This is a genomic window from Frondihabitans sp. PAMC 28766, from assembly GCF_001577365.1.
Lineage (GTDB): Bacteria > Actinomycetota > Actinomycetes > Actinomycetales > Microbacteriaceae > Frondihabitans.
In genome coordinates this window covers 2084719-2141414 of record NZ_CP014513.1, presented here as the reverse complement: position 1 = coordinate 2141414, position 56696 = coordinate 2084719, and the positions used below count along the sequence as shown (strand labels likewise).

Below are 56696 nucleotides of genomic sequence, written 5' to 3'. Positions count from 1 at the left end.
CCGTGGCCTACGCCGCCTACAGCTACCACACGTTCACGTCGAACGTCACTCACATCGACGCGATCCCGACCTCGTCGACGACCGCGTCGTCGTCGGCCGGGCAGAACATCCTGCTGGTCGGCGACGACCACCGCCCCGCCGACGCGTCGGCGGCCGAACTCGCCCAGCTCGGCACCACGCAAGACGGCGGCGGCACCAACACCGACACGATGATGGTGCTGCACATCCCGTCGAACGGCGCGAAGGCGTCGCTCATCTCCTTCCCCCGCGACTCGTGGGTGAACATCCCCGGCTTCGGCATGGGCAAGCTCAACGCCGCGTTCGCGTACGGCAGCGAGAAGGGCGGCGACGCGGGCGGCGCCCAGTTGCTCGTCAAGACGATCGAGAACCTCTCGGGCCTCCACATCGACCACTTCGTGCGCATCTCGCTTCTCGGTTTCTACGACGTCGCAGCGGCCCTGCCCGACATCAAGGTGTGCCTCACCAGCGCAGTCGACGACAGCTACTCGACTTTCAAGGCGCCCGCCGGCATCTCGACGCTCGACGCACAGCAGGCGCTGGCCTTCGTGCGCCAGCGACACGGGCTGCCCGAGGGCGACCTCGACCGTGAGATCCGCCAGCGCTACTTCCTCACCGCCGAAGCCAAGAACTTCCTCTCGCCGGCGGTGCTGCTCAACCCGTCGCGCCTCCAGAAAGCCCTGAAGGCAGTGAGCGGCGCGGTGCAGACCGACCCGGGCCTCAAGATCCTGTCGCTCGCGTCGCAGCTGAAAGACCTCGCCGGCGGCAACCTCAACTCGGTCACGATCCCCGTGTCGGGCACGCCGACGATCTACTACGGCGGCTCGTACGTCTCGATCGTGCAGGTCGACACGGCGGCGATGCCCGCGTTCGTCGCGAAGCTCGACGTGAAGTCGACGCCGGCCTCGTCGGCCCCCGCGGCACCCGCCGCGACGGTCGGCGGCACCCTCGTCACCGTGCTGAACGGCAGCGGGGTCAGCGGCGCCGCGGCGACCAACACCTCGACGCTGCAGACGGCGGGCTTCAAGGTCACCGCCCCGTCGACCGTATCGGCGCGCTCGGCCACGACCATCCAATACCCCGCCTCGATGGCCGGCCAGGCGGCGCTGGTCGCGAAGTACGTGCCCGGGGCGACCCTCGAGGCCGTGAGCGGCGTGAGCAACGTGACCGTGGTGCTCGGCACCGACGGCAAGTCGGCGAAGTCGACGGCGTCGGCGGGGTCGTCCGGCTCGTCGTCGTCCGGCTCGGGGTCCGGGTCGGGGTCGACGGCTGCAGGATCCGGCGGCTCGGCCTCGTCCTCCGGCTCGGGCTCGGCCGCGACCCCGGCCGCCTCCACGGTCCCCTGCATCAACTGACGGGGGTCTCCCCGCCGGCGCCGCCGATCCGGTGCCGCACCGCCCATCCCGGCGGTCTCCCGCTGAACTCGCGGTCTCCCGCTGAACTCGCGGTCTCCCGCTGAACTCGCGGTCTCCCGCGCACGTTGCGGTGTCGCGCCGAACCCGCGCTGCCTCAGCGAACCCGCGGTGCCCGGGAGATCTGCGCCCGGCCCCGAAAGTACGCGGGCACGAGGCGAACTCGGCGCCACGCAGCAGGCCCCGCCCGGGCATTCTGCGCCCGGCCGCGAAAATACGCGGGCACGAGGCGAACTCGGGGCCACGCAGCAGGGCCCGCCCGGGCATTCTGCGCCCGGCCGCGAAAGTACGCGGGCACCAGGCGAACTCGGCGCCACGCAGCAGGGCCCGCCCGGGCGTTCTGCGCCCGGCCGCGAAAGTACGCGGGCACGAGGCGAACTCGGCGCCACGCAGCAGGGCCCGCCCGGGCATTCTGCGCCCGGCCGCGAAAGTACGCGGGCACGAGGCGAACTCGGGGCCACGCAGCAGAGCCCCCCGGGCGTTCTGCGCCCGGCCGCGAAAGTACGCGGGCACCAGGCGAACTCGGCGCCACGCAGCAGGCCCCGCCCGGGCGTTCTGCGCTCGGCCGCCACACTGCGCGGGCACCGAGCGAACTCGGGGCCACGTGGCATCCTGCGCCTGCGCCCGCACTCGCGTCGCCCGCGAGCCTGCCCGCACGCGCAGAAGCCGCCGACCCGAGGGCCGGCGGCTTGTGCGTGTGACTGGGGAGTCGGTTACAGCAGGTTCGTGCGCTGGCGACGAACGAGCGCCAGGACGATCATGAAGGCGATGCCGAGGGCGACTGCGCCGGCGGCGCTCCACACGACGAGCATCGAGACGGTCGAGCCGGTGAAGGCGAGCGCACCGCTGGTGCTGGCGGCGGTGCCGTCAGCGGGCACGACGCTCAGCGCGGCGGTCGCCACGTTGCCGGAGGTCGCACCGGTCGCGGTGAGCGTGTAGGTGCCGCTCGCGCCGGCCGGCAGCGTGACCGAGACCGAGTCGGCGCCAGTCGAGGTGGCTGCCTTCGTCAGGGTCACGGTCTGCTGCGCGAGGGCTGCGAGCTGCACGCGGCCGGCGCCGGTGACCGAGAAGGTGACGTTCTCGCCCGGGTCGAACGAGCCGCTGGCGAAGCCGACGGTGTCCGTGCCGCCGGCGACGACGGCGCCCGACACGGTGACGTTGCTGGACGGCACGTAGCCTGCCGCGTTGGCGGCAGCCGGGGCGACGAACATCGCGCCGAGAACGAGTGCGGATGCTGTTGCGATCTTGGTGATTTTGCGCATGAGTGGCCCCCTAGAACCTTGGTGTGACACGACTCCCCTGAGACGTGCAGTTTGCTCAGCTTAGGGGTGATTCACAGGAGATCGACAACTTTTTTGGGTCGATTGCGTTAATAGTCGGTGTCTGGACGACGCTCGGCGCGGCAGAACGTGCGGCGCCGCCGAGGAACTCGATTCGCCACGTCGTCGTTTTGCCTGGTGAGAGCTTGGTTTCGAACTGTGCCACCGGGTAGGTGCCGTCGACCGCGTTGTGCACCGAACGAGGCACACCATCCTGAGAGGCACCGACGAAGACACCCGTTTTGGGGGCATAGACCGACACGGTGGTCTGGATCGCGCCGGGCGAGACCCCGAATGCCCCGCCGCCGGTCACGTACTCGGGCAGTGTCGTCGCTGCATCCTGCGGGGCGGTGTTGGTCAGGGTGACCTCGACGATCTGGTCGGGTCGGCCGTCGGTGCGGCACGCCTTCTGGCCGGCCGAGATCTGGGTCTTGAGGTAGTAGTCCATCTTGGCGCCGGTCGAGTCGTCGAGATAGACGCCGAACGCCGGCTTGGTCGGGGTGCTCGAGGGCAGCGCGCCCGACAGCGCCGTCGCGTCGACGGTGGCCTGCTCGGCGGGCCGGTCGCTCCAGAGCAGCAGCCGGTGTTCGTCGGTCGCGTGCGTGAGGCCCGTGAGGAGGGCGGAGGGGTCGAAGGATCCCGACGCGATCTTCTGGAAGACGGAGGCGGCGGCTCCGGCGAAGAAGGCGTCCTGCTCGGCGGGCACCGGGTATTTCGCGTAGGAGTCGCTGAGGAGGGTCTGCACGGCGTTCTGGCTCGTCAGCGTCTCGCCGGTGGGCAGCGTGATGGGCCCGGTCGCCTCGAGGAGGTAGCCGAGGGCGACGGGATCGATCGACAGCACGCCGTCGACGGTGGTGCCGTACTTCTGCTTCCACATGGCCTGAGCGATCTTGGCGCTGAGGTCGAAGCGCGGGGTCAGCGTGACGTCTTGCATGTACTCGCCGGTGATGCTGCCGTAGATGCCCTCGGTCTCAGTCGGCAGCTTCAGGGCGGGGGTGGCCGCCTGCGGGAAGTCGGCCGAAGAGGCCTGCTGGCCCAACGTGATCCTGCCGCCCTGGGCGTGAATCTCGGCGAGCGCGCCGGGGATGCCCCCGGTCGAGCGCACCTCGGCGTTGTTCTGGAAGAGGATCAGGTAGGTGCGGGGCCCGTCCCCACCGAGCATCTGCGGCAGCAGCGTGAGGGCATGGTCGGCCTCGTCGGCTGCGCCCGAGGCCTTGGCGAGCACGGAGACGAGTTGGTCGACCGCAGAGTCGACCTGCTTGACCGCGTCACCGGTGTCGATGCCCCGGGCCACGGCGAGCTGGCTGCGCAGGTCGGCGGCGGCGCGACCCACGGCGGGCTGAGCCGCGGTCAACGGCTCGAGGTCGATCGCACCGCCGGTGGGCTTGAACTGCGACACCTTGAGGGTGCTCGCCACCTTGGTGACCGGCACGATCGCGTTGTCCGAGACGTTCGACAGCACCGCCGACACCTGGCGCACCGCGCGCAGATCACCCCCGACGAGCGGCAGGATCTCGGCGCCTCGCCACACCGGGTCGCTGGTCAGCTTGCGGGCGTCGTCGGCGTTCGACGCCAGCTGCTGGGCGGTCGTCTGGGCGCCGCTCGAGTCGCCGCTCGCTATCTGCTGTTCGACGGTGGTGGCGAGCGACACCGAGGTCTTGAGGTGCCGCTCGGCGAGCACCGCACGGATGCCGATCCAGGCCACGCATGCGACCAGCAGGATCACGACGACCAGCACGATCCAGCGCACGGGGTGACGCTTTCTCGCCCGTTCTGGTCGAAGCGCGACTCGACGCCCCCCCGACGCAACTGACATGGGCTCATTCAATCATGCGGCTGGCTCTCTGCTGTTCTTGCGCCTTGGCGGCATCTGGGCGCGGGCCCGCTACGGTCGCAGAGTGACCAGAAGATTGCGCCGAGGTGAATGGATCGCCTTCGTCGTCGTGCTGGCCGCTGTGCTCACGATCGTGCTCTGGCCCACCCACGTCGACGCCCCCGTCGACGGCGCCCTCAGCCACGTGCTCGCCGCCCTGCACCGGCACGGCGTGCCCGGCTGGGTCGACTACGACTTCGTGCAGAGCGCCGCCAACGTGGTGATGTTCTTGCCGGTCGGGGCGCTGCTCGCGTCGCTGTTCGTGCCGCAGCTCTGGTGGGCGTCGGGCGTGCTCGGGCTCACCCTCTCGCTGTGCATCGAGTTCACGCAGTACACGTTCTTGCCGGGGCGGACGGCGTCGGCCGGCGACCTCATGACGAATACGGGTGGGGCGCTGGTCGGGGGTGCGCTCGTCGCGATCGTGCGGTGGTCGAGGGCGCCGGGCCTGGAGTCAGAGCCGGATTGACGACTCGTTCGCGTGGTACCAGTCGATAGTCGACCGCAGCCCCTCGTCGAGCCCGATCGTGGACCGCCAACCATGTTCGGCCAGGAGGGAGACGTCCAAGAGCTTCTGAGGCGTTCCATCGGGCTTGCTCGAGTCCCACTCGGTGTGTCCCGAAAACCCGACCGCGTCGGCTACCGCAGCGGCGATCTCGCGGATCGTCACGTCGGAGCCTGTTCCCACATTGACTTGCGACGGGCCGTCGTAGTTTTCGAGAAGGTGCAGAACAGCCGCGGCGAGGTCGTCGACGTGCAAGAACTCGCGTCGAGGTGATCCCGTCCCCCAATTGGTGACTGTAGGGAGACCGTCTCGTGCCGCTTCGTCGTAGCGACGGATGAGAGCCGGAAGGACATGAGACCCCTTCGGCGCGAAGTTGTCTCCCGGCCCGTAGAGATTTGTCGGCATGGCTGAAATCCAGGCGAGGCCGTGCTGACGACGAACCGCCTGAACCTGCATGATTCCCGCGATCTTGGCGATGGCGTACGCATCATTCGTCGGCTCGAGGTGGCCGGTCAGCAGAGAGTCCTCGCGAATCGGCTGTTCGGCGAACTTCGGGTAGATACACGACGACCCGAGGAAGATCAGCCTTTCGACGCCGGCTTCGACGGCAGCATCCATCACGTTGAGTTGGATCTGCAGATTCTCGGTGAGGAAATCGGCCGGATACGTGTCGTTCGCAAGAATGCCGCCCACTTTTGCTGCGGCCAGAGCCACGTATCTCGGCTTCACCTCTCGGAAGAAGTCGAAGACATCAGAGCGGCTGCGAAGGTCGAGTTCCCCGGAAGACCTGCCGACGAGGCCACTAAAACCCGCCGAACTGAAGCTCCGCCAGAGGGCCGAGCCGACCAGCCCGCGATGGCCGGCGATGTAGAAAGTCGCGTCGCGGTCCAGGGGCCGCGCCTCGAAGCTGCCGTCACTGATCGTCACTTGGTTCCCCAGCTCTCAAGGCGGACTTTGTCGATCCAGGGTCGACCGGCGTGAGCCAGCGCCTCGACGTCTGCCTCGACCATGATCCTCGCCAACTCGGCTGTGTCGATGGTGGCCTTCCACCCGAGCTTCTGCTCGGCTTTAGAGGCATCTCCTACGAGAGCGTCCACCTCGGAGGGGCGGAGGTACCGCTCGTCGAATCGAACGTATTCCTCCCACTTCAGCCCGACGTGCTCGAATGCGGTCGTCAAAAAGTCACGCACCGTGAAATGGCCACCTGTCGCCAGGACGAAGTCCTCGGGCTCGTCGACCTGCAGCATCCGCCACATCCCCTCGACGTATTCGGCCGCATAGCCCCAGTCGCGCACGGGGTCCAAGTTGCCGAGATAGAGCTCGTGCTGCTGACCCGCCTTGATTGCCGCGACTGCACGCGTGATCTTCCGTGTGACGAAGGTCTCGCCCCGCCGGGGCGACTCATGGTTGAAGAGAATTCCGTTCACCGCGAACATGCCGTAGGCCTCACGGTAGTTGCGGGTGACCCAATAGCTGTAGAGCTTGGCTGCGCCGTAGGGCGAACGCGGATAGAACGGGGTGTCCTCATGCTGGGGCGGCGGCGTCGCTCCGAACATCTCCGACGACGATGCCTGGTAGAAACGGGTGTGAATGCCCGACATGCGCACAGCTTCGAGCATGCGCATCGAACCGACACCTGTCGTGTCGCCCGTGTGCTCTGGTTCATCGAACGAGACTCGGACGTGAGACTGCGCGGCGAGGTTGTAGACCTCGTCCGGTTTGAGCTCGCCGAGCAGGCTGACGAGTCGCGCACCATCGCTCAGGTCTCCGTAGTGCAGGAACAGTTTTGCGCCCTGAGTGTGCGGATCGACGTACAGGTGATCGATCCGTGAGGTGTTGAATGTCGAGGCTCGTCGGATGAGACCGTGAACCTCGTAGCCCTTCGCAAGAAGAAGCTCGGCCAAATAGGAGCCGTCCTGGCCCGTGATACCGGTGATGAAGGCGCGCTTGTTCATATTTTCCCCACGTTGCTGATGAGCGTCCCGCCACCGAGGCGATCAGCCGCGGTCCGAGGACGCCAGTCCAGTCAACCAGTCTGAGAAGCGCGCTATGGCGTGACTCTCCGAGAGGTGTGTATCGCGGAACCGTCGCCCGGCCTCCCCCATCTCGGCTGCCCGCTCGCGGTCTCCGCCGACCCGGAGGACGGTTTCGAGCAGCGCATTGGGCTGGCCGGCTTGGACGTGGACGCCGCCTCCGCTGAGCGTGACCTCTCCCGCCGTCACGCTTCCGACCTCCGTGGCGGCGACCACGGGAAGCCCCGTGCTGAAGTACGAGGTCAGCTTGCTCGGCACCGACATCTCGGTGACGCCCGCGAGTTCGTTCACGAGAAGGACATCTGCGCTTCCGAGGGTTGCTTGGAACTGTGCGTCCGGAAGCGGGTCGATGAATTGAATCCGCTCGATCCCGGTCGCCTGCCGCTTCAAATCGACGCGCTGGTTGCCATCCCCCAGAAAGACGAACCGGACGCGTGATCCATCCCGATCTGCGACGCGACCTGCTTCGACGACGTTGCCCAGACCCTGTTTGACCCCCATGTTGCCGGCATGTAGCGCGATGATCTCGTCGTCCGCCCACCCCAGAGCACGGCGGGTCTCAACCCGGTCGATCGAACCCGCGGGCCTGAGATGCGACCAATTGCGAATCACGGAGAGCCGCGCCGATTGGACGCCGAGCCGGGTTTCTGCGATCTGCCGGAAGCGCTCGTGGATGACCGCCACCCCGTCGGCCGACCGCAGCACGAAGGACTCGACGCGAGTGACGAAGGCACTGCCGCCCGCGCCGCTCGCTCCAGTCTGAGCAACCCCCACGCTGTACAGGTCTTGAACCCAGACGCCTGTCGCCACCGGGCGGCGCAGAAGTCGGCCGAGAAGAGTGATCACCGCGTTTGCGAAGAGAGCCGGCGAAACCAGGAGCACCACATCAGGGCTACCCCAACGAGCGAACGCCGCGCGCACACCGAACGTGGTTTCAGAAATAAGTCTCGTGAGTGATGACGGCTTCGCCGGGATGAAGCTCTTCAGGCGCGTGACCGGCACCCCCCTGATCACCTCCGAGCTCTTCCACTGCCCGTAGCCGTTACGAACTCGCCACTCCGGGTAGTGAGGATGGCTCGTGATGACGCGGACTTGGATGCCGGAGGCCTTCAGCCCCGCTGCCAGAGCCGACGTGTACGGCGCGTTGCCGGTGGTTTCGGGTGCGTAGTGCATGCCGACGATTAGGATCTTGAGCGGCGGCACAGTCATAGGGCGACTGTACCCGTGAGGGTGACCGCCGTTCGTTCTGGGGAGACGCCGTTGACATCAGCACCGCACGCGCCGGGCGACCCTGACGCCGACGTGCCGGTCGTCCCGCTCGCGGACGCGCCGGGCGAGCGGACCTCGTGGGATCGTCCTGTCCACGTCGTGCTTGCGTGGGCCGTTGTCGAGTTACTCCTCGTCACAAATCCATGGCAAATCAGCTCGAGGCTTCGAGTCGCCGCCTTGAGAGCCTTCGGCGCTGAGATCGACGAAGGCGTGATCTTTCGCCCGCGCACCCGGGTCCGCTTCCCGTGGAAACTCCACATAGGGCGCGACAGCTGGATCGGCGAAGGTGTCTGGTTCCACAACCAGAACCACATCTACATCGGTCACGATGTCGTCATCTCGCAGGAGACGTTTCTCACCACGGGGAGTCACGCGCATCGACGCGACATGGCGCTCCTGACAAGACCGATTCGCGTTCACGCTGGTTCTTGGATCACCTCCAGGTGCGTCATTCTTGGCGGCGCCGAGCTCGGCCGCTCATGTCTCGTCGAACCTGGATCTGTTGTTCAAGGCGCAGTACCGGCGAACTCAATTTGGGGCACTCAGGGCGGGTTCGGCCTCAAGGGACGCCGGTTTTGAAGCGAGCGAAAGCCGATTCGGCCTTGGACGACGGGGAGGGAAGGTCGAGTTCCGACCCAGCGTTAGGAACCCCGGTGAAATCAGGCGGAAGAGGCCCGCACTTTCGGTCTTTTATGTCATGGGGCTCGGATAACATCAAGTGGCTTCCCATTGGGCAAGGAATTTCGTTCCTGGTCTCGACGGGCGGTTTTGCCCTTCTGGCTCGATCCCTCGGTCCAACTCCGTACGCGCATTTCGCCGTCATTCTCTTCGTGTTCACGGCCAGTTCGCTCCTCGCCGATCTATCACCACTCGGATTTCTGATCGTCCATGGTCGATCTCCGGCGACGCTGAAATCTGCACGGTCAGCCACACTCGCCTCCGCAATTTCAGGCACGATTGTCCTGCTGGGCGCGGTCGCGGTGCTCAATGAATTTTTACCTGGGAGCCGCATCGATTGGTACGAGTCCGGACTTCTTGTTGCGGCTTTTGTGGCGCAAATGACTGCTCAAGTTCCTCGCTCTCGCCTTGTTCTGGCTCGAAGGTACCGGGCCATGGCCATCGTGGATGCTACAACCCTCGTCGCGGGCGTCTCGATAGCTGTCGCAGGCTCGATCTGGACGCACTCCGCCTTGGTGCTGACACTTCAATTGGCAACGACGGCGGTACTCCGTGCCTTGATCGGCCCCGCCGTAGCTCAAAAGGTCGGCATGCAGGAAGGTCCTGCCGGCAACCATGGCGTCTCCGCCTTTGCAGCTCACTCCTACGGCCTGCGAAACATTCCCCTCAATCTCGCAACGTATCTGGGACGTTCACTGGATTCAGCTTTTTTGCCCACGCTGATTCCGGCAGTCGGTGCTGCCGGCTATGCGAGAAGCTACCAACTCGTAATCGTTCCGATAACCCAACTCCAGATGGCGCTGGGTGCATCCATTTTGGACAGGCTGTCCCGCGCGATGGAAGCGACCGGACAGCGCAAAAATGACTATGCAAAGTGGCTGTGGAGCCGTGTCGAAGCGCTGGCAGTCATTTCAGGTCTCTTGATTGGCATTTTTTCGTTCGCCATACAAGCAGTCTTATTCGGACCGAAATGGCCTGAAGTAAATGTCATCTTGGCAGCCGTGGCGTGCCAGTTGCCCTCTCTGGCGACAGCCACGCACTACTCATGGACACTTCAAGTCGACGGAAAGTTCCGGCAGACCGTGATGCATTTGGCAATCATGACGATGCCTCCTGTCGCTGTGCTGGTCGTCGCCGGAATTGGAAACACTCAATCTGCAGTTGTCGCTCTAGTGCTTTCCGCCTTCGTCCAATCGATGATCTTGGCGGTGGCAAATTCGGCACGAAGGCCATTCGGCTTTCTCCGCACGGCTGTCAGGGCTAGCGTTAGTTGGTCTGTTTTGGCCGCCATTTTTATTGCCGAAGCTCAAATCTCTCACTTCTGGCGGTTTAACTTTGGTCACTAGTCGAATGCGATGCGAAGTGCCCAATCAGGATCGAATTGGAGAGCGTCCCATTGCCTGAGTTCGCTTCCGCGCCCGAAAATCGGCCAACTGTACGGAGTGTCAACGATGCAGATGCAGCGGAATCGAACCGGCATCTCAGGGCAGTTGCGACTCGTGGTGACAACGGCCCCATGAATCTCATTCGCTTCGCTGCGGCCTTCTTCGTCGTTCTGGGCCACGCGCGGATGATCTTCTTCGAAAACTATTCCTCAGTCAACCCTTCAGCTATCCAAACTTTGTTCTACGGACTGACTTCAATCGGTCACCAAGCGGTCGTTATTTTCTTTGTGCTTAGCGGCTACTGGGTGGGTGGAAGTCTCGTTAGGCAAGTGAATAGACAGAAATTCACGTGGCGAAACTACGTGGGCAGCAGAGTAGTCCGACTTTGGATGGTTCTCATTCCGGCCCTACTTCTTACACTGTTGCTCGATGTCATCGGGCGGCATTGGTTCGGGTGGATGTCCACATATCGTGGCAGCCCCGTCTACAACGGCTTGGTTCCGCCCGCGGAATTACCAATAACGGCGCCCACATTTTTCGGCAATGCTTTGTTTTTAGGCGCCATACGCGTACCTACCTTTGGCTCAAACACGTCACTATGGTCGCTTGGCTATGAATTTTGGATGTACGTGTTGGCAGCCTTCGTCGTTCTTGGCATCTTCCGCCGAAAGCGGGCGATTGCAATTTGGGCTCTCCTGTTCCTTCTCACGACCATTGTGGTCGGCCTGGACGTCCTCAGCTATCTTCCTATCTGGCTCGCAGGAACCGGTGTTGCCGTTCTAAGGCCTCGAATCGAAAGATCACGGCTGATTGAGAATGGCAAGCTGATGACCTGCTTGCGCTGGCTGCTCGTGGCCGCAACCTTCGGCGTGTCCCTTGCAGTTCGTGGCCTCCATGTCTCGACAAGCGTTTCTGACTATCTCGTTGCAATAGTTTGTGTGCTCCTTTTAGCGTCAATGACCACTGGATTTGAGAATCGACGTTGGAGCATGGGACCCGTCGGATATCTCTCAGGATTAGCGAATAGCTCCTACTCGCTCTATGCCATCCATGCCCCAATCCTTGTTCTCGTAGCTTCCGTATGGGGCATCCGACTCGGTCACCGCTGGCCCTCGGACCCAGAACATTGGATCGCTCTCTTCGCAATCACCGTTGGGCTCGTGATGATTGCCCTCCTGTTTGCCCGTGTATTTGAGGACAGAACGGACTCAGTCCGTGGCTATGTCAGAAAGCTACTGAGGGTCAAATGACACGGTTGGATGGCGCGCAGACCGCTCGTGCACGCCGAGTAATCGGCCGCAAGTTCCCTTGCGGCGTTCTGGATTCATCTCGCGCCCTCGCCCAAGGACCCCACGACCTCATTGGAGACTTGTGCCCATCTCAAACGTGATTCAAATGAATGTCCGCCTTTCGGAAGGCGGTGCGGCTGGCGTTGCCAGGACGCTCGCGGATGAGTTGCGGAGCCGAGGCATCGAGAGCCCCTTCGCCTACGGCTATTCTAAAGGCGGAGCGCCGTCCCCACTTGAGGTCGAATACGATGCGCTCAGGATTACGCCCGCACCTATTGCCGCGTTGAACCGAGCTGCCTACTCGTTGATCGGCAGAGAGACCAAGCTGACGAGCCACTCTAAATGGAACGCCTTTCGAGAGCGTCTGGCATCAGCCGATGTAATTCACCTTCACGCGGTCCACAGCCACATAGTCGATGCATCAATCTTGGTCGACGCTTTAGTCGACGCAGGAAAACCCGTCGTGTGGACACTTCACGATCAATGGACCATGACCGGACGATGCGCCCAACCAGGAGACTGCGCCGGGTGGAAGACGGGTTGCCTGGCATGCCCTAACCTTGCCGCATATCCTCCCGCAAAAGTCGACAATGCTGCACGGCGGTGGCGTGAGCGCCGAGATCTCATCGACCGTTTGAGCAAGGCCGTCCCGTTCCGCATGGTCGCCTGTGCTGACTGGCTCGCTCGCGAAGCTCTCATCGCATATCCCGCGGGGGTATCCGTAGTTCGGAATGCGGTCGATTCCAGTTTCTGGGAGGCTTGCAAGGTGACTGAAAGGGCGCAAAATCAGGCAGACTCGACCCTTTTTATGTGTCGAGACCTTCGTGACGCCAATAAGGTGAGCTGGCCGTTGCTTCGTACCCTAGCCACGTTGCCTAACCACACTTTGACAATCGTGGGGGACAATGCCGAACAATCCGTCGAGGGCGCAACCTCGTTGCCGGCGCTTTCAGATAGAACCGCGCTGGCCGCACTCATGAAGAGCCACACTCGCCTCGTATTCACCTCTAGAGTCGACTACTTTCCCCTAACAATCATTGAGGCACTGACGGCAGGAATGGAGGTATTCGCAATTGACTCTGAAGCCGCCCGCGAGTTCAGCTCCGAACCGCGAGTCCACACATTCGCAAACGAAAGGTCTCTCCTTGAAGCCGTTTCAAAGCATTCGCGAGACCTGCGAGTCGGTACGCACGAGACCATCTCGTCGAGCATTCAGGAATTCTTTGCCCCTACGAGGATGGCGGACGAATATATCTCGATATACGAAGAATTGACAGCTCGATGAATCGTCAGAATTTGGTCGGTATATTCGCATTCATTACCGTCATCAGTCAGCATTTTGCACTGGTTAACATCGGAACATACCCCCTGACACTAGGGTTTCTCTCCGGTTGCGTCCTTGTGGCACTCGCAAGTCGAGGCATATCACTGCAAGTTCTGACGGCAGTATGGATGCCATTGTTAGCTTTAGCCTCTTTGGCCGCGCTTGTCCAGCCAGAAACAACCAATGCTTTTGATTTTGGCACAACGCTTGCGCTTGCCTTGGTCACAACTTTCTTCATCGCGGGTAGTTCAAGAGGATTTAGAGATGAGCTCTGGGCTTCGCCTGCTCTCTGGGGTGCACTTAGGGCATGTTTAGCGGTTGTTGTGACCCTTTCAGCAGTTCAGGTCGCCAGCGGGCACTTTGGCATTGGCTTCTTTTTTAATCCGTTCCGCAGCTTTCAATACGGCCATCAGTACGCACCCGAACTGCAGTTCACGTCTTATCCGCGTGCAGAGGGCTTCTTCCTTGAACCGTCTTACGACGCGTTTGTCATTGGCACTTTGAGTGTGGCGCTTCTTCTTCAACGCAAACATCTTAAGAGCACTTTGATCCTCGCTTTCGTCGGGATGGCCTGTACTCAGTCCGCAACGGGCCTAATTCTGCTGCTTTGCATAGCGTTGATTTTCGCAATGAAGTCGAAGCCTGGAATAGCGATTGCAGTGGTCACGGCTTCGCTTCTGCTCGTAGCTATCCTCGGACGCTACCTGGTTGGAAGGCTATCGTCCATCAACGCGACCGGATCGAGCGCAAACTATCGCCTCGTTGAACCAATAAAAGTAATTCGAGATGTACTAACGTTGCATCCGCTCGGCATGCCATTGGGTTCGATCTACGACGTCGTTGCCAAATACGGATTAGTCATGGATGGAGTCCAGCAGACCATCTCCCTCGATAATGGTCTCTACGTGGTGATCTATTACTTCGGGTGGATTGGCCTTGGTCTCCTGCTCCTCTTTGCAGGTTGGGCTGTTCGGGGACTATTCCGTCCATCTCAGAGGGGTGGACCCTCAGTCGTGACTTGGGTGGGGCCTATATGGCTTCTGGGAGCGATGCTCTTTTCCGGCGGGATAGTTGCACCTGAGTTTGGCCTGATGACGTGGATACTGCTCTCCACCTACCGCTCGGCCAGGATGGGAGAATCGCAAATTGAGTACACCGAGAATCGACCTGACGGTCGTAACCGTGACCTACAACGACGTGTCGGGTTTACGAAGAACACTCGAATCCGTGCGCGCACTCATGACATCTGCTGATGGCAGTCTAGAAGTCATCGTCATGGACGGGGGAACCGCGATAGGCCTCGAGGAGGCAACTCGAGACTTCCCGTGGGCGCAGGTCGACACGGGGAGGGACGGGGGAATTTATGATGCCATGAATAAGGGCATGCAGAAGGCAAGGGGCCAATTCATTTGGTTCCTAAACGGCGGCGACGAGTGCCTCGTTAGCGATTATTTGGATGTGGAAAGTCTTCTTAGGCGCAACAGCGAGACGATGATTCTCGCTGACTATGAGTTGGCATTCGCCGACCGGAGCATCCACCGCCGTGCACGGCCTGCAAAATATATTTGGCATGGTCTACCGACTTCGCATCAGGCGATTTTGTATCCCACAGTTTTAGCCAAGAATGTGGGCTACGATCCCAATTTCACAATTTCTGCCGACTATCAACTGACCGCGCAAATGTTGACCGATCAGGTACCGGCCCGGGTCGAACACCTCACCATTGCGCGTTTCTACGCCGACGGCGTTTCCTCGTCGCAAGCCCACCGCGTTGCAGCTGAAGCAAGGCAGGTTCAGAAGTACATCCTGGGTACTTCTATTTGGCATCAGAGCCTCAGCCAGGTTCGCCACCGCATTTCGCGGCTACTACGTCAAATACTTTCAAATCACTAGACCAGCAAGAGGAGCTTGGATGCGCCGCCCATTCCCTGAATCCGGATATTGGAAGCAAGATTTTAGGAGATATCCGACTGGCTCATGGCTCCTTCAACCGGCTCTTTGGGCGATCGCCGTCTATCGGTTTGGCAGGTGGACCATGTGGGCCCCCCTGCCGATTCGGCCGGCGGCGCATGGGTTGTATTTCTTCCTCTATTCCGTCGTTCGACTTCTTACAGGGATCGACATACCTAGAAAGGCGAGCATCGGGCCTGGCCTTCTCATCCACCATTTCGGCGGGATCATCGTCAATCCGTCAACGGTCATCGGGTCAAATTGCGTCATGCGTCAGGGCGTCACGCTTGGGACGCAGCAAGACGGCGGGAAGTGCCCTTCACTCGCGAACAACGTCTCCTTGGGCGCCTACGCTCAGGTTCTAGGGGGTATTAGACTCGGCGATAATGTTGTAGTGGGGGCAATGAGTGTCGTTCTGAAGGACGTTCCTAGCGGGCAAACTGTTGTCGGAATTCCGGCAAGGCCTATATCGTAAATGGTCTGAGGACCATCTCAACTCTAATCGCGGACGATGCGCAGAGTTGTCGCACCAACGTCTATTTGTGCAGCACGCCCTCAACCGTTCCGCGCATTTGATCGGCCAGAGGACTGCGGGAGCCAGCAGCGGGCGAGCCACCGAGCGATCCCCTGGCAATCCGATTCTTGCGTGAGTGATGGAGCCGCCCGCCGAGGCGCCGTGCGCCAGTCTCGGCGAGGATGCGTCGGCCCCCGGGCTCGTCGGCGAACCGGAGTCGAAGGGCGGCTGCGGGTCGTACTCCATCGTGAGTTGCACACGGCGGGCGGTGTCGGCGTCGTAGACCTCGCCTGCGACGGTCAGGGCGAAGTCGATGCCGCTCGTCACACCGCCGCCGGTGACGAGGTTGCCGTCGTGCACGACGCTCTCGTGCACGGGGGTGATCCCGAGCAGCGGCAGCATCGCGTGCGAAGCCCTGTGCGTGGTGTGACGGCCCTTCAGCAGGCCGGCCGCACCCAAAGACGAACGCTCCGGTGCAGACGCTGGAGACGTACCTAGCCTCCTGCGCCTGTGTTCGCACGAAGTCGAGGGCTACCGCGTGGCCCATCAGGTCGAAGGTGCCCTGGCCCCCGGGCACCATCAGCACGTCGGCCTGCGGGGCCGTGTCGAAGGTCGTGGTGGGCAGCATCGACAAGCCCGAGTCAGTCGCAACCGGATCGAGGTCGTGCCAGACGAGATCGGTCGTCGCACCGGGCAGGCGCGAGAACAGCTGCACGGGGCCGGTGAGGTCGAGCTGCGTGACGTCCGGGAAGAGCAGCGACGAACCGCACCGAAGCCGCCACAGGCCTACTCGTGGTCGACGACGGCGAGCAGCGAGACCACCCCGAAGCGTGTGGTCGTGTTCGTCTGCTCGACGAGCGACGTGACGCGCGCGTTCGGGTAGGGCGCGATGGCCTCGGTGAAGGCGTTCGCGGCCGCCTCGAGGTTCTTCGCGGTGACGGTGACGAACATCTGGAAAGGATGCAGAGACATGCGGCGAGCCTCGTCACACGGCTGGTGGCGTCGCTGGCACCCCAGTCGCTTTAAGCCCGGTGCGATGCGACAAGTAGGGCGACTCTCGATCGGGGGCTTCCTGCGGCGGAGGAGGGGTCGCTCGGTTGGGCCGTGAGCAATTCTTCCCTGCCGCCGACCGACGACGATCTCACCCGCGGCCTACCCCGACGAGCGGCCACTGTTGAGAGCCGGGCCGCGAGACCTGCCAGCCGCTCCGCCCCGAGCGCCGCGGGCCCCCCTCGTGTCGCTCAGGTGAGCAAGGCGACCATCACGGCCAACTCGGCGCCGGCATCGACAACGGAGTCGCACCCTGCGGGCGCATCCCGTCGAAGATGATGCCGAGGTAGCGGCGCCAGAGATCGGGCGGCGGGTCGGCGAGGAACTCGACCACGTGCACGGGCGCGCAGATGAGCAGGAAGACGTCGGTGCCGGTGATGTCGGCGCGGATGGCACCGGCATTGCGGGCCTTCTCGACGAGCGACCCCACATCGGCGACGAGGTCGTCGCGGAGGGTCGCCACGAGCGGGTTCGCCGCGCTGGCGGTCATCAGAAAACTGACGTCGCGCTGCTGCCGGCGATCGGCCGCCACAGTCAGGAACTCGAGCAGGGCTGCGCCCGCATCGTCGGACTCGAGGAGGCGGTGTGCAGTGGTCGTCAGCGCGATCATGTGCGTCTCGACGATGGCCGCGATGAGGTCGTCTTTCGTGTCGAAATGACGGAAGACGGTGCCCTTCGCGACGCCGGCCCGCGCCGCGATGTCGGCGATCGAGGCGTCCAACCCGCGCTCGACGAACTCCTCCTCGGCGGCAGCGAGGAGCAGCGCCCGGTTGCGCACCGCATCGGCGCGCACCGGTTTGACAGGAGTAGGCATGCGGCTGATCCTAGCAAGTTGACCGGTGGGTCACTTTGTATCTACAGTGAGATCGCAAGATAACCGCACGGTCACTTTATGGAGGAACACATGGAAATCGCCGGCTCAACCGCTCTCGTCACCGGCAGCAACCGAGGCCTGGGTCTCGCCCTGGCCACCGAGCTGCTGCGTCGCGGCGCGAAGGTGTACGCGACGGCTCGCCGACCCGAGCTCGTCGACCTGCCCGGAGCCGAGGTGCTGTCCCTCGACATCACCGACCAGGCGTCCGTCGATGCGGCTGCCGCGGCTGCCGGCGACGTCGACATCCTGATCAACAACGCGGCCTTCACCGACGGCGGAAACCTCGTCACCGGCGACCTCGACAGGATCCGCGCGGTCATGGACTCGAACTACTACGGCGCCCTCACGATGATCCGTGCCTTCGCCCCGGTGCTCGCCCGGAACGGCGGCGGCGCGATCCTGAACGTCCTGTCGGCGGCGGCCTGGAACACCGTCGACGGCAACACCTCCTACGCGGCGGCGAAGTCGGCCGAGTGGGGCCTGACCAACGGCGTCCGCGTCGAGCTGGCCGGCCAGAACACCCTGGTCAGCGCCCTGGTGCCCGGGCTCATCGCCACGAAGACGCTCCGCGACTTCGCCACCGCCCAGGGGCTTCCGTTACCCGAGCACCTTCTGATCGAGCCCGCTGCACTCGCGCGACTCGCGCTCGACGGTCTCGAGGCCGGCGACGTCGAGATCCTGGACCCAATGAGTGCCGAGGCGAAGAAGACGCTCGCTGGGCCGTCGCTGGCGTTCGACCTGGCGTCGCTGTAGGGGCGTGCGGGCGCTCGCCCTCCGCGGGTGGAAAGCCGCCCTGCGCGAGCGATCATCGAGGGGCACGATTTCGGCCGAGGTCCCAGGGCCGCGGCGCTGGGACCTCGGCCGAAATCGTGTCCGCAGCGCACCGGAGTCGCCTCGGGGCTACTCGTGGTCGACGACGGCGAGCAGCGAGACCACCCCGAAGCGTGTGGTCGTGTTGGTCTGCTCGACGAGCGACGTGACGCGCGCGTTCGGGTAGGGCGCGATGGCCTCGGTGAGGGCGTTCGCGGCCGCCTCGAGGTTCTTCGCGGTGACGGTGACGAACTTCTGAGAAGGATGCAGAGACATGCCGCGAGCCTAGTCACGCGGACGGTGGCGGTGCTTGGCGCCTCAGTCACCTCAAAACCGATGCGCACTCAGTAAAGCATTCGTACCACAGAATTATTTTCGTGGCACAATTGGGGATGGCTCCGATTTCCTTTTCTTCCTCGTCCCGCAAACACGGCGTCCCGGAGGAAGACCAGGAATTCGCGATCGGCAACCCGGCCGTGGTCGAACTGATCGAGTCCGAGGTGCTGCTCATTATCGGGCATCCACACGGGCAGACCGAGCGCTGGATCGAGCTCCCGATCCGAGCTCTGCCGTCCGGTGACAAGAATGTGTTCCACGCAATGGAGTTGGGGCCGAGGTTTCGGCCTTTCCTCGAGGAGGCGACGAGAAGATGACGAAGAGTACAAACGAGCAACTGGCCGACCCGAACCTGCCGTTGACACCGTGGCCCGAGCGGCCCGCTCCGATCACGGGCGACGAAGCACGCGAGATCGGAAGGATGCTGCTCGACGATGACGTGCCGGCCGGCGATGTCCTGGAGCGCGCCCGCCGCGGACGGGCCTCACTCGGCAGCTCCGGAAGCGAGTCGCCGACTCTCCGATTTCGTGTCCCGGCCGAGCAAGCCGCCGAACTCGAAAGTGTGGCGGCAGTGACGCACCTGCAGAAGAGCGAGTTGTTGCGAGAAGGGCTGCGACTCGTGCTTGCGCGGTACCGCGAAGACGTGGCACCACCAGTTCCTGCGAAGGGGCGACGCCGCCGGGGTGTCGTCACTCTCGAGGTGACCGACGCCGAACTCGCCGTGCTCAGAGCTCTGAGCGAACGCGGCATTCCCGTCGGCAGAGCCTGACAATCCCTCCTCCCGTTGTGGCGACTCTCGATCGGGGGCTTTTGGGGCCGGCCGAGGGGTCGCTAGGTTCGGGGCATGAGCAATGCCTCCACGCCGCCGACCGACGGCCCCACCCGCGGCCTGCCCAACGAGCGGTCGCTGTTCCGGGCGGGGCCGCGAGACCTGCCGGCCGAACCGCCTCGAGCGCCGTGGACCTCCTCTCAAGTGGCGCACATCTGGATCCTGGTGATCGGCGGCACACTCACCGTGTTCGGGCTGGTCAGCGCTATCGCGGGCCGCATCGCCCTCACCAGCGCCTACGACTCCGTCGAGGGCGTCACCTCGACGACCTTCAACTACCCCGGCGCCGCGGCCGCCAGCGCCTGGCTCTGGCTCGGCGTCGGCACGCTCGTGCCGGGCGGCGTGATCCTGCTCATCGAGCTCTTTCTCTTCGCGCACTCTGACGGAAAGCCCCGCCCTTCGACCGAGAGCTGACCCCGGCCGGCCCGAGTTGAAGCGCCAGTGCGGCGTTCACGCGGATCGGCTACTGTTCGGCTGTGGAGCCGGGGGCGCGGAAAGCAGAGCTGGAGCAGGCGGCGTTCGGGGCGGGTGCGACCGCCGCCGAGAGAACAGCCGCGCTGCGGCAGTGGGCCGAGGCGGCTGAGCCGCCCCGTGCTGACGGTGACCCGGGCTTAGAGCACGAGGTGCCTGCGGCCCAGGAGCCAGAGGCAGAGGTCGAGGGAGGGGCGGGGCTCGCGGCAGACGCGGAGTCACCCCCGCTGAGGCCGCGGAGCCGCTCGAGCCACCCCCGTCGCCGCCTCATCGCCACCATCGCCGCGGCCACCGCCGGCACCCTCGTCGTCGGCATCGCGATCGGCGCTCTGCTCAGCCCGCACACCGCGGCCACCGCCTCGTCGCGCGCCACAACAGAGCCGGTGACGAACCTCGACACGACTCAACCCGGCTGGGCTGTCGCCGACGGTGGGTCGGACTCCGATTCGACCCACTTCGACGGCTCCGGCAGCCCCACCGTGCTGTCGCCGGTAGACGGCTCTCTGCGTGGGAAGGTGTCGGTGAACGTCGCCGCGGCCGAGAAGCTGCTCTCGCGCGCCCGCACCGCGCAAGACGCCGTCCCGGCCGTGCTCGGCGAGGAGACGCTCGTCGTGGCTTCGTCCACGCGACGCGTCGCCACCGGCCGGGGCGCGGCGGCGGTGTGGGTGGCCCGCCAGGTCGGCAAACCCGCCGGCTTCTGCCTGATCGCGGCGAGCAGCGACCCGAACAGCGCAACGGGCGACGCGTCGACAGAGTGCTCGGCCAGCCTGCAGTTCGGCAAGACCGGCATGACCCTGCAATCCGACACGTACTCGGTCACCTGGGCCGGCGGCACTGTCACGGTGGCCTTCTCGAGCTGAGCGGGCTGGCGCGGCTGGCCGGGCTGGCCGGGCTGGCCGGGCTGGCCGGGCTGGCCGGGCTGGCGCGGATCGCGCGGGCTGGCGCGGGCCGCTGAACTCCGGAATGCGGCAGAAGCTCTAGCCCGCGGCGCGGAGTTCGTGCCGGTCGGCAGAGTCCCTGCCGGTCGGCAGAGTTCAGGGGTAGCGCCGCGGGCCAGGTCGCTAGTGCGCCTCCTCCGCCGACGGCGCGAGCACCGCACGGAAGGTGCGCCACAGGATCACGATGTCACCGAGGATCGACCAGTTCTCGACATAGAACAGGTCGAGCCGGATGGCGTCCTCCCAGCCGAGCGACGACCGCCCGCCGACCTGCCACAGGCCGCTCATGCCCGGCTTCAGCAACAGGCGGCGGCGGGCCGCGTCGTCGTAGAGCGCCACCTCGCCGTCTCGCTGGGGGCGGGGGCCGACGAGGCTCATCGAGCCGAGCAGCACGTTGAACAGCTGGGGGAATTCGTCGAGGGAATGTTTGCGCAAGGTGCGCCCGACCGTGGTGACCCTGGGGTCGTTCGCCACCTTGAACAGGGGCCGGTCAGAACTGCCCTGCGATGCCAAAAGGGCCGCGAGCTCGGCGTCGGCGTCGTTTCGCATCGACCGGAACTTGAGCATGTGGAAGGCGTCGCCGTTCAGCCCGACCCGCTCTTGCTTGTAGAGCACCGGGCCCGGCGACGAGGCCTTCACCAGTAGGGCGAGCACGAGCAGCAGCGGCGACAGCACGGCGATCATGAGCGCCGACCCGACGATGTCGAAGGTGCGCTTGGCGACGAGCTTGCTGCCCTCATAACGAGGCGTCTCGACGTGGATCAGGGGCAGGCCTGCCACCGGCCGCGTCTTGATCCTGGGGCCGCCGATGTCGGTGAGGCTGGGCGCCACGATCAGGTGCTGCTGGCCGGCCTCGAGGCCCCAGCTGAGCTGACGGAGACCCTGCGGGCCGAGCTCGGACGCGCCCGTGACCACCACGGTGTCGGCGCCTGACGTCTCGAGCGCGTCGAGAGCCCCCGTGATCGGCCCGACGATCGGCACATCCGTGCCGGTGAGCCGGTTGCCGAGCACCCCGCCGGGGATGCAGGCGGCGACCACGCGGTAACCCTCTTCGGGGTGGCGGGCCAGCTCGCGCTGGAAGTGCAGCGCCGTCTCTTCGGTGCCGACCAGCAGCACGCGCGCCGTGTACTCGCCCAGGTTGCGCTTCACCCCGAGCCACTGCCGCCACATCCAGCGCGAGAACAACAGCACCAGCACCCCGAGCGGCAGCGCGATCAGGATGTAGCCGCGCGCCAGCTCGACCTTGAACAGGAAGGCGAAGATCGCCACGAGACCGAACAGCCGCACGCTGCAGTCGACGATCTGGCGGTACTCGCCCGAGCCGCCGCCGATCACCCGGTAGTTGCGGGTGTCGTAGAGCGACAGCATCACCATCCAGGCCAGGATCACCACGACCGACACCGCGGTGTAGCCGATGGCGAGGTCGTTGCGGTTGTTCGCGATCGACACGTTCTGGCTGTCGAACCCGAAGTAGGCGATCTGCACCCCGAACACCACCCACACCAGCACGAGCAGGTCGGTCACGCGGAGGCGCCGCGCGTACGCCTGGGTCCAGGTGTTCGTCGTGCCGGCCCCCTGCGTCGTCACCACGTGACCCCGCCATCCGTCGACACCAGCGTCTTCCCACCCACCCACAGCCACACGTCCGAGCCGGTGCGCGAGAGCGCGACCGTCGCCGCGGTCAGAGGCGCGGCACGGTCGGCGATGCTCGCGCACCCGAGAGCCGTCGCGGTCGACGAGGCGGTCACCGGCACTGCCAGCGATTCGACGTCGAGGCCGGCGCAGCCCTTCACCCCCGTGCGAGCGATCGTGAACGAGCCGGTCGTGGGTGCGATGGCGACGATGCCCGACACGCCCACGCGAGACCAGGATCCTGCGCCCGCCCGCACCTGCAACCCGTCAGAGCAGACGACCGCCGTCTCGGTGGCGCCCTCGACGACGCTCTCGGGGGCAGTGCACGGCGACGCGGCGGCCCCGGACGTGAGGTGCAGCGACGAGGCCGACGGCACGATGTAGGCCGACGAGGTGAGGCTCGAGGGCGATGCCGCCCAGAACATTCCACTCGTGAACGACTCAGCCGCGGCGACCGCGCACGACGAACCGTCGCCGCCGACCACGACGGTGCGCGACGAGCCGCCGTCGAGGGCGACGACGGTGTCGACGGCCTGCGCGCCCAGCGAGACGGGCGACCAGGTGGCGCCGCCGTCGGTGGTGTGCTCGACGGTCGCGACCGTGGCGGTCGCCGCGGTGCTGCCGTCGCTCGTGGGGCAGGTGCCGGAGGTGGCGCGCCAGGCTTCGGTCGCGCTCACGGCAGAGATCAGCGGCGCGGGGCCGGTGGTCGACGATGCCCCGGACGCCGCGGCATCGCTGCCCGCACCCGTGGTCGCCGAGGGCGACGGGGTAGGCGTCGATCCGGCGGTCGGCTCGGGCGTCGGGGTGCTCGTGTAGGTCGGGATCGGCCCGGGCGTCGTCGCCGGCTGCGGGGCGACGCCGTGGGCGGCGATCACGACGAGCACGATGTCGAGCACCACGAACGCCGCGAGGCCGCCGAGCACGACGAAACGCCAGCGCGACTCGAGCAGCGGGGTGCGGCCCCTCCCCCACGGTCTCGCCATCAGGCCCCAGCCTGCCCGAGCGGAGGCAGCTCACCGAAGGCCGCCGCGATCACGGCCACGTCGGCGTCGATCTCGGCCGCCGCCTCTTCGTGGACGACGAGACCCCGCTGATACGGGTCGACGATGTCGTCGTCGCGCTCGTCGTCGGGCGGCACGACGACGCCGCGCAGGGCCGCGGCTGAGGCGACGACGTCCTCCGGCTGGTGCCACGCGGCACGGTCGGCCGGGTCGACGGCGGCGATCAGCCGGGCGAACTGGTTCAGGGTGAAGGTGAAGCGGCTGGCGCGCGGCAGTAGCTGCACGACGGCGGCGCGGTGAGCGCGGGTCGCCGTCAGCACGAGGTGCGACTCGGCGACGAGGCCGGCGCGGAGGTGCTGCGCGCGGTGCTCGTCAGGGGCGCCGCCATAGCGCCTCGACATCTCGGCAGCCGTCTCGTCCATCGGCTCGCCGTCGTCGGCGATCGTGCCGGCGCTGTGGATCGTGAAGCCGTGCAGCGTGGCGTTGTGTGCCATGGCGCTGTTCGCCGTCGAGGTGCCCTCGGCAGCGTCCAGGCGGGCCCGCAGCAGCTGCTCGGCCAGCGGCGAACGGCAGATGTTGCCCGTGCAGACCGTCAGCACGACGAACGGGGAGCCGTCCGGTCTCACCGCGAGGTCCGGCGGACGCCGACGGGCAGGGCGACCGGCTCGGTGTCGCGCTCGTTGTCAGAGCCCTTGTCGCCGCCCTTGTCGTCGGGCACCCCGTAGCCCGAGGCGTAACCGTAGCGGCCGTAGCCGTAGGCGTCCGGGCCCTTCGTCGGCATCATCGTGAGCACGATGCCCGACACGGGCGCGCCGACGTTCTCGAGGGTGGCGACGGCGCCGCTCAACTGGTTCTTGAGCGTGCGAGCGGCCGCCACGACGACGATGGCGCCGCTGGCGCTCTTGGCCAGGATCGCCGCGTCGGTCACGGGCAAGAGCGGCGGGGCGTCGAACAGCACGTACTCGTACTGCTGCTCGAGCTGCTGGATCAGGTTCTGCATCTGGCGCGAGCCGAGCAGCTCGCTCGGGTTCGGCGGGATCTGGCCCGCGGGCAGCACGTGCAGAGAGCCGCGGCCCCAGGGTTGCACGACATCCTGCAACTCGGCACGGCCGATCAGCACGTCGGTGAGGCCGACCGCGCCCTCGAGGCCCATGTAGGTCGCGAGCTTCGGGCGCCGCAGGTCGGCGTCGATCACGATGACGCGATAGCCGGCGTTCTCGAGCGTGATGGCGAGGTTCGCGACGGTGGTGCTCTTGCCCTCCGACTGGACCGAGCTGGTGACGACGAAGCTGCGCGCCTTGCCCTCGATGTCCAAGAACTGCAGGTTCGTGCGCAGCGTGCGGAACGACTCCGACCGGGGGCTCCGCGGGTCGGCCTGCACGATCAGGGGGCGCGTCGACGCTTTCGAGTCGTACGCGATGCCGCCGACGATCGGCGCGTCGGTGATCCGCTCGACGTCCGCCTCGTTGCGCACCCGGTTGTCGAGGGCCTCCCGCAGCACGGCGATGCCGACGCCGAGAGCGAGACCGACGAGCAGGCCCAGGATCACGTTCAGCGGCACCTTCGGGCTGACCGGCGCGCTCGGCACCTGCGCCTCCTGCACTCGAGTCAGCTTCACCTGCGAGGTGTCGGTGGCACCGGTCGCCTCGATCTGCTGCACCACGTTCGTCAGGCTCTGCGACGTCGCATTCGCGATATTCGCCGCCTCGACTGCGTTCGTCGACGTCGCCGTGATCTGGATCAGGGTCGTGTTGAGCGGGGCGTCGGCCGAGACCATCGCCGCCAGCTGCGCGGCAGTGAGGTTCAGCTTGAGGCTGGTGGCGACCGGCAGCAGCACGATCGGGGTCGTCACGAGGTTCGCGTAGGTGGTCACCCGCTGCTGCGTGAACGTCGAGCCCTGCACCAGATCGGTCACGCTGCCCGACGACTGCGTCGAGACGAAGACCTGCGCCGAGGCGCTGAACACCGGCTTCTTGACGATCGAATAGGCCGCTGCGGCGGCCACGCCGACGAGTGCCAGCACCAGGATGAGCACCCATCCCTTGCGCAACACCGTGATGTAATCGCGAAGCTCCACGCTTCGGCCTCCCCTTGCCCGGTGCGGCCCCCTGAATTACGGCCGCACTTCGACATATTCTCACAGCCCGGGAGGTGCGTGAGACGACGCCGCGCTCGCGTGCTCTAGTTTGGGGCCATGAGCAGGGGCGAAACGGGGGGTGCGGGGGCGCCTTCGGGGGCGCCTCGTGCTGCGTCTGGCGGGCCGCGTCTCTCTTTTGCGGCGGTTCTCGTCATCTGCGGCGTCGCCCTGGTCGTCGCGATCGTGGCCACCAGGATCCTGATCGCTCACCCTCTCGCCCCGGGCGGGGCCCCAGGCGTCTGGCTCGGCTATATCGGGGTGTGGGTGCCGCTCGTGGCGGCCGTCGTCATCGCGGCGGGTGGTCGCCTCACCAGTCTCGCGTCGCGCGGCTCGTTCGCCTCGAACCTCCTGCCGGATGTCGCCCTCGGGCTCGGCGCCGGGCTGCTCGCCCGCGCGATCGACGCGCTGCTGACCGTGGCCGTGACCGGCTCGACGGGGCTGGCGCCGCAGCCGACCCTCGGCGGCGGGCCGACGGGTGCGCTCGCCGCGGCGGTCATCCTCGCGCCGGTCGTCGTGGCCCCTGTCATCGAAGAGCTGTTCTTTCGCGGGGTGCTGCAGGGTGCGGTGGCGCGGGCGCTGGCCGGGCCGGCTCATACGGCCGCTGGTGCGGGCTCAGCGGCGACGCCCGATCGGTTCGCGGTGTGGACCGCGGCAGCCCTCGTGGCGGTCGTGTTCGCCGTCGTGCACGTGCTGGTGGCACCGTCGGCGCCGATCGTGCTGACCGTCGGCGGCACCTTCGTGCTCGGCATCGCCGCCGGCGCCGTCGTCGTGCGCACAGGTCGCCTCGGCGGAGCCATCGTGGCCCACGTCGTCTTCAACGGCGTCGCCGTGCTGCTCACCTGGCCGCGATAGCCGCCGCCCCGTTTGCACAACCCGCGCGCCCGACACCCGCGATTCAGCAGAACACCCCCGGCTTCGCCGGTGTCCCGCTGATTCGGCGGTGCCGAAGCCGCTGCCGGGCCTCGGCCGTTCGGCTCCGTCCCGCTGATTCGGCGATGCCGAACCGGCTGCCGGGCCTCGGCCGTTCGGCGCCGTCCGTGCTGCGCCGGGGCACCGGCCCGACCTGCCGGCCCGCCGGCCCGCCCGCCCGCCCGCCGGCCCGCCGGCCCGCCGGCCCGGCCTGCCGGACTGCCCGGCCGCCGCTTTCGCACAGCCGGCACCCCGCGACTGCGCTTCCTCCGCCAGGCGTGGCGCTCGCCGACCGTGCTCTCGCTCGCGCACTTCTGCGAGCCCCCCACCCCGCGAGCCCGGCCCCGCTCCCCCGGGCGGCCCGCCGCCGAGGCACCTCGGATCAGACGGGATTCACTGCGACGCGCCGCTCACTTTGTCTGACTCGTGGTGCCTCGGCGAGAGCGGCGCGGGCGCGACGGGCGCGACGGGCGCGCGGGCGCCCAGCACAGCACAGCGCGAAAATGGCCCCACCCGAAGGGTGAGGCCATTTCCGTCTCGTGGATCTGAGGGGACTCGAACCCCTGACCCCCTGCATGCCATGCAGGTGCGCTACCAGCTGCGCCACAGACCCGCGGTGTCTTTCGACAGTCGCTACCGCTTCACCCGGAAGAACCCCTCCGGCCGAAGCAACCTGTCCAGATTACTACATTTTGACACTGTGCAAGACCACCCCGGTCGGGCGTCAGAGGTAGCGCAGATACGCCTCCGGCCCCGTGAGGAATCGGCGCCAGTGCTGAACGATCTCGAGGTCGGCCCAGGCGACGCGGCGCAGGCCGTGGTCACCGAATTCGACGATGTCGGCGCCGGGCAGAGCAGTGAGGAGCGGCGAGTGGGTGGCGCAGACGACCTGTGATCCTGTTGTCTGCACGCGCGAGAACGTCGACAGCAGTTTGAGGCAGGCGGTGAATGAGAGAGCCGACTCGGGCTCGTCGAGCACGTAGAGGCCCTTCTCGCCGAAGAACTGGTCGAACGCGGCCCGGAAGCTCTCGCCGTGGCTGGCCTCGGTGAACTCGTCGCCGAAATCGAAGTGGCGCTCGAACTCGACCGTGGCCGTCTCGGCGCGAAGGAAGAAGCCCTTCTGTTTGCGCCCGACCATGCCGGTGGCGACGCGGTTGATGCGCAATGCCTCGCCCAGCGTCGACTTCGACAGCTCGGAGGCGTATTTGTGGCCGCCTTTGCCGCTGCGCACGTCGAGCCCCCACTTCTCGGCGAGGGCCTCGACCACGGTCGACTTGCCGGTGCCGTTCTCGCCCACGAAGAAGGTCACGGGCGCGGTGAGCGTCAGCCCGCCGTCGACGAGCGCCCGCACGGCGGGCACGGTGAACGGCCATTCGCTGCGGTCGACGAGGGCCTCGGGCACGCTCAGCCGGTCGATGATCACGGCATCAGGATGCCACGCCCCACCGACAGCGAAGCTGGCCTACGCGTCCTGCGAGGTGGTCTCGAGGTCGAGGGCGATTGCGGGGCAGTCGCTCCAGAGGCGCTCGAGCGAGTAGAACTGGCGGTCTTCTTCGTGGAAGACGTGCACGACGATGTCGCCGAAGTCGAGCAGCACCCAGCGACCTTCGGACCGGCCCTCGCGGCGAAGCGGCTTGTGGCCGGCCTCGATGAGCTTGTCTTCGACCTCGCCGGCGATGGCGATGACGTTGCGCTCGTTACGGCCGGAGGCGAGGAGGAAGACGTCGGTGAGAGCCAGCGGCTCGGAGACGTCGAGGGCGACGAGGTCTTCGGCCTGCTTGGCGTCGGCCGCGCGGGCGGCGATGTGGAGGAGCTCGATTGCTTCGGGAGTGGCGGTCACGGATTCCTTAGTGAGGGAGAAAAACAGAAGAGGACGGCCAGAGGTGCGGCCGCCCGGAGTCGTTGGTCGGTGCTGTTGGTCGGTGCTGTGAAGAACGAAGAAACAGTTCTCAATGAGAGAGGACGCCGGAGGTGAGACCCCAGACGACAAGGCCCACGATAACAAGACCCAGCGCGATTCCACAGCACGTCAGGATGATTGGCAGGCGGTGGGTCTTCGGCTTGCCCCCCGCGAGCACGACGGCGCGCGTCGACGTGTTGGCGCTGACGGCGCGGCTGGCGCGCACCGGAGTCGCCTCGTTGGAGGCCGTCTCACGGTCGCCCTCTTCGAGCATGCGGTCGATGTCGGCGCCGTCGATGCGCTGCACGTTGTGCGAGCCCGTCGTCGCGAGGCTTCGCGGCAGGTCGATCGAGCCGGTGATGATGACCTCGCCGGTCGCGTTGAGGGCGCCGGTGACGTCGGGCAGGCTGTCGTCGTTCACGATCAGCGCGTTCTGCTGGCCCGTCATCGTGCCGAAGTGCGAGCCGACGGTCTCGACCGTGTCGTCGTCGAGGTCGGCCTGCGTCGACCAGTGGCCGGTCGGCGGCACGAACGGCTGCGACTCGGGCACGGAGGCCGGGATGCTCGGCGCCCGACGAGGCTGGGCGGCGGGCGGCGCCGTGCGCGACGCAGAAGGGGTGGGGGCGGCAGGATCCGAGGGCGTTGACGTCGTCGAAGCGGCGGGCGTCCCAGGCGCGGGGCTCTCGGCTGGCGCAGCGGTCGGGGTCCCTGCGGCCAGGGTCTCTGCGGCCGGGGTCTCTGCGGCCGAAGCCCATGCGGCACCAGACGACGCGGCCGGGGTCGGCACGGCGGGGCCTGACGCGGCGGCGGTCGACGCGGCGGCGGTCGACGGGTCAGCGGTCGACGCGTCAGCGGTCGACGCGTCAGGCGCGTCCGAAGCCGAAGCAGCGGCAGCCACCGATGTCGGAACCGACCCGGACGTCGGAACCGACCCGGACGTCGTCGGGGCCGACCCGCCGGACAGTGCGAACGGGAAGACCGTGGGGGTGGAGGTGGGCGGCGGGGTCGACGAGGCGAGCCCCGACACGACCGGCTCGGAGCCGGTGGACCGGCGGCGGACAGGAGCCGACGCGCCCTCGTCACCCGTGGCATCCTGCGACGCTGTCGACACGGGCGTGACAGACGGCGTGTCGTCGGTGCGACGGAAGGCGCGCGGCTCGGGGCGCCGGCCTGGGGCGGTGAACTCGGGCTGGCGGGCGATGCGTCGCGCGGTGCGGCGGCGGGCTGCACGGCAGCAGGCTGCGTGGCGGCCGGCCCCTGCGCCCCGATGTCGGCGACGTGGCTGAGGGCGTCCGACAGGTTGCGGTCGCTCGCCGGCTGCGGCGCCTTGAGCGGCACCGGGGTCGGGACGGCAGGAGCCGACGCCTCACGCTGAGCACGAAGCTCACGACGGGTGGGGGCGTGGCCGTCGACCAGTGGGGCCGACCCGGGGGCGGCGGCCGACGTGGGGGCTGCGACGTGAGAGCCCGGGCGGTTGGTGGCCTGCTCGGTGCCGCGCGACGGCGGGGTCGCCGGCGACGGCGTCGTCACGGGCATGTTGGACGGCACAGGAGAGCCGGAGACGACGGAGATGCTGCCGGTGATGGCCTCACCAGCCTCGCGCGCCCGTTCGAGGTCGCGAACCTGCCGCCTGGTGAGGGGTGGCTGGCCGTTGGTCGAACTCATGCAGTCTCCGGGATCGTGTGGTTCGTGACCGGCTCGAGAGCGCGGTACAGGTGGTGCTTGGAGATGTATTGAACGACACCGTCAGGGACCAGGTACCAGACCGGGCGCCCCCGGCCGACGCGGCTGCGACAGTCGGTCGACGATATCGCCAGGGCGGGAACTTCGAGCAAGCTTACTTCGCTCTCGGGCAGGCCGCTGACGCTGAGGTCGTGTCCTGGCCGTGAAACAGCCACGAAATGTGCGAGATCCCACAGGTCTTGCACATCTTTCCATTCGAGGATCTGCGCCACCGCGTCGGCCCCGGTGATGAAGAAGAGATCGGCGTCGGGGTGCAGCGCCCGGATGTCGCGGAGGGTGTCGATCGTGTACGTGACACCCTCGCGGTCGATGTCGACCCGGCTGACCGTGAACATCGGGTTCGACGCCGTCGCGATGACGGTCATGAGATAGCGGTGCTCGCCGGCCGTCACGGTGTTCTTCATGTAGGGATGGCCCGTCGGCACGAAGATGACTTCGTCGAGCTCGAACTCGCGGGCTACCTCACTGGCCGCGACGAGGTGGCCGTGGTGGATGGGATCGAAAGTGCCGCCCATCACGCCGATGCGCGGTCGACGACCCGACTCGATCACTGCCGAGTCGATGGGCAGGGAGTCGAAGGGCACGGCGTGGATGCTCGTCACGAGTGCAGGCGCGAGGCGCGACTAGTGCTCTTCGGCGTGGCCGAACTCATCGATGGCCTCTTCGTGCCGCACCGGCACACGGCCCGGGGCCTGGCGGTTGGCGACGTTCTTGTAGCTGAAGGTGACGAACCCCAGGAAGGCGAAGACGATGGCGGCGATCATCGCGACGAAGTAGGGCGGAGCGAACGTCGGGGCCTTCTCTTCGAGGGCGAGAACCGTAGTGGTGAGGGCCGTGACCAGCGTCAGCATCATTTCTCCGTTCGAGGCGCGTACAACAGGGTCGAGTCTAGTCGCGGATCTGGCCCGACCCGCGCACGATCCACTTGCTGCTCGTCAGCTCGGGCAGGCCCATCGGGCCACGCGCGTGCAGCTTCTGAGTCGAGATGCCGACCTCGGCGCCGAAGCCGAACTCACCCCCGTCAGTGAAGCGCGTCGACGCGTTGACCATCACCACGGCACTGTCGACCTCGGCGAGGAAGCGCTCGGCGTGGCCGAGATCGTTCGTGATGATCGACTCGGTGTGATGCGTCGAGAATCGCCGGATGTGCTCCATCGCCTGGTCGAGGTCGTCCACGACGCGCACCGAGACGTCGAGCGTCATGTACTCGGTCGCCCAGTCGTCGTCGGTCACCGGCACCGAATCGGCGAAGAGGGCCCGAGTGCGGTCGTCGCCGTGGATCGTGACGCCGGCCTCGCGCAATGCCGACAGGACAGGCGGCAAAAGCCGATGGGCGGAGTCGCGATGCACCAGCAGCGTCTCGAGGGCGTTGCACACGCTCGGGCGCTGCACCTTCGCGTTGGTGACGATGTCGACGGCCCACTTCTCGTCGGCCGACTCGTCGAGGAAGACGTGCACGACCCCGGCGCCGGTCTCGATGACGGGCACCTTCGACTCGGCGACGACGGCGTCGATGAGCTGCGCACTGCCGCGCGGGATGAGCACGTCGACGTAGCCGCGCGCCCGCATCAGCTCGGTCGCGCCCTGCCTGCCGAACTCGTCGATCGTCTGTACGGCTTCGCGCGGGAGGCCGACGCTCGCGATGGCATCCTGCAGCACCTCGACGAGCACGCGATTGGTGTTCTCAGCCGCAGAGCCACCGCGGAGGACGGCCACGTTGCCGCTCTTGAGCGCGAGGGCCGCGATGTCGACGGTGACATTGGGGCGGGCCTCGTAGATGGCGCCGACGACGCCGAACGGCACGCGCACCTGCGTCAGCTGCAGACCGTTGGGCAGGATGCGACCGCGGAGCGCTTCGCCCACCGGGTCGACGAGCCCCACGATGAGCTCGGTGGCGACGGCGAGGCCCTCGAGGCGCGCGGTGTCGAGGCGCAGGCGATCCTGCAGGCCCGTCGACAGACCGTTCGCCCGGCCGGCCTCGAGATCGAGGGAGTTCGCCTCGACGATGCGCCCGGCGTGGGTGCGCACGGCGTCGGCGATCGCCTGGAGCGCGCTGTTCTTGACGGCGGCGGTGGCGGTCGCCAGCACGCGGGCGGCGGCCTGCGACCGCTCGAGCTTCGCGACGAGGGCGGGGCTCAGCCGGGCGGTGGTCGCGGCGTCGGTCATCGTCATGCCCCCGATTGTACGGCCGACCCCTTGCGCTGGGGCCGCCCCGTTGCGCCGCTACCGCCCCGTTGCGCCGCTACCGCCCCCCGTTTTACCTATAGGCAAGCCTTTTGCGACAGGAAGTTTCTATGCGGCAACGGCTTACCTATAGGTAGAACGGACGGGCCCATTCCGCCGGGGCCGCCCCCGTTCCGCGGGGACCTCCCCGTTTTAGCTATAGGTGGGCGTTTCGCGACAGGAAGTTTCTGTGCCGCAACGGCTTACCTATAGGTAAAACGGAGTCGGAGGCAGGCGGGGGTCAGCCGCGGAGGGCAGCGCGTGAGGCGAACCAGGTGCCGATCGGCGCGCCGGCAAGCGCCTCGGTGACGAGAGCGGTCGAGGTGACGAGCACTGGCGTGCCCGACTCGGTCGCGAGCCGCGCGGCGGCCACCTTCGTGCTCGCCCCGCCGGTGCCGACACCGGCCGCCCCGGCGTCGCCGAAGCGGATGCCCGAGAGCTCGTCGCCGTACTCGACGTCGCTGATCTTCACAGCGCCCGGCTCGTGCGGCGGCTTCGTGTAGAGCGCATCGACGTCGGAGAGCAGCACGAGCAGGTCGGCCTCGACCATCTGCGCCACGAGGGCGGCGAGGCGGTCGTTGTCGCCGAAGCGGATCTCATGCGTCGCGACGGTGTCGTTCTCGTTGACGATCGGCAGGATGCGGAGCTTCAGCAGCCGCTCCATCGCCCGCTGCGCATTCGCGCGAGACGTCGGGTTGTCGATGTCGCCCGCCGTGAGCAGCACCTGGCCGGCCACGATCTCGTACCGTCGCAGGCTCTCCTGGTAGCGGTAGATCAACACGTTCTGGCCGACGGCCGCCGCCGCCTGCTGCGTGGCGAGGTCGGTGGGCCGGCTCTCGAGGTCGAGGAAGGGCATGCCCGTGGCGATCGCGCCCGACGACACCAGGATCACCTCGGCGCCCCTCGCGTAGGTCGCGGCCAGCGCGTCGACGAGCGGCCCGATCTGGTCGGCGTTCGGGCCCGAGATCGACGACGAGCCCACCTTGACCACGACGCGACGGGCGCGCGGCACGTCGGAGCGGGACAGGATGCGGCCCGCGGTGATCCGCACCGGGCGAGTCTGCGGCCGGGCCGGGTCGGCAGGCTGCGCCGGGTCGGCAGGCTGCGCCGCGTCGGCAGGCAGGGCGGTCTCGATGTCGGCTGCGGCGTCGGTCACTCTTGCTCGTCGTCCTCTCCGGGCAGGTCGTCGTCGGTGACGGGGCCTCCCACTTCGAAACCCTCGTCGTCGGTCCACAGGCCGGCCGCGCGCTCGCGCATCAGCTCGGCGCGGGCCTCGGCCTTGGCGTCCATGCGCGCGAAATACTCTTCGCGGCGCTCGTTGCGGGTCTGCCTCGACGACTGGTGCAGTCGGGGGTCGGTGCCGCGCGCCGCGGTCATGAGCTCGGCGGTGGAGGTGAGAGTGGGCTCCCAGTCGAAGACGATGCCCCCGGCACCGCCGATGACCACAGTGGATCCTGCGATCGCCCCGGCCTTGAACAGCTGGTCTTCGACACCGAGCTTGTTGAGGCGATCGGCGAGGTAGCCGACGGCCTCCTCGTTGTTGAACTCGGTCTGCAGCACCCAGCGCTCGGGCTTGACGCCGCGGATGCGGTAGACGTTGCCGTAGGTGCCCCCCTCGACCTGCACCTCGAACTTCGACTCGTTGACCGCCTTCGGGCGCATGATGATGCGCGGGCGCGCCATCTCTTCGGCAGCACGCACGGCACGGTCGGCCTCGACGACCTCGGCGAGGGCGAACGACAACTCACGCAGACCCGCCCGCGACACGGCGGAGATCTCGAAGACGGGGTAGCCGCGCTCTTGGAGGTCGGCCGTGACGAAGTCGGCCAGCTCACGAGCCTCCGGCACGTCGACCTTGTTGAGGGCGATGAGCTGCGGGCGCTCGAGCAGCGGAAGCTGGCCGGCCGGCACGGGGTACGCGGCAAGCTCGCCCAGGATCACGTCGAGATCGGTCAGCGGGTCGCGGCCCGGCTCGAGCGTGGCGCAGTCGAGCACGTGCAGCAGAGCCGAGCAGCGCTCGACGTGGCGCAGGAACTCGAGGCCGAGACCCTTGCCCTCGCTCGCGCCCTCGATGAGGCCGGGGACGTCGGCGACCGTGTATCTCGTCGATCCTGACTCGACGACACCGAGGTTCGGGTGGAGAGTGGTGAAGGGGTAGTCGGCGATCTTCGGCTTCGCCGCCGAGATCGCGGCGACAAGGCTCGATTTGCCCGCCGACGGGTAGCCGACGAGGGCGATGTCGGCGACGACCTTCAGCTCGAGCTGGACATCGCCCTGCCACCCCGGGGTGCCGAGCAGAGCAAACCCGGGAGCCTTGCGCTTCGTCGACGAAAGCGCCGCGTTACCGAGGCCGCCGATGCCGCCCTCGGCGACGACGAACCGCAGGCCCGCTTCGACGAAGTCGATCAGCTCGGTGCCGTCTTCGTCGGTGACGACGGTGCCGACCGGAACCTCGAGCTCGAGCATCTCGCCGTTGTTACCCGAGCGGTGGTCGCCCATGCCCGGGCCGCCGTTGGGGCTCGAACGGTGCGGGTTGCGGTGGAAGCCGAGGAGGGTGGTGACGTCGTTGCTGCTGACGAGCACGATGTCGCCGCCGTGGCCGCCGTTGCCGCCGTCGGGGCCGGCCAGCGGCTTGAACTTCTCGCGCTTGACCGAGACGCAGCCGTTGCCGCCGTTGCCCGCCTTGAGGTGGAGCGACACTTGGTCGACGAATGTGGCCATGGGGAGATTTTCTCAGACTGTCGGTCGTGCTTCAGGTGATGCAAACACGGATGGGCGAGCCGAAGCTCGCCCATCCGGTGAAGAGGTTGCTGTCAGGCGGAGACGGTCTCGGTGCTCACGATGTTGACGACCTTGCGGCCGCCCTTCGCACCGAACTCGACCGCGCCCGGGGCGAGGGCGAACAGGGTGTCGTCGCCGCCACGGCCCACGTTCACACCGGGGTGGAAGTGGGTGCCGCGCTGACGCACGATGATCTCGCCCGCGAGGACGACCTGGCCGCCGAAGCGCTTCACGCCGAGGCGCTGCGCGTTCGAGTCGCGGCCGTTACGAGTGGAGCTTGCGCCCTTTTTGTGTGCCATTGTCCAGCCGCCTCTACTTGGTCTTGATCGACGTGATCTTGACGCGGGTCAGGTCGGCACGGAACCCCATGCGACGCTTGTACCCGGTCTTGTTCTTGTAGTTCTGGATCACGATCTTCGGGCCGCGGAGGTCGTTCAGAACCTCGCCCTCGACCGTGACCTTCGACAGCGCGTCACCCGACAGGATCGTGTCGCCGTCGACGTGCAGGACGGGAACGAACGAGACGGTGTCGCTGGCATTCGCCTTGAGACGGTCGACGGTCACGATCGTGCCCACCTCGACCTTCTCTTGACGACCACCGGCACGCACAATAGCGAAAGCCATGGGAACTCCTTGAGGATGAGAGGAAGCCTGGCGGGGAGATGCCCCACCGGCGAGAAGTCTGGGTGTCGCGCATCACTCTGACGGCGCACCAAGGGTCTAGAGTACCGGCCCGAACGGCCGCAGTCAAAGGCCGCGAGTACGATGCGACAGTGACCATTCTGATCGACGAGCCCATCTGGCCCGCGCACGACACCGTGTGGTCGCACCTCGTGAGCGACGAGTCGTACGACGAGCTGCACGCGTTCGCCGGGGCCGCGGGCCTGCCGCGTCGTGCCTTCGACCACGACCACTACGACGTGCCCGCCGCGCGGCACGACGAGCTCGTCGCGCAGGGCGCGACGGCGGTCGGCGGCAAGGAGCTCGCCCGTCGCCTCGAGGCCAGCGGCCTCCGCGTGCCGCAGTGGCGCAAGCGCGGCCTGCCCGCCGACCCGCCCCGCTCCCTCCGCTCGCCCGGCCCCGCCGGCCCCGCCCGCTAAAAGTCGCTCGGCGACACCCCGTCTTTCGGCCGACCTCCCCGCGCCGCGGCGCGCGGAGCTCGCCCGAAACCCCGGGTGTCACCCGCTGCGCCACAGCCCCGTCCGGCCCAGGATCGCGTCCAGCCGAGGTGGGTGCATCACGTCGCTCCACATCCACCGAGCGAAACCGCGCACGGCCGGGTGAGCCCGCAGCAGGTCTTCCCGCCGTTTCTCCTTGACCGCGGCGTCGGCCGGGCTCATGCCGCCCAGGTGCTCCTGGCGCGAGTACTTCACGAAGCCGTCGAACTCGCCGATCACACCGAACTCCTCCCACCAGAAGTCGACGTCGCCGATGTGCTCGCGACCGACGAAGAACGGCTGTTGCAGAGTGGGCGCCGGCCACCCGCGTTCGTGCATGACGATGCGACTGAGCGACTCGCCTCCTGAGGCCGCGAGGCCGTTCGCGAAAGCGCGCACCCGCTGCACGTGCTTGTGGCCCCGGACGGGCAAGCGGCGCCCGAGTGCCGCGTCGAAATCGTCGAGCGTGAGGAGGGACGCCGTCAGAGGCCGACGACGGCGAGGGTCACGACTCTCGACCTCGACGTGCAGGGCACTGTCGAGGGCCACCACGGCTGCTCTGAACCCCTGCGACACGACCATGTCGACCGCGGTTCGAGCCGGCGAGGTGACCGGCAGCCCTTCCACGACGCCCAGATCCGCACCCGAGAGCCGCGCGACGTGCAGCCGAGCCGAGGCGAGCCGCCGCGACTTGGAGAGATCAGGATCCGACACGTCGAGCAGGTCAGGAGGCGGCCCGAGTGACCCCCACCCGTGCAGTGCCGTGGCAGTCGTGTGCGAGAACACCGCGCGCTCGTCGAGCCGCGGGGCGAACGCCATCGCACGAAGGACGTGCCTGTCGGGCCCGGTCGCGGCCTGCCATCTGTCTGCTCGGACGAAGACGCCAGGGATGACGGTGACGAGCTCACCCGCGGTCGCGGCGCGGCGCAGCTCGCGGTCGTTGCGGCCGGCCCGGATGAAGTCGGCGGTGCGAATGAGGCCGTCGGGCCCGGTGGCGAAGTCGTCCATGCCACCAGCGTGGTCGGGGCCGCGTGCCTCGTGGGCGCCGTTCGGCAATCTGTGGAGAAGTCGGCGGCGACGCCCTGTGTTTCGGCCGAGGTCCCACCGCCGCGGCACTGGGAGGTTGGCCGAAAGCCGGGGTGTCGGCGGGAGGGCGTCTTCGGCGGGAAGACCCCGTGTTTCGGCCGAGGTCCCACCGCCGCGGCACTGGGAGGTTGGCCGAAAGCGGTGGTGTCGGCGGGAGGGCGTCCTCGGCGGGAAGACCCCGTGTTTCAGCCGAGGTCCCACCGCCGCGGCACTGGGAGGTTGGCCGAAAGCCGGGGTGTCAGCGGGAGGGCGGGGGCTCGAAGCGGCGCCAGGCGGGGTCGGGGGCAGCGGTTGAGCGCGGCGGGGGCGCTGGAGGCGCGACCGGCGCGGGCGCCGGCGCGGGTTCGGCGGCGGAGGAGAGAGGCCCGGTGGGGGCGGACGACGGCGGGCCGGCAGCGGCCTCGAGCGCGGAGGGGACCGGCGGCGCCGCGGCGGCCGGGGCGAAGGGAGCGAGGCGAGCCGGGTCGGGGGCGGGCAGCAGAGCGTCGAGCGCCGAGGGGACGGAGGCGCTGGCCGGAGAGCCCGCCGCAACCCGGGCCCCGGCGGAGAGCGCGGACGGGGCATCGCGAGCAGAGCCCGCGGCCAGCGCGCCGCCCGCCGAGGGCGCGCCCGACGCAGAGGCTGCACCAGCGCCGCCACCGCGACCGGCAGCACCAGCAGCAGCACCAGCGCCAGCAGCCTCAGTAACAGCCGCAGCCGCAGCCGCAGCAGCCTCGGCGACGCGAGCGGGCGTGCCCGCCGCGGCCATGGCATCCTGCGCCCGGAGGGCTGGGTCTTGCCGCCCGATCCAGAGCCAGGCCAACACGGCTCCCGCCGCGAGCACGGCCGTCAGCAGGAGGCCGGCCGAGAGCGGAACGAAGACGACGTCGAGCAGCAGCGAGACCCAGTTGCCGGCCGCCGTGGCGGAGCCGACGCCGGTGATGAGCCCGACGAGGGCGAGCACGATTGTGCCCACGGCCCCGGCGGCGACGGCTCGGCCCAGCACCACCGGCAACCGCGTGGAGCGCAGGACGGGGAACCCGAAGGCGAGCGCGACGAAGGCGCCGACGTAGAAGAAGAACGGGTAGAGCACCACAGCGCCGAGGAAGAGGCCGATGGGCGACTCGACGAACCCGCTGGCGTAGGCCGCCGGGTCGAAGTCGACGGCGTTGCCGATCAACTGCACCAGCGCGACCGCGAATTTGACCAGGATCACGGCGCCGACCGCGATCGCCGCCGTCAGCACGGCCTCGCGGCTGCGACTCGGGCGAACAGGGCGTGCACAGGCCTACGGCGCGGTGCGGCCTGCGCGTGCGGGATGTGCGGCGGCGGGGCCGAGCCGACGTACGACGAGCCGACGCCGACCGCCGACGACGCGGGGGGCGGCGCCGGGGTCGGTGTCGGGGTGCTCACGTGGGGCCTCTCAGAACGATCTGATCAGAGACGACCCGTGATCACAGGTCGTCGGACGATACTCCCACGCCGAGGATGAACGGGCCCGATTCTGCGGAGGAACTCGAGGAACCCGCGGTGCTCGACGAACCCGAGGCGCCCGAGGCGCCCGAATCGCCGGAGGCCGACGCATCGACGCTCGACGCAGCCGTGGTGCCACTGGTCGACGCGCGCCGCGAGCGGCTGCGGCCCTGACCGGGCTGCTTCGGCTCGGGCAGCGCGCCCAGCACGCTGTCGAGGAGCTGCTCGGCGTCGCGGGCGCTCACCTTGCGCGGGGCGCGCTCGACCTTGGCGACCGGGATGTCGAGGATGGCGACGGTCGCCTCGGGCTGCGTGACGGTCGCCTGCGAGCGGCGCGAGGCCTTCTCGGGCTTGTCGGCGGCAGCGGCCGGCGCGGCGGTCTCAGGTGCGGCCGAGGCGGAGGCCGCCGGGGCCGACGACACGGGCGCAGGATCCGACGCCCCTGCGGTCGCGCTCTCGACCGACGTCGTCGACGCGACCTCGATCACGGCAGCGCCCTCCCCCGAGGCGGGTGCCTCGGCGGCGGCCTGCCCGGAGGCCGAGGCACGACGGCCGCGCCCGCGGCGGGAGCGCCCGGAGGCCGGGGTCTGCTCACCCTCGACGGCGGCGCCGTCGGCCGAGACGGATGCAGCGGCGGGGCCGTCGGTCGAGACGGACGCAGCGGCGGGGCCGTCGGTCGAGACGGATGCAGCGGCGGGCGCGGCCGGCTCGGTGCCGCCCATGCCCGCGGCGACCGCATCGATAGCGGCTTCGACGGCCGCAGCGGTCTCGGCCGGGCTGGCCGGCTCGCCCTCGGCGTGGGGCACGGTCGACGCGGCGATCTTGGCGAGGGCGTTCTTGACGTCGTCGGTGATCGCGTGGATGGTGCCGGTGGCGGGGTGCGCTTCGGAGCCGCGCGGCGAGCCGCCGCGACCGTTCGAGCCGTTGCCGTTCGACGACCCGCTGCCGTTGCCGGCCCCGTTGCCGTTCGCGGCCTTGGCGCGACGGCGTTCCTGCGACTTCTGGCGATTCTGCTGCTGCTGCTCGGCCGCCTGCTGACGGTCGACACCGATCTCTTCGAACGACTCGGCAAGGCCCAGGCCCAGCTTCTTGCGCGTCATCTGCACGAGGCCGAGCGAGGTGACCTCGGCCACCTGGTGCTTGGTGCGGTCGCGGCTGAGGCACTCGACGAGACGGCGCAGCACGAGGTCGCGGTTCGACTCGAGCACCATGTCGATGAAGTCGACGACGATGATGCCGCCGATGTCGCGGAGGCGCAGCTGGCGCACGAGCTCTTCGGCGGCCTCGATGTTGTTCTTGGTGACGGTCTCTTCCAAGTTGCCGCCCGAGCCGACGAACTTGCCGGTGTTGACGTCGACGACCGTCATGGCCTCGGTGCGGTCGATGACCAGCGAGCCGCCCGAGGGCAGCCAGACCTTGCGGTCGAGCGCCTTGTCGATCTGCTCGGAGAGGCGGTACTCGTCGAACGAGTCTTTGTCGCCCTCGTACGACTTCACGCGGTCGAGGAGGTCGGGGGCCACGGCCGAGAGGTACTGCTCGATCGTCTCTTTGGCCTCGTCGCCGTCGATGACGAGCTCGTGGAAGTCCTCGTTGAAGACGTCGCGCACGATCTTGATCAGCAGGTCGGGCTCGGAGTGGAGCAGGGTCGGGGCGTTGCCCGCCTCGACCTTCTTCGAGATGTCGGCCCACTGGTTGAGAAGGCGCTTCACGTCGAGGGTGAGCTGCTCTTCGGTGGCGCCCTCGGCCGCGGTGCGGACGATCACGCCGGTGTTCTCGGGCAGAGCCTCTTTCAGGATCTTCTTCAGGCGCGCGCGCTCGGTGTCGGGCAGCTTGCGGCTGATGCCGTTCATCGAGCCGTTCGGCACGTAGACCAGGAAGCGGCCGGGCAGCGAGATCTGCGAGGTGAGCCGGGCACCCTTGTGGCCGACCGGGTCTTTGGTGACTTGGACGAGCACGCGGTCGCCGGGTTTCAGCGCCAGCTCGATGCGGCGCGGCTGGCCCTGGCTGTGGTCGACGCTGTCCCAGTCGACCTCGCCCGAGTAGAGCACGGCGTTCCGGCCGCGCCCGATGTCGACGAACGCGGCTTCCATCGACGGCAGGACGTTCTGCACGCGGCCGAGGTAGACGTTGCCGATGAGCGAGACGTTCTGCGACTTGGCGACGTAGTGCTCGGCGAGGATGCCGTCTTCGAGCACGCCGATCTGGATGCTGTCGCCCTGCGTGCGCACGATCATCTTGCGGTCGACGCTCTCACGGCGGGCGAGGAACTCGGCCTCGGTCACGACGGGGCGGCGGCGACCCGCATCGCGACCGTCGCGGCGGCGCTGCTTCTTGGCCTCGAGGCGGGTCGAGCCCTTGACGCGCTGCGGCTCGGTGATGAGCTCGACCTCGCGCGGCTCGCGCGGCTCGCGGTTGGCGCGCGACCGGGTGCGGGTCGTCGACGGCTCGTCGCCGTCGCCCTGGTGCGAGCCGGAGCCCTGCCCAGGCGATCCGCCCGGGCGCTGGCGTGACCGGCGACGGCTCGACGAGCCCTCGTCGTCGTAGTCGTCCTGCTCGGGCAGCGGGGCGATGTCGGGGGCGTGGAAGATCAGGCTCGTCGTCGTCAGCGGCGCCTCGAAGGGCGACGCGAGGGCGGGCTTGTCGACCGTCGGCACGACGGGCGTCTGGTCGGCCTCGTCGCGCTCGATCGTCTCGACGTCGACGACGGCCTCGGCCGCCTGGCCTTCGACCTGCTCGGTCGCGGATGTGGTGTTGTCGTTGGGCACGGCTGTGGCCTCCTGAGGCACGGCTGTGTCGGCGGCCGAGGCCGGTGCGGCCTCTCGGGCGGCGCCGACAGCGGAAGGAGCGGGCTGTTCGGGTTCGGGTACGACCGGCACGGCGGGCTGCGCCTTGTGCGATCGGAACCCTGCGAACAGGCGACTTCTTCTCTTCGGACTGTTTTCGTTTTTATCCACCATCGGTGGTGCAACTCCTCGCCCCGATGGTGGTTCGATCAGTGACCGGTCACCACCGGGAAATCATGTGCCGAGGCCTTGTGTCGCAGCGCTACCCCCCGGGGTGCGGACCTGCGGCCTACGGAAAATCTGTCTCTGTGCCGGCTGCGACAGCGGGCCGTTCTCATTCGAACGATCGTGCTGCGACCCGGAAAGCTTGCCCGGCTCTCACCCTGGGACTGTTCCGATTATCGCACGCTCGGCCAGCGGGAGGCGATTCGTCGCATGCCATAATCCGAAGGTGTCGTCACAAACCGCGTCCAAGCCTGCGTCCTCGCAGTCTTTCATCACGGCGATCCTGCTGATCGTCTCCGGCCTCGTCGGGCTCTACGGGTCGTTCAAGCTGGTGGTCGAGAAGTACGACCTGCTCGAGCACCCCAAGCAGGGGCTCGCCTGCGACATCAATCCGTTCGTCTCGTGCTCGACGGTGATCGACTCGTGGCAGTCGCACCTGTTCGGCTTCCCGAACCCCATCATCGGCGTCGCCGGCTTCATGATCCCCATCACGATCGGCTTCGCCCTGCTCGCTCGCGCCCGCTTCGCGCGCTGGTTCTGGGTCGCCGCGAACATCGGCTTCGCTCTGGCGTGGATCTTCGTGACCTTCCTGTTCACGCAGACGGTCTTCTTCATCGGCGCCCTCTGCCCGTGGTGCATGCTCGTCTGGAGCACGACCATCCCGCTGTTCTGGGTCTTCACGGTGTGGAACATCGCTCAGGGCAACATCACCAAGAACGAGCGCGTGAGACGAGCGATGCGCAGGTTCCTGCCGTTCGCGTGGGCGATCCCGGTCGCCAACGCCCTCGTGATCGTGCTGATCATCATCAACCACTTCCCGCTGCTGCTCACTCTGCTCTTCGGCTGAGGGCAGCCTCGGTCATCTCTCAGGAAATGCATGATGCGTCACCCTAAGGTCCTGAGCGAGCAGGCGCAGGGCTACGCTCGATGATCGACAGTGCATCACCCCGCAGATCCGAGGACACATGACACCCGCCCCCGATAACGGTCAGAGCAAGCGAAACAGGCGAGACGAGGCGCGCGAGAAGGCGCGCATCGCTCGCGAGGCGGCTGCCCGCAGGCGCCGCCGCAACCGCTTCTTCATCATCGGAGGCAGCGTCCTGGCCGCGATCGTGGTCGTAGCCGTCGTCGTCTTCGCCGTCACCTCGTCGATCCAACCCCCCGGGCCCGGGCCGAAGAACATGGCCTCGGGAGGCATCCTGCTGCAGGGCACCTCGGGCCAGGTGTCCACGGTCAAGACCGCCGCTCTCAAGAACGGCGAGGCGGTCAAGCCGACCGACCAGAAGAAGCTCACCAAGACCGTCAACATCACGGCCTACATCGACTACCAGTGCCCGTACTGCGACCAGTTCGAGACGACCAACGCGGCGCAGATCCAGACCCTGCTGAAGAAGGGCGCGATCACCTACGAGGTGCACCCGATCGCCTTCCTCGACAACTCGTCGCTCGGCAACAAGTACTCGACGCGCTCGGCCAACGCGGCCGCCTGCGTGGCCAACTACGAGCCCGACAAGTTCCTCGCCGTGACCACCGCGTTCTATAAGAACCAGCCGGCGGAGGGCACCCACGGGCGCACCGATCAACAGATCATCACGACGGTGAAGGGCGCCGGGGCGACGAATTCGAAGATCCCGTCGTGTATCACGAGCCAGAAATTCAAGTCGTTCGTGGCGAACGTCACGCAGACCGACCTGACGAAGAAGCTGCCGAACTCGTCGATCGCGAAGCTCTCGTCGACCCCGACGGTCATCGTCAACGGCAAGCAGTACCAGGGCTCGCTCACCGACGCGTCGGCGTTCTCGTCGTTCGTGGCCCAGCAGTCGGCCAGCTAGGCCCACCGGCCCCGGCCCCGGCCCCGGCCCCGGCCAGAGCAACCAGAACGGCCCCGCACCTCGAGAGGTGCGGGGCCGTTCTGATTGCTGCGGGCTACTTGAACCAGAGCGCGAGCTCGCGAGCGGCCGACTCGGGCGAGTCGCTGCCGTGCACGAGGTTCTGCTGCACCTTGAGGCCCCAGTCGCGGCCGAGATCGCCGCGGATGGTGCCGGGCGCGGCGTTCGTCGGGTCGGTGGCACCGGCGAGCGAGCGGAAGCCGGCGATCACGGCGTTGCCCTCGACGCGGATGGCGACGATCGGGCCCGACTCCATGAACTCGACGAGCGGCTCGTAGAACGGCTTGCCGACGTGCTCTTCGTAGTGCGCGGCGAGCAGGTCGCGGTCGGCCTCGACGAGCTTGATGTCGACGAGGCCGTAGCCCTTCTGCTCGATGCGTCGCAGGATCTCGCCGGTCAGGTTGCGTGCGACGCCGTCCGGTTTGACGAGCACCAGGGTTTCTTCGAGTTCGGCCACGGGGGTCTCCTTCTGAAAGCGGTTAGAGGTGGGAGCGGAGGTCGAGGGGCAGGGCCGTGAGGGCGTCAGGATGCTGCAGGTCAGGGCTACTGGTAGTCGCGCGGGTCGAGACCGGGGTTGGCCTCCATCCAGGCGCGGATGGCCGCGTTACGGCGGTCGATCTGGACGCCCTTGATCAGGCAGAAGATCCAGATGCCGATGAAGATCGCGGCCACGACGAACATCAGCACGACGAGGATGCCGGTGAGCGCGAGCAGCACCTGAACCACGCAGCCGAGCACGACGCCCCACAGGTGCTGCATGCCGCGGGCCGCGACGGCCATCAGCACGATGAAGCCGACGCCGCCACCCACGGCGACAGGCCACGAGAGGATTCCGGCGCCACCGACGTTCAGCACGATGAAGAACAGCACGCAGGCCTCGAGCAGCAACATGATCTGCAGCAGGCTCTCGGTCAGGCTCCGGGCACGGCGGGGCCGGGCCTGCCTGGCCGGTCGCGCGGGCGTCTCTGTCATTTCCATCCGTCTTCTTCGGTCAGGGCGATCACTTCGCCGACGAGCGTGATCGAGCCGGTCACGACGACACCACCGCGCTCGGCATCGTCGGCCAGGTCGCGAGCCGAGCCGAGGGCCGACACGACGTTGGTCTCGACGATGACACGATCGGGCCCCACGATACCGACTGCCAGGGCAGCGAGGTCGTCGGCGGCGATCGCCCGCTCGGAGTCGGTCTGCGTGATCACGAACTGCTCGACGACCGGGGCCAGGGCGCGGATGATCCCGCCCGCGTCTTTGTCTTCGAGCACGGCCAGCACGGCGACGACGCGGTCGAACGAGAAGTACTCGCCGAGAGCGTCGGCCAGCGACTTCGCGCCGTGCGGGTTGTGCGCGGCGTCGACCAGGATCGTGGGGTCGGTGCTGAGGATCTGCAGGCGCCCCGGCGACGAGGCGGCCGCGAGCCCTGCGCTGAGAATCTCTGCGTCGAGCGGCTGCGACCCGTTGCCGAGGAAGGACTCGACCGCGGCGATCGCGACGGCGGCGTTCTGCGCCTGGTGACGCCCGAACATCGGCAGCGCGATCTCGTCGTACCGCCCGGCGATGCCGCGCACCGAGATCACCTGACCGCCGACGGCCACGTCCGACTTCAGCACCTCGAAGGCCGTGCCCTCCACCGCGAACGTCGACTCGGTCAGCTCGGCGGCGCGCTCGAGCTCAACGAGGGCCTCGGGAGTCTGCTTGGCGCTCACGACGTTGGCGGACGGCTTGATGATTCCCGACTTCGTCTTGGCGATCTCGGCGACGGTCGAGCCGAGGCGCTTGGTGTGGTCGAGGGCGATCGGCGTGAACACCGCGACCTGCCCGTCGGCGACGTTGGTGCTGTCCCACTCGCCGCCCATGCCGACCTCGAGCACGACGACGTCGACGGGCGCGTCGGCGAACGAGGCGAACGCCAGCACGGTGAGCGCCTCGAAGTAGGTGAGCGGCTGCTCGGCCGCGGCTGCCAGCTCGGTGTCGACCATCACGAGGTAGGGCTGGATGTCGGCCCAGTTGGCCGCCAGCGCGCCGTCGCTGATCGACTCGCCGTCGATGACGATGCGCTCGTTGACCTTGACCAGGTGCGGGCTCGTCATGAGCCCGGTGCGGAGGCCGTAGGCGCGCAGGATGCTCTCGATCATGCGGCTCGTCGACGTCTTGCCGTTCGTGCCGGTGATGTGGATGACCGGGTACGAGCGCTGCGGGTCGCCGAGCAGCTCGACCGCGCGGCGGGTCGCGCCGAGACGCGGCTGCGGGGCGGCCTCCCCGACGCGGGCGAGCAGCTCTTCGTAGACGCGCTGGGCTGCGGCCGCATCGGCGGCGCGGGCCTCCGACTCGGCGGGCTTGTCATCGTCGCGGTCGTCGCGGTCGCGCTCGTCGTCGTCGCCGAGCGACGGGAAGTCGCCGAAGTCGTCGCGGGTGCCGAAGACGTCGGGCAGCGAGCCGGGGTCGACGGTCTCGTCGTCGTCGGCTGGGTCGTAGTCGTTGTCGCCGTTTCGACCGGTGGGGGTGTCACTCATGCTTTGCCACTTTCACGATCACGAACGAGCCGTCTCCGACGGAGACGGATTCTGCGGGGGCCTTCTCGCCGGGCGCGAGCACCACGAGGTCGGTCTCGAGCGAGAGCGTCAGGGTCTCGCCCATGATGAGGTCACGGTGCGCCTCGACCGCGGTCTCGGCCTGAGAGTCGAGACGGAGGGTGAGCCGGATCCTGTCGCTCACGTCGAGGTCGGCGGCGCGGCGGGCCTGCTGCACGGCGCGGATCACGTCGCGGGCCAGACCCTCGGCCTCGAGGGCCGGAGTCGTCGCGGTGTCGAGCAGCACGAAGCCGCCGTCGCCCACGAACGCGATGGCCCCGGCATCGTCTCGCACGGTCAGCTCGAGGGTGAACTCGCCGGGCAGCAACTCGATGCCACCGACGATCACGTTGTCTCCTGCCGGCTCCCACTCGCCCTTCTTGGCGGCGGGGATGACCTGCTGCACCTGCTTGCCAATGCGGGGCCCGGCAGCGCGGGCGTTGACGGTGAGCCGACGGGTGACGCCGTACTCGCCGAGGCTCTCTTCGGTGAGTGTCGCGAGCTGGACCTGCTTGACGTTGAGCTCGTCGCGGAGGATCGCCGTGAAGGGGGCCAGGGCATCAGGATCCTGCGACACGACCGTCAGCAACGGCAGCGGAAGCCGCACGCGTCGACTCGTCGCCTTGCGCAGGGCGAGCCCCGCCGAAGCGACCTCGCGGACGGCGTCCATCGCGTCGACGAGCGCGTCGTCGGCCGGGAAGGCGGAGCTGTCGGGCCAGTCTTCGAGGTGCACGCTGCGGCCGCCGGTCAGGCCCTTCCAGACCTCCTCGGTGACGAGCGGCGCGAGCGGGGCCGCGACGCGAGTGACCGTCTCGAGCACCGTGTAGAGCGTGTCGAACGCGTCGGTGTCGGTGCCCGCCCAGAAGCGGTCGCGCGAACGGCGCACGTACCAGTTGGTGAGCACGTCGGCGAAGTCGCGCAGCCTGGCGGTCGCGAGCGGCGAGTCGAGCGCCTCGAGGTCGGCCGCGACGTCGTCGACGAGCTGGCGGGTCTTGGCGAGGAGGTAGCGGTCGAGCACGTCGACGGAGTCGGTGCGCCAGGTGGCCTCGTGAGCGGACCCCTGGGATCGTGCCGCCTTCGAGTAAAGCGAGAAGAAGTAGTAGGTGCTCCACAGCGGCAGCAGGAACTGCCTCGTCGACTCCCGGATGCCCTCTTCGGTGACGATGAGGTTGCCGCCGCGGATCACCGACGACGACATCAGGAACCAGCGCATCGCGTCGGCGCCGTCGCGGTCGAAGACCTCGTTGACGTTGGGGTAGTTGCGGAGGCTCTTCGACATCTTCTGGCCGTCCGAGCCCAGCACGATGCCGTGGCTGATGACGTTCGAGAAGGCCGGGCGGTCGAACAGCGGCGTCGACAGCGCGTGCATCACGTAGAACCAGCCGCGGGTCTGGCCGATGTACTCGACGATGAAGTCGGCGGGGCTGTGGGTGTCGAACCACTCTTGATGTTCGAACGGGTAGTGCACCTGCGCGAACGGCATCGAGCCGGAGTCGAACCACACGTCGAAGACGTCTTCGATGCGACGCATCGTCGACTTGCCCGAGGGGTCGTCAGGATTCGGGCGCGTCAGGTCGTCGATGAACGGCCGGTGCAGATCGGGCTCGCCCTCTGCGTTCAGCGGAAGCGTGCCGAAGTCCGCCTGGAGCTCGGCCAGGGAGCCGTACACGTCGACGCGCGGGAACTCGGGGTCGTCGCTCTTCCACACCGGGATCGGCGAACCCCAGTAACGGTTGCGCGAGACCGACCAGTCGCGGGCGCCGGCGACCCACTTGCCGAACTGCCCGTCTTTGACGTTCTCGGGCACCCAGGTGATCTCCTGGTTGAGGCTCGACATGCGCTCGCGGTAGTCGGTGACGCGGATGAACCAGCTTGAGACCGCCTTGTAGATCAGCGGGTTGCGGCAGCGCCAGCAGTGCGGGTAGCTGTGCTCGTAGCTCGCCTGACGCAGGAGACGCCCTTCGGCGCGCAGCGACTGCGTCAGCGGCTTGTTGGCCTCGAAGACCTGGAGGCCGGCGACCTCGACGAACATCGGCAAGAACTTCGCGCCCTCGTCGACCGAGATCAGCGTCGGGATGCCGGCGGCCTGGCAGACGGCCTGGTCGTCTTCACCGTAGGCGGGCGACTGGTGGACGATGCCGGTGCCCTCGCCGGTGGCGACGTAGTCGGCGACCAGGATCTGCCACGCGTTCTCAGTGCCGTACTTCTCGGTGTCGGCGTAGTAGTCCCACAGACGGTCGTACTGCACGCCGCCGAGCTCGCGGCCCGTGATGGTGCGCGTGACCGCGGCGAGCGCCTCGTCGGCACTCCCGTAGCCCAGGTCTTTCGCGTAGGCGGCGATCGTGTCGGTCGCGAGCAGGAAGTCGGCGACGCCCTCGGCCGAGCCGTCGCCGGCGCCGAGCGGGCCGGAGGCGACGACCGAGTACTCGATGTCGGGGCCGACCGCGAGAGCGAGGTTGGTGGGCAGCGTCCACGGCGTCGTCGTCCAGGCGAGAGCCCGCACGGCGGTGAGGCCGAGCGCTTCGGCCTTCTCGCCCACCAGCGGGAACGTGACCGTGACCGTCTGATCCTGACGCATCTTGTAGACGTCGTCGTCCATGCGCAGCTCGTGGTTCGACAGCGGCGTCTCGTCGTGCCAGCAGTAGGGCAGCACACGGAAGCCCTCGTAGGCGAGCCCCTTGTCGTGGAGAGTCTTGAACGCCCAGAGCACGCTCTCCATGAAGGTGATGTCGAGGGTCTTGTAGTCGTTGTCGAAGTCGACCCAGCGCGCCTGGCGGGTGACGTACTCCTGCCACTCCCCCGTGTATTCGAGCACGCTCTTGCGGGCGACCGCGTTGAACTCGGCGATGCCCATGTCGTCGATCTCGTGCTTCTCGGTGATGCCGAGCTGCCGCATCGCCTCGAGCTCGGCGGGCAGGCCGTGGGTGTCCCAGCCGAAGCGGCGGTGCACCTGCTTGCCGCGCATGGTCTGGAAGCGCGGGAAGACGTCTTTGGCGTAGCCGGTGAGAAGGTGGCCGTAGTGCGGCAGTCCGTTGGCGAACGGCGGCCCGTCGTAGAAGACCCACTCGTCGGAGCCCTCGCGGTTGCGGACGGACTCGCGGAAGGTGTCGTCGCCCTTCCAGAAGGCGAGGATGCCCTTCTCGACGTCGGGGAACTTCGGCGACGCAGGGACTGACTGCTTGCGGGGGTCCATTCACATCTCCAGTGCAGAGGGTCATGCACGAGGACGCCTGTCGAACAACTTCGGCAGTCGCGGTACCACCCCGCTTGGCCCGGAGGCCCTCTCTTCGACGGCTGTGACGGGCCTGACCCGCTCGGGTCTAGTGGCGCGCTGATGCCTTGCGGCTCTGGCGCGCGTTCTTCCGAGTGCTCCCCGGTGATGGCCGGATCGGTGCAGACCCAATCGTAACCGGCGGCGAGGCACGGCGCGAGCCGCTTCGCGGGCCGACCGGAGTCCCCGCATGAGCGGACAGACGACCCGGGTCAGTCCCCCTTTACGGGGATATCGCATGCCGGACCGATCTGCCTACCCTGACCGGAAGGCCCGTTCTCACCAGGCGAGCCGATCGCCTCCCGGATCAGGCAGGCACATTCGGGCGCGCGCTGCGCCGAGATCACCGAAGGACGACACCCCCGTGACCACAACGAAGTCGACACTGCCCGGAAAGCGCCTTCTCGCGCTCGGCGCCGGTCTCCTGCTCGCCGTCCCCCTCGTCTCCGCCGTCGGTCTCGCCGCGCCGGCTCCGCGCGCGTCGGCTGCCGCCGCGACGACGGAGGCCGAGTCGCCCGACTACGCGAGCGAGATTCTCGGCGATCCGTGGGACTACAGCAACTCGTCCGACCAGAACACCGACGCGTCGACCGCCGACAAGATCTCGGTCTCGGGCGGTCATCTCAACCTCACGGTGCGCGGCGGCCAGTCGTTCAACCCCATCTGGACGGAGCCCGGGTCGCTTCCGACGGGGCGCGACGGCAGTCTGCACCCCGTCGACACCTCGCGCTACACCAAACTGTCTTTCGAGATGAACCAGCCCTCGAACGGGCAGGGCGTCGTCTACTTCTTCACCTGCGCGCAGCAGCTGCCGAGCTGCGCCGGTGGGCAGACCTTCCCCCTCGTGGCAGGTGATCACCTCTATGACCTCACCCTCACCTCGAAGTCCAACGTCGGCGCCAAGATCGCGTGGAAGGGCGCTCATGTGGTCGCCCTGCGGATGGTGCCGATGAACAGGCCCGCGAACAGCTCGGCAGCGAACGTCTCGGTCAACTGGATCCGTCTCTACGATCCGTCCACGCCGCACGGCGCCTACCCGCCCGGAAACTACAGCGGATTCTCGGTCACGCCTCGCCCGCTGGCCGTCGTCGACAGCCCCAACAACACGCAGGGCACCGACGTCACGACGGCGCAGGGACGCCCGCAGAACGTCTTCACCGGCGGCGCCGTTCCCGGGTAGGAGTCGCGAACGCAACGGTGAAGTCGTACAGCTCGGTCGGCATGACGGCCACCAACGGCGGGGCGCACCCGAACGATCCCCAGGTGCACCTGCCGATCAGCGCCTTCAACGGCAGCACCTATCACTATCTGTCGTTCGACCTCACGTACGACGGCCCGTTCTCGCTCTCGGCGTCCAAAGGCGGCGGAAAGCTCGCGCGCCTCATCTGGAATGTCAAGGGCACGAGCACGGCTCAGCAGAGCAACGACATCGTGACCTACTCGGGCGCAAACGCGAAGACCATCAGCACCGACCTCGCCTCCGGCAACCCGCTCGACGAGGACTCCGGCTCGCCGCGCGCCGGCTGGGCGAAGCAGTTGATCACCTCGCTCCGCTTCGACCCCAACGAAGACCCCGGGGCCAACACCTGGCACCTCAAGGACATCCACCTGCGCGCGCAGCCGTCGGCCAAGGGAAGCACGACTGTCGTCTATCACGACGCCGCCTGGGTGTCCGGGACGACCGCCGACATCGCCGTCTCGAACGGAGGCGCCTACTCGACCATCGCCAGCGGCGTCGACGTCAAGCAGGGCAGCAACTCCGCCGTGTTCACCCTCGGGTCTCGACCGGCCGGCTCCTACCGGATCCGCGTGATCCTGCACCACCCGAACGGCACCGTGGCCCAGGCCCTCTCGAACACGAGCATCACGATGGCCACCGCTCCGCGCGACACGAGCCACGACCCCAGCGGGCGTGTCGAGAACATCGTCCGCGTGCCCGGCGGCGTCTCGGAGAAGGGCTGGGTGCGCGATCCTGACACTGCCTCCCCCGTCACCGTGCGGTTCTACGACGGAGCGAACTATCTGACCGAGACGGCGGCGTCGCTTCCGCGGGCCGACGTGAAAAAGGCCTACCCGAGCGCTCCGCTCGACACCGGCTTCTCGAAGGTCATCGCCGTCGCCGACGGTAAGCACAACGTCTGCACCTACGGCATCAACGTGGGCGCCGGGGCCAACACGGGCTTCGGCTGTCACGCCGTCAACCTCTTGGCCACGCCCTACGGCCGTCTCGACTCGGTCAGCCGGTCCGGCACGTCCGCGAAACTCGTCGGATGGGCGATCGACCCCGACACGGCGAGCCCCATCAGCGTGCGGTTCTACGTCAACGGGAAATACGTCGGAGCCACCCCGGCCAACGTGACACGCACTGACGTCGCCAAGGTCTACCCGGGCTACGGCACCGCTCACGGCTACTCGGCAACTGTCAAGGCCGCCGCCGGATCGACCGTGTGCAGCTACGGCATCGACTCGGCCGGAAAGACCAACTCCCTCCTCGGCTGCAAGAAGGTCTGATCGACTCCGGGCCGCCCCACCTCGCTCGGGCGGCCTGGAGCAGACTGGGCGAATGACGACGGACGCCGCCCAGCCTGCCCCCAGCCCCGAGGGCTCGAGCACCAAGACGGTCATCGTCGCGCTGCTCGCCAACCTGCTCGTCGCCTTGGCCAAGACGGCGGCGTCGCTGTTCACCGGCTCGGCATCGATGATCGCCGAATCGGCGCACTCGTGGGCCGACACCGGCAACGAGATCTTCCTGTGGATCGCCGAGCGCCGCGGCTCACGCACGCGTGACGCCCGGCACCCTCTCGGCTACGGCAAAGAGACGTACGTCTGGAGCATGTTCGCCGCCTTCGGCCTCTTCACCGTCGGCGCGGTCGTCTCCATCTACAACGGCATCTCCGAGTTGACGTCGACCAAGGCCGACAACGACTACTACATCAACTACATCGTGATCGGCGTCTCGGCGATCCTCGAGGGCACGTCGTTCCTCCAGGCGCTCCGGCAGGCGCGCGGGGCAGCGTCGAAACGCCGGATCCCGGTGCTCCGCCACGTCATCGACTCGTCGAACTCGACCCTCCGCGCGGTGTTCTTCGAGGACAGCGCGGCGCTCGTCGGCCTGTTCATCGCCTTCCTCGGCATCCTGCTGCACCAGCTCACCGGACTCGCCGTGTTCGACGCCGCCGGCTCGATCCTCGTCGGCGTGCTGCTCGGCTGCGTGGCCGTCGTGCTGATCGACCGCAACCGCCGCTTTTTGATCGGCGAGAGCCCCACGCCCGAGGTCGAATCAGGGGTGCTCCGCAGGATCCTGGAGCACCCGAAGGTCTCGCGGGTCACCTACCTGCACCTCGAGTTCCTCGGCCCGGGGCGCTTGTATCTCGTGGCCGCCATCGACCTCGTCGGCAACGAGGACGAGGAGCACGTCGCGGTCGCCCTCCGCCGGGTCGAGAAGGACATCGAGGAGAACGCGGCGGTCGAGGAGGCCGTGCTCACACTGGCGACGCCGGACGAGGCCAGCCTGGTGCCGACCACGCCCGACGCGCCGCGCGAGGCGCTCTCGTAGGGCTCTCCTCGACCTCGCTCAGACCTCGTCCGAGCCCAGGCCGCGGCGACGCCGGCGGGCGATCGCCAGCAGCGCGCCACCGGCCACCAGGGCGGCGAAGCCGGCCAGCGCCGTGACGCCGGTGCCGCGCGAGCCGGTGAAGGCCAGCGTCGCGGGGGTCGTGGTCGCCGCCGGGTCGACGATCGGGGTGCCGGTGAGGTGCACGGCCAGAAGCGCGCTGGACGCCGAGTACTTCGCCGTGGTCGGGTCGACCGCGAACGCCAGGATGCCGTAGCTGCCGGGCTTCAGGGTGACCGTCGCCGACCAGGTACCGTCGGCTGCGACCGTGACCGCGCCGGTGTCCTTCGGCAGCAGCGACGTGGTCGTGGTGGTGGTGAGCGACGGCGGGATCACACCGTTCGGGTCGTCCGAGTTCTCGAGCACCGTGTCGTAGGCGTCGAGCTCGGTGGCGAGCTGCGGGTAGAGAGCCGTGATGTAGGGCACCTCGGCGTCGCCGTCACGCGCGTCGAGCACGATGTGGTCGCCCGGCGTGCCGGTGCCCGAGACGGTCGTCGTCAGGTAGCCGTGCTGGGTCGTGCTCGGCTTGCCCTTCACCTGGATGCCGTCCTCGGCGATGATCTGGTCGATCGTCTCGTCGCCGGGGTCGCCCGACACGCTGTCGCGCGCAGTGCTGTCGCTCGTCGCGGCCCGGCCTGCGGGGGCCGACTTCGCCGCCGGGAGGGAGTGCGGCAGGTTGGCGAACGGCTGCTCAGCGGTGGGGAGGTCGGCGAAGCGTGAGGCGGCGTCGGAGGACGCGGTCTTCTGGGCGGAGGAGGCGACCGAGGCCGACGTCTTCAGAGCGGGGCGAGTCGTGCTCGCTCCGGAGGAAGCGGTGCTGGCCGACGACGACCCGTCGGCGAAGCCGCCGACGAAGGTTCCGCCGTCGCCCGACCCGTCGACGTCGTCGAAGTACGACGGCTCGGTGATCTCGGGCACGTCGACCGTGCCGGCCGGCTTGGTCAACGTGATGTCGACCGGCCCGGCGAGCGGCGAGAGGTGGGTGACGGCCTCGCCGTAGGAGGCGTCGTTCTCGTTGTCGTCGAGCTGCTGCTCGCCCGCCCAGATCGACTCGGTGCCGTAGGGGAAGACCGCGTAGCCGCTCCACGCGCCGGTCGCGCCGACGTGGAAGGTGGCGCCGGTCTCATAGTCGTAGTCTTCGGCGTCGGTGTCGCCGAACGGGTCGTCGGTGTCGCCCGTCGTCGCAGGCAGGACGCCGGTCTTGACGTTGAACAGCTCGACGTCCTCGCCGGGGGTGCCGGTGCCGGAGAACTTCACGACGTTGCCGGTGGTGCCGAGGCCGAGGGGCAGCGGAGCGACCGAGTAGGTGGTCACCGAGGGGGCGACGAGGGTCGGCGCCACGCTGGTCGGGGCGGCGAACTCGACGTCGACGTAGACGTCGTCGAAGTCGGTGTTGCCGTGCGAGCCGTAGACGTCGAGCTCGTCCTCGTAGGGGCCGTCGGCGGGCAGGCTGATCGGGATGCTGAAGGTGGTGGCCGTCGTGGTCAACGTGGCGAGCGGGTCGCCGTCCTGGTCGTCGATCTCGAGGTCGGAGCCGATCGGGGCCGTTCCCGTGACGTCGAAGTCACGAGAGTCGAGCTGGTTCGGCGTGATCGTGTCGGAGTCCGGGTCCTCCGGAGTCGGGAAGGTGACCGTCAGGGTCGTCGGAGCCTTGGCGGCTGCGTGCGTCACCGGCTCAGGCGCGGCGGTCGGCGTCGCGACGGGTGTCGCCGACGCGGTCGTCGCCGGGGCGGGTGTCGCCGGGGCGGTCGTCGCCGGGGAGGTCGTCGCCGGGGAGGTCGCGGTCGGCGCGGCAGTCGACGCGGCGGGGCTCGTCGGCGTCACGGCAGGCGTGCTCGTCGCCCCCGCGGTGGCAGTCGGCGCGGACGACGTCGTCGCGGTCGCCGTGTCGGCGAGGGCGGGAGCGGCGACGAGGGCGCTGCCGCCCAGGCCGATGAGCACGACGGCGGGGACGGCGACGGCCGCCCGCCAGGCAGAGTTCTTCTTGGTCACGAGAGTCGGGTCTTTCGGGCGTGAGTCGGTGAGACGTCGATGCCCTGACCCACCCCCGGAGCACCGTCGACCGCCCAGTGATCGTGGTCGGTCTGAGGACAGTAGCACCCTGGGGGCCCCTCTGGAGGTCCAGATCCGTACCCCAATCGGGGCACGGTTTCAGGCGATTCGGGCTAGACCCTCGCGGCCGGCGTGCGCGCAATGCCTAGGCATTGCGCGCACGCCGCCGGAGAGGGTCTGGGCCGCCGGCGAGGCTCAGGCGGTGAGGGCGGCGGCGAGGCCCCGGGCGACAGGAGCGAGGGCCGGGGCGACGAACCCGACCAGGGGGCCTCGGCCGATGCCGGCCCGGGCCCACGCGACCGTCGCCGCGCCCCCGGCAGCGAGGAGCGTGGACGCCGCGACCTGCGGCCACGTGGCATCCTGCGCCTGTTGGAGGCGTTCGGCGAGATAGCTCGCGACCAGGGTCTGCTGCGTGACGAAGCGAGCGGCGCCGGATGCCACGAGGTCGTCGCCGAGGCGCATCGCCTCACCCTGCGACAGCGCCCAGGGCACGCCGTTGTCGGGGTGCTCACGGGCGACGGCGACGAGTGCGGCCTCGACGGCGGCCACCGGCGGCCGCGCGGACGCCTCGCGCAAGGCCGCGGGAATTCCGGCGAGGGTCGCGTCGAGGTCGAGCCAGAGCAGGTCGGCCTTGCCGCCGAAGTAGTTGAAGAAGGTGGCGCGGCTGACACCGGCTCGCCCGGCGATCTGGTCGACGGTGGTACCGGCGTAGCCGTTCTCGAGAAAGAGCTCGCTTGCGGCGTCGGCCAGGATCTCGGCGGACGACCGACGGGGGCGGCCGCTGCGCGCGGGGGCAGTGGATGTCACGACACCATCTTCTCGGTTAGACTCGTTCGGCACTTACTGTACCGAGTCTAGATACTGCACTGGAGCCACATGCGCACCCGCCTCCTCCCCCTCGCCGCCCTCGCTGCGGTGAGCGCCCTCGTCCTCGCCGGCTGCACCTCGGGAGGCGGGGCCGCGACCGGTGGCGCGAGCGCGGGCAAGCCCGTCACAGGCGGCACCCTCACCTACGCCACCGGCGACGCCGAGCCCACCTGCCTCGACCCGCACGTCGGCGGCAACTACCCGCAGGCACTCGTGGCGTCGCAGTATCTCGAGCAGCTGGTCTCGAAAGACACCAACGGTGACATCGTGCCCTGGCTCGCGACCTCGTGGGCGCAGTCGTCGAACGGTCTCACGTGGACCTTCACCCTGAAGAAGGGCGTGAAGTTCACCGACGGCACACCCTTCGACGCGGCGGCCGTCGTTGCGAACATGAACGCGGTCAAGGACCCGAAGACCCTCTCGTCGACCGGCTACCTCGCGCTCGGCAAGGTCAAGCAGACCGTCGCCGTGTCGACCGACAAGGTCCAATTCGACCTCAGCTCGCCCGACAGCGACCTGCTCGACTCGCTGACA

55 protein-coding genes and 1 tRNA gene (2 of these 56 only partly in view) are annotated in these 56696 nt (G+C 67.8%); 22 read left to right on the top strand and 34 right to left on the bottom strand.

Annotated elements, in window-relative coordinates; genetic code table 11:
• Positions 1-1373: the 3' portion of an LCP family protein gene (locus tag AX769_RS10360; protein WP_066278906.1), read on the top strand. The gene continues 91 nt to the left of window position 1, outside the view; the window shows 1373 of its 1464 coding nt (coding positions 92-1464); its start codon lies off the left edge, out of view; the stop codon is at positions 1371-1373.
• Between the two features lie 770 nt (positions 1374-2143).
• On the opposite strand, the gene AX769_RS10355 is transcribed toward AX769_RS10360, so the two are convergent.
• A complete protein-coding gene (locus tag AX769_RS10355; protein ID WP_066278904.1) occupies positions 2144-2692 on the bottom strand; it encodes a hypothetical protein in 549 nt (182 codons plus the stop codon).
• Between the two features lie 55 nt (positions 2693-2747).
• A complete protein-coding gene (locus tag AX769_RS10350) occupies positions 2748-4499 on the bottom strand; it encodes a DUF4012 domain-containing protein (RefSeq protein WP_066278901.1) in 1752 nt (583 codons plus the stop codon).
• 148 nt (positions 4500-4647) lie between these two features.
• Between AX769_RS10350 and AX769_RS10345 the strand changes: the two genes are divergently transcribed.
• Entirely contained in the window at positions 4648-5088 is a 441-nt protein-coding gene (locus AX769_RS10345; RefSeq protein WP_157887565.1) for a VanZ family protein, read from the top strand.
• Here the strand turns inward: AX769_RS10345 and AX769_RS10340 are convergent.
• Genes AX769_RS10340 through AX769_RS10330 form a run of 3 tightly spaced genes read right to left on the bottom strand, consistent with a single transcriptional unit; the run spans position 5074 to position 8366 of the window.
• On the bottom strand, positions 5074-6045 hold the full coding sequence (locus AX769_RS10340) for a GDP-L-fucose synthase (protein ID WP_066283483.1): 972 nt from the start codon (positions 6043-6045) through the stop codon (positions 5074-5076). The two genes, AX769_RS10345 and AX769_RS10340, sit on opposite strands and share 15 nt — an antisense overlap.
• A 2-nt stretch (positions 6046-6047) precedes the next feature.
• Positions 6048-7079 (bottom strand): GDP-mannose 4,6-dehydratase, encoded by a 1032-nt coding sequence (gene gmd / locus AX769_RS10335; protein WP_066278891.1) that lies wholly within the window; start codon positions 7077-7079, stop codon positions 6048-6050.
• A gap of 42 nt (positions 7080-7121) precedes the next feature.
• Positions 7122-8366: a glycosyltransferase gene (locus tag AX769_RS10330; RefSeq protein ID WP_066278889.1), complete on the bottom strand. Its 1245-nt coding sequence runs from the start codon at positions 8364-8366 to the stop codon at positions 7122-7124.
• Between the two features lie 15 nt (positions 8367-8381).
• On the opposite strand from AX769_RS10330, the gene AX769_RS10325 reads away from it, so the two are divergent.
• The 7 genes from AX769_RS10325 (at position 8382) to AX769_RS26010 (ending at position 15527) form a co-directional block, all read left to right on the top strand.
• A complete protein-coding gene (locus AX769_RS10325) occupies positions 8382-9005 on the top strand; it encodes an acetyltransferase (RefSeq protein ID WP_369824089.1) in 624 nt (207 codons plus the stop codon).
• 74 nt (positions 9006-9079) lie between these two features.
• Positions 9080-10450: an oligosaccharide flippase family protein gene (locus AX769_RS23910; protein WP_157887564.1), complete on the top strand. Its 1371-nt coding sequence runs from the start codon at positions 9080-9082 to the stop codon at positions 10448-10450.
• 170 nt (positions 10451-10620) lie between these two features.
• Positions 10621-11739 (top strand): acyltransferase, encoded by a 1119-nt coding sequence (locus AX769_RS23040; protein ID WP_082763700.1) that lies wholly within the window; start codon positions 10621-10623, stop codon positions 11737-11739.
• Between the two features lie 145 nt (positions 11740-11884).
• Positions 11885-13063: a glycosyltransferase gene (locus AX769_RS26015; RefSeq protein WP_157887563.1), complete on the top strand. Its 1179-nt coding sequence runs from the start codon at positions 11885-11887 to the stop codon at positions 13061-13063.
• Positions 13060-14355 carry a putative colanic acid polymerase WcaD gene (locus AX769_RS23905; protein WP_157887562.1) on the top strand — a complete coding sequence of 432 codons (1296 nt, stop codon included), beginning with the start codon at positions 13060-13062 and terminating at the stop codon, positions 14353-14355. The genes AX769_RS26015 and AX769_RS23905 overlap by 4 nt, the downstream gene beginning before the upstream one ends.
• Entirely contained in the window at positions 14285-14995 is a 711-nt protein-coding gene (locus AX769_RS10320; protein ID WP_157887561.1) for a glycosyltransferase, read from the top strand. Before AX769_RS23905 ends, AX769_RS10320 begins: the two co-directional genes overlap by 71 nt.
• A 19-nt stretch (positions 14996-15014) precedes the next feature.
• Complete coding sequence (locus AX769_RS26010; protein WP_082763695.1) at positions 15015-15527, top strand: serine O-acetyltransferase; 513 nt, start codon at positions 15015-15017, stop codon at positions 15525-15527.
• A gap of 61 nt (positions 15528-15588) precedes the next feature.
• Here the strand turns inward: AX769_RS26010 and AX769_RS26005 are convergent, their stop codons facing one another.
• The 3 genes from AX769_RS26005 to AX769_RS10315 all read right to left on the bottom strand — a co-directional run bounded on the left by AX769_RS26005 (position 15589) and on the right by AX769_RS10315 (position 17430).
• A complete protein-coding gene (locus AX769_RS26005; RefSeq protein WP_369824087.1) occupies positions 15589-16281 on the bottom strand; it encodes a DJ-1/PfpI family protein in 693 nt (230 codons plus the stop codon).
• Positions 16282-16352: 71 nt separating this feature from the next.
• Complete coding sequence (locus AX769_RS23900; RefSeq protein ID WP_157887560.1) at positions 16353-16538, bottom strand: hypothetical protein; 186 nt, start codon at positions 16536-16538, stop codon at positions 16353-16355.
• Positions 16539-16827: 289 nt separating this feature from the next.
• Entirely contained in the window at positions 16828-17430 is a 603-nt protein-coding gene (locus AX769_RS10315; protein WP_066278884.1) for a TetR/AcrR family transcriptional regulator, read from the bottom strand.
• Between the two features lie 90 nt (positions 17431-17520).
• Here AX769_RS10315 and AX769_RS10310 point away from each other — a divergent pair, with 90 nt between their 5' ends.
• Positions 17521-18243: an SDR family NAD(P)-dependent oxidoreductase gene (locus tag AX769_RS10310; protein WP_066278879.1), complete on the top strand. Its 723-nt coding sequence runs from the start codon at positions 17521-17523 to the stop codon at positions 18241-18243.
• 147 nt (positions 18244-18390) lie between these two features.
• Here AX769_RS10310 and AX769_RS10305 read toward each other — a convergent pair whose 3' ends face one another.
• Positions 18391-18576, bottom strand: a complete 186-nt coding sequence (locus tag AX769_RS10305; protein WP_066278876.1) for a hypothetical protein — start codon at positions 18574-18576, stop codon at positions 18391-18393.
• Between the two features lie 101 nt (positions 18577-18677).
• Between AX769_RS10305 and AX769_RS10300 the strand changes: the two genes are divergently transcribed.
• From AX769_RS10300 to AX769_RS23895, 4 genes are all read left to right on the top strand, one after another.
• A complete protein-coding gene (locus AX769_RS10300) occupies positions 18678-18953 on the top strand; it encodes a hypothetical protein (protein ID WP_157887559.1) in 276 nt (91 codons plus the stop codon).
• Positions 18950-19405, top strand: a complete 456-nt coding sequence (locus tag AX769_RS10295) for a ribbon-helix-helix domain-containing protein (protein WP_066278871.1) — start codon at positions 18950-18952, stop codon at positions 19403-19405. Before AX769_RS10300 ends, AX769_RS10295 begins: the two co-directional genes overlap by 4 nt.
• Positions 19406-19480: 75 nt before the next feature.
• Complete coding sequence (locus AX769_RS10290; RefSeq protein ID WP_066278869.1) at positions 19481-19879, top strand: hypothetical protein; 399 nt, start codon at positions 19481-19483, stop codon at positions 19877-19879.
• Positions 19880-19941: 62 nt separating this feature from the next.
• Positions 19942-20796, top strand: a complete 855-nt coding sequence (locus AX769_RS23895; protein WP_066278867.1) for a hypothetical protein — start codon at positions 19942-19944, stop codon at positions 20794-20796.
• A gap of 201 nt (positions 20797-20997) precedes the next feature.
• Here the strand turns inward: AX769_RS23895 and AX769_RS10280 are convergent, their stop codons facing one another.
• The 4 genes from AX769_RS10280 to AX769_RS10265 are packed head-to-tail and all read right to left on the bottom strand — an operon-like array spanning position 20998 to position 25584.
• On the bottom strand, positions 20998-22464 hold the full coding sequence (locus tag AX769_RS10280; RefSeq protein ID WP_082763692.1) for a sugar transferase: 1467 nt from the start codon (positions 22462-22464) through the stop codon (positions 20998-21000).
• A complete protein-coding gene (locus AX769_RS10275) occupies positions 22458-23489 on the bottom strand; it encodes a hypothetical protein (protein ID WP_066278862.1) in 1032 nt (343 codons plus the stop codon). Before AX769_RS10275 ends, AX769_RS10280 begins: the two co-directional genes overlap by 7 nt.
• Entirely contained in the window at positions 23489-24133 is a 645-nt protein-coding gene (locus AX769_RS10270) for a low molecular weight phosphatase family protein (protein ID WP_066278859.1), read from the bottom strand. The genes AX769_RS10275 and AX769_RS10270 overlap by 1 nt, the downstream gene beginning before the upstream one ends.
• The gene (locus AX769_RS10265; RefSeq protein WP_082763690.1) at positions 24130-25584 is read right to left on the bottom strand and encodes a polysaccharide biosynthesis tyrosine autokinase; all 1455 of its coding nucleotides are present in this window, start codon (positions 25582-25584) and stop codon (positions 24130-24132) included. The genes AX769_RS10270 and AX769_RS10265 overlap by 4 nt, the downstream gene beginning before the upstream one ends.
• A 117-nt stretch (positions 25585-25701) precedes the next feature.
• Between AX769_RS10265 and AX769_RS10260 the strand changes: the two genes are divergently transcribed.
• The gene (locus AX769_RS10260) at positions 25702-26496 is read left to right on the top strand and encodes a CPBP family intramembrane glutamic endopeptidase (protein WP_082763688.1); all 795 of its coding nucleotides are present in this window, start codon (positions 25702-25704) and stop codon (positions 26494-26496) included.
• Between the two features lie 597 nt (positions 26497-27093).
• On the opposite strand, the gene AX769_RS10255 is transcribed toward AX769_RS10260, so the two are convergent.
• The 11 genes from AX769_RS10255 to rplU form a co-directional block, all read right to left on the bottom strand.
• A tRNA-Ala gene (locus AX769_RS10255) sits at positions 27094-27166 on the bottom strand.
• A gap of 111 nt (positions 27167-27277) precedes the next feature.
• Positions 27278-27976, bottom strand: coding sequence for an AAA family ATPase (locus AX769_RS10250; RefSeq protein ID WP_066278856.1), 699 nt, complete (start codon positions 27974-27976; stop codon positions 27278-27280).
• Positions 27977-28015: 39 nt separating this feature from the next.
• Positions 28016-28393 (bottom strand): ribosome silencing factor, encoded by a 378-nt coding sequence (gene rsfS, locus AX769_RS10245; RefSeq protein ID WP_066278855.1) that lies wholly within the window; start codon positions 28391-28393, stop codon positions 28016-28018.
• Between the two features lie 109 nt (positions 28394-28502).
• Complete coding sequence (locus AX769_RS10240) at positions 28503-29564, bottom strand: hypothetical protein (protein ID WP_066278853.1); 1062 nt, start codon at positions 29562-29564, stop codon at positions 28503-28505.
• A gap of 550 nt (positions 29565-30114) precedes the next feature.
• Entirely contained in the window at positions 30115-30711 is a 597-nt protein-coding gene (gene nadD / locus AX769_RS10235; RefSeq protein ID WP_066283479.1) for a nicotinate-nucleotide adenylyltransferase, read from the bottom strand.
• A gap of 108 nt (positions 30712-30819) precedes the next feature.
• Positions 30820-31050, bottom strand: a complete 231-nt coding sequence (locus AX769_RS10230) for a hypothetical protein (RefSeq protein ID WP_066278850.1) — start codon at positions 31048-31050, stop codon at positions 30820-30822.
• 34 nt (positions 31051-31084) lie between these two features.
• Positions 31085-32368, bottom strand: coding sequence for a glutamate-5-semialdehyde dehydrogenase (locus tag AX769_RS10225; protein ID WP_066278848.1), 1284 nt, complete (start codon positions 32366-32368; stop codon positions 31085-31087).
• Positions 32369-32660: 292 nt separating this feature from the next.
• Positions 32661-33449: a glutamate 5-kinase gene (gene proB, locus AX769_RS10220; RefSeq protein WP_066283477.1), complete on the bottom strand. Its 789-nt coding sequence runs from the start codon at positions 33447-33449 to the stop codon at positions 32661-32663.
• A gap of 122 nt (positions 33450-33571) precedes the next feature.
• A complete protein-coding gene (gene obgE, locus AX769_RS10215; RefSeq protein WP_066278846.1) occupies positions 33572-35140 on the bottom strand; it encodes a GTPase ObgE in 1569 nt (522 codons plus the stop codon).
• 92 nt (positions 35141-35232) lie between these two features.
• On the bottom strand, positions 35233-35499 hold the full coding sequence (gene rpmA / locus AX769_RS10210; protein ID WP_066278845.1) for a 50S ribosomal protein L27: 267 nt from the start codon (positions 35497-35499) through the stop codon (positions 35233-35235).
• A gap of 13 nt (positions 35500-35512) precedes the next feature.
• Positions 35513-35824 carry a 50S ribosomal protein L21 gene (gene rplU, locus AX769_RS10205; RefSeq protein WP_066278842.1) on the bottom strand — a complete coding sequence of 104 codons (312 nt, stop codon included), beginning with the start codon at positions 35822-35824 and terminating at the stop codon, positions 35513-35515.
• Between the two features lie 149 nt (positions 35825-35973).
• Here rplU and AX769_RS10200 point away from each other — a divergent pair, with 149 nt between their 5' ends.
• Positions 35974-36300 (top strand): DUF4031 domain-containing protein, encoded by a 327-nt coding sequence (locus tag AX769_RS10200; RefSeq protein ID WP_066278835.1) that lies wholly within the window; start codon positions 35974-35976, stop codon positions 36298-36300.
• Between the two features lie 78 nt (positions 36301-36378).
• On the opposite strand, the gene AX769_RS10195 is transcribed toward AX769_RS10200, so the two are convergent.
• From AX769_RS10195 to AX769_RS10185, 4 genes are all read right to left on the bottom strand, one after another.
• On the bottom strand, positions 36379-37365 hold the full coding sequence (locus AX769_RS10195; RefSeq protein ID WP_066278832.1) for a type IV toxin-antitoxin system AbiEi family antitoxin domain-containing protein: 987 nt from the start codon (positions 37363-37365) through the stop codon (positions 36379-36381).
• 316 nt (positions 37366-37681) lie between these two features.
• Positions 37682-38668, bottom strand: coding sequence for a hypothetical protein (locus AX769_RS10190; RefSeq protein ID WP_066278830.1), 987 nt, complete (start codon positions 38666-38668; stop codon positions 37682-37684).
• Positions 38662-38835, bottom strand: a complete 174-nt coding sequence (locus tag AX769_RS23890; RefSeq protein WP_157887558.1) for a hypothetical protein — start codon at positions 38833-38835, stop codon at positions 38662-38664. The genes AX769_RS10190 and AX769_RS23890 overlap by 7 nt, the downstream gene beginning before the upstream one ends.
• A gap of 41 nt (positions 38836-38876) precedes the next feature.
• Positions 38877-41852 (bottom strand): Rne/Rng family ribonuclease, encoded by a 2976-nt coding sequence (locus tag AX769_RS10185; protein ID WP_082763685.1) that lies wholly within the window; start codon positions 41850-41852, stop codon positions 38877-38879.
• 277 nt (positions 41853-42129) lie between these two features.
• Between AX769_RS10185 and AX769_RS10180 the strand changes: the two genes are divergently transcribed.
• Both AX769_RS10180 and AX769_RS10175 read left to right on the top strand, forming a co-directional pair.
• Positions 42130-42750 (top strand): vitamin K epoxide reductase family protein, encoded by a 621-nt coding sequence (locus AX769_RS10180; protein WP_082763684.1) that lies wholly within the window; start codon positions 42130-42132, stop codon positions 42748-42750.
• A 118-nt stretch (positions 42751-42868) separates the two neighbouring features.
• Positions 42869-43735 carry a thioredoxin domain-containing protein gene (locus AX769_RS10175; protein ID WP_066278828.1) on the top strand — a complete coding sequence of 289 codons (867 nt, stop codon included), beginning with the start codon at positions 42869-42871 and terminating at the stop codon, positions 43733-43735.
• Between the two features lie 94 nt (positions 43736-43829).
• Here the strand turns inward: AX769_RS10175 and ndk are convergent, their stop codons facing one another.
• The 4 genes from ndk to ileS all read right to left on the bottom strand — a co-directional run bounded on the left by ndk (position 43830) and on the right by ileS (position 49552).
• Complete coding sequence (gene ndk, locus AX769_RS10170; protein WP_066278825.1) at positions 43830-44249, bottom strand: nucleoside-diphosphate kinase; 420 nt, start codon at positions 44247-44249, stop codon at positions 43830-43832.
• Positions 44250-44335: 86 nt separating this feature from the next.
• On the bottom strand, positions 44336-44764 hold the full coding sequence (locus AX769_RS10165) for a DUF4233 domain-containing protein (protein ID WP_066278823.1): 429 nt from the start codon (positions 44762-44764) through the stop codon (positions 44336-44338).
• On the bottom strand, positions 44761-46302 hold the full coding sequence (locus tag AX769_RS10160) for a folylpolyglutamate synthase/dihydrofolate synthase family protein (RefSeq protein WP_082763672.1): 1542 nt from the start codon (positions 46300-46302) through the stop codon (positions 44761-44763). Before AX769_RS10160 ends, AX769_RS10165 begins: the two co-directional genes overlap by 4 nt.
• Positions 46295-49552, bottom strand: coding sequence for an isoleucine--tRNA ligase (gene ileS, locus AX769_RS10155; protein ID WP_066278821.1), 3258 nt, complete (start codon positions 49550-49552; stop codon positions 46295-46297). The genes AX769_RS10160 and ileS overlap by 8 nt, the downstream gene beginning before the upstream one ends.
• Before the next feature lie 442 nt (positions 49553-49994).
• Between ileS and AX769_RS10150 the strand changes: the two genes are divergently transcribed.
• From AX769_RS10150 to AX769_RS10140, 3 genes are read left to right on the top strand one after another with little or no spacing between them, the layout of a single operon-like run.
• Complete coding sequence (locus AX769_RS10150; protein ID WP_066278818.1) at positions 49995-50810, top strand: hypothetical protein; 816 nt, start codon at positions 49995-49997, stop codon at positions 50808-50810.
• A 17-nt stretch (positions 50811-50827) separates the two neighbouring features.
• Positions 50828-52141 carry a hypothetical protein gene (locus tag AX769_RS10145; RefSeq protein WP_066278816.1) on the top strand — a complete coding sequence of 438 codons (1314 nt, stop codon included), beginning with the start codon at positions 50828-50830 and terminating at the stop codon, positions 52139-52141.
• A gap of 52 nt (positions 52142-52193) precedes the next feature.
• On the top strand, positions 52194-53186 hold the full coding sequence (locus AX769_RS10140) for a cation diffusion facilitator family transporter (protein ID WP_066278813.1): 993 nt from the start codon (positions 52194-52196) through the stop codon (positions 53184-53186).
• A gap of 18 nt (positions 53187-53204) precedes the next feature.
• Here AX769_RS10140 and AX769_RS10135 read toward each other — a convergent pair whose 3' ends face one another.
• Both AX769_RS10135 and AX769_RS10130 read right to left on the bottom strand, forming a co-directional pair.
• Positions 53205-55235, bottom strand: a complete 2031-nt coding sequence (locus AX769_RS10135) for a hypothetical protein (protein WP_066278811.1) — start codon at positions 55233-55235, stop codon at positions 53205-53207.
• A 255-nt stretch (positions 55236-55490) separates the two neighbouring features.
• A complete protein-coding gene (locus AX769_RS10130; RefSeq protein WP_066278809.1) occupies positions 55491-56102 on the bottom strand; it encodes a TetR/AcrR family transcriptional regulator in 612 nt (203 codons plus the stop codon).
• A gap of 69 nt (positions 56103-56171) precedes the next feature.
• On the opposite strand from AX769_RS10130, the gene AX769_RS10125 reads away from it, so the two are divergent.
• On the top strand, positions 56172-56696 hold the start of the coding sequence (locus tag AX769_RS10125) for an ABC transporter substrate-binding protein (RefSeq protein WP_066278807.1). It continues 1125 nt past the right edge of the window; only the first 525 of its 1650 coding nucleotides appear in the window; its start codon is at positions 56172-56174; the stop codon falls past the right edge of the window.

Coding starts and splice junctions, on each gene's coding strand:
- AX769_RS10175 (WP_066278828.1), top strand. CDS start 42,869: ATGACACCCGCCCCCGATAACGGTCAGAGCAAGCGAAACAGGCGAGAC.
- AX769_RS10260 (WP_082763688.1), top strand. CDS start 25,702: ATGAGCAGGGGCGAAACGGGGGGTGCGGGGGCGCCTTCGGGGGCGCCT.
- AX769_RS10230 (WP_066278850.1), bottom strand. CDS start 31,050: ATGATGCTGACGCTGGTCACGGCCCTCACCACTACGGTTCTCGCCCTC.
- AX769_RS10310 (WP_066278879.1), top strand. CDS start 17,521: ATGGAAATCGCCGGCTCAACCGCTCTCGTCACCGGCAGCAACCGAGGC.
- AX769_RS10185 (WP_082763685.1), bottom strand. CDS start 41,852: ATGGTGGATAAAAACGAAAACAGTCCGAAGAGAAGAAGTCGCCTGTTC.
- rpmA (WP_066278845.1), bottom strand. CDS start 35,499: ATGGCACACAAAAAGGGCGCAAGCTCCACTCGTAACGGCCGCGACTCG.
- AX769_RS10305 (WP_066278876.1), bottom strand. CDS start 18,576: ATGTCTCTGCATCCTTCTCAGAAGTTCGTCACCGTCACCGCGAAGAAC.
- ileS (WP_066278821.1), bottom strand. CDS start 49,552: ATGGACCCCCGCAAGCAGTCAGTCCCTGCGTCGCCGAAGTTCCCCGAC.
- AX769_RS26010 (WP_082763695.1), top strand. CDS start 15,015: ATGCGCCGCCCATTCCCTGAATCCGGATATTGGAAGCAAGATTTTAGG.
- AX769_RS23900 (WP_157887560.1), bottom strand. CDS start 16,538: ATGTCTCTGCATCCTTTCCAGATGTTCGTCACCGTCACCGCGAAGAAC.
- nadD (WP_066283479.1), bottom strand. CDS start 30,711: ATGGGCGGCACTTTCGATCCCATCCACCACGGCCACCTCGTCGCGGCC.
- rplU (WP_066278842.1), bottom strand. CDS start 35,824: ATGGCTTTCGCTATTGTGCGTGCCGGTGGTCGTCAAGAGAAGGTCGAG.
- AX769_RS10315 (WP_066278884.1), bottom strand. CDS start 17,430: ATGCCTACTCCTGTCAAACCGGTGCGCGCCGATGCGGTGCGCAACCGG.
- AX769_RS10165 (WP_066278823.1), bottom strand. CDS start 44,764: ATGACAGAGACGCCCGCGCGACCGGCCAGGCAGGCCCGGCCCCGCCGT.
- AX769_RS23905 (WP_157887562.1), top strand. CDS start 13,060: ATGAATCGTCAGAATTTGGTCGGTATATTCGCATTCATTACCGTCATC.
- AX769_RS10295 (WP_066278871.1), top strand. CDS start 18,950: ATGACGAAGAGTACAAACGAGCAACTGGCCGACCCGAACCTGCCGTTG.
- AX769_RS10355 (WP_066278904.1), bottom strand. CDS start 2,692: ATGCGCAAAATCACCAAGATCGCAACAGCATCCGCACTCGTTCTCGGC.
- AX769_RS10225 (WP_066278848.1), bottom strand. CDS start 32,368: ATGACGATGACCGACGCCGCGACCACCGCCCGGCTGAGCCCCGCCCTC.
- gmd (WP_066278891.1), bottom strand. CDS start 7,079: ATGAACAAGCGCGCCTTCATCACCGGTATCACGGGCCAGGACGGCTCC.
- AX769_RS10140 (WP_066278813.1), top strand. CDS start 52,194: ATGACGACGGACGCCGCCCAGCCTGCCCCCAGCCCCGAGGGCTCGAGC.
- AX769_RS10160 (WP_082763672.1), bottom strand. CDS start 46,302: ATGAGTGACACCCCCACCGGTCGAAACGGCGACAACGACTACGACCCA.
- AX769_RS26015 (WP_157887563.1), top strand. CDS start 11,885: ATGAATGTCCGCCTTTCGGAAGGCGGTGCGGCTGGCGTTGCCAGGACG.
- AX769_RS10195 (WP_066278832.1), bottom strand. CDS start 37,365: ATGGACGACTTCGCCACCGGGCCCGACGGCCTCATTCGCACCGCCGAC.
- AX769_RS10330 (WP_066278889.1), bottom strand. CDS start 8,366: ATGACTGTGCCGCCGCTCAAGATCCTAATCGTCGGCATGCACTACGCA.
- AX769_RS23040 (WP_082763700.1), top strand. CDS start 10,621: ATGAATCTCATTCGCTTCGCTGCGGCCTTCTTCGTCGTTCTGGGCCAC.
- obgE (WP_066278846.1), bottom strand. CDS start 35,140: ATGGCCACATTCGTCGACCAAGTGTCGCTCCACCTCAAGGCGGGCAAC.
- AX769_RS10275 (WP_066278862.1), bottom strand. CDS start 23,489: ATGGCGAGACCGTGGGGGAGGGGCCGCACCCCGCTGCTCGAGTCGCGC.
- AX769_RS10290 (WP_066278869.1), top strand. CDS start 19,481: ATGAGCAATGCCTCCACGCCGCCGACCGACGGCCCCACCCGCGGCCTG.